This window comes from Pseudomonas sp. SST3 (assembly GCF_003325755.1).
Map to the genome: position 1 here is coordinate 396713 of NZ_QORI02000001.1, position 53234 is coordinate 449946.

The 53234-nt window shown below is 59.0% G+C and carries 50 protein-coding genes, 1 tRNA gene and 1 pseudogene (1 of these 52 cut by a window edge); 22 read left to right on the forward strand and 30 right to left on the reverse strand.

Annotated features, from left to right (window positions below; genetic code table 11):
* Nucleotides 1-218, forward strand: partial view of an IclR family transcriptional regulator gene (locus tag DQ405_RS01945; RefSeq protein WP_168422669.1) — the 3' portion only. The gene continues 565 nt to the left of window position 1, outside the view; the window shows 218 of its 783 coding nt (coding positions 566-783); its start codon lies off the left edge, out of view; the stop codon is at nucleotides 216-218.
* A gap of 12 nt (nucleotides 219-230) precedes the next feature.
* Here the strand turns inward: DQ405_RS01945 and DQ405_RS01950 are convergent, their stop codons facing one another.
* Nucleotides 231-812, reverse strand: a complete 582-nt coding sequence (locus DQ405_RS01950; protein WP_168422670.1) for a TetR/AcrR family transcriptional regulator — start codon at nucleotides 810-812, stop codon at nucleotides 231-233.
* A 92-nt stretch (nucleotides 813-904) separates the two neighbouring features.
* On the opposite strand from DQ405_RS01950, the gene DQ405_RS01955 reads away from it, so the two are divergent.
* Nucleotides 905-1813, forward strand: coding sequence for an alpha/beta hydrolase family protein (locus DQ405_RS01955; protein ID WP_168422671.1), 909 nt, complete (start codon nucleotides 905-907; stop codon nucleotides 1811-1813).
* A 159-nt stretch (nucleotides 1814-1972) separates the two neighbouring features.
* Here the strand turns inward: DQ405_RS01955 and DQ405_RS01960 are convergent, their stop codons facing one another.
* From DQ405_RS01960 to gabD, 4 genes are all read right to left on the reverse strand, one after another.
* A complete protein-coding gene (locus DQ405_RS01960) occupies nucleotides 1973-3115 on the reverse strand; it encodes an acyl-CoA dehydrogenase family protein (RefSeq protein WP_168422672.1) in 1143 nt (380 codons plus the stop codon).
* Nucleotides 3116-3127: 12 nt separating this feature from the next.
* Entirely contained in the window at nucleotides 3128-4324 is a 1197-nt protein-coding gene (locus DQ405_RS01965) for an acyl-CoA dehydrogenase family protein (protein WP_168422673.1), read from the reverse strand.
* Between the two features lie 43 nt (nucleotides 4325-4367).
* Nucleotides 4368-6473, reverse strand: a complete 2106-nt coding sequence (locus DQ405_RS01970; RefSeq protein ID WP_168422674.1) for a 3-hydroxyacyl-CoA dehydrogenase NAD-binding domain-containing protein — start codon at nucleotides 6471-6473, stop codon at nucleotides 4368-4370.
* A 349-nt stretch (nucleotides 6474-6822) separates the two neighbouring features.
* A complete protein-coding gene (gene gabD / locus DQ405_RS01975; protein ID WP_168422675.1) occupies nucleotides 6823-8271 on the reverse strand; it encodes an NADP-dependent succinate-semialdehyde dehydrogenase in 1449 nt (482 codons plus the stop codon).
* A gap of 332 nt (nucleotides 8272-8603) precedes the next feature.
* Between gabD and DQ405_RS01980 the strand changes: the two genes are divergently transcribed.
* The 3 genes from DQ405_RS01980 to DQ405_RS01990 all read left to right on the forward strand — a co-directional run bounded on the left by DQ405_RS01980 (nucleotide 8604) and on the right by DQ405_RS01990 (nucleotide 11780).
* Nucleotides 8604-8680 (forward strand) — tRNA-Arg (locus tag DQ405_RS01980).
* Between the two features lie 194 nt (nucleotides 8681-8874).
* Nucleotides 8875-10395, forward strand: a complete 1521-nt coding sequence (locus tag DQ405_RS01985) for a DNA adenine methylase (RefSeq protein WP_168422676.1) — start codon at nucleotides 8875-8877, stop codon at nucleotides 10393-10395.
* The gene (locus tag DQ405_RS01990; protein WP_168422677.1) at nucleotides 10395-11780 is read left to right on the forward strand and encodes a DNA adenine methylase; all 1386 of its coding nucleotides are present in this window, start codon (nucleotides 10395-10397) and stop codon (nucleotides 11778-11780) included. Before DQ405_RS01985 ends, DQ405_RS01990 begins: the two co-directional genes overlap by 1 nt.
* On the opposite strand, the gene DQ405_RS01995 is transcribed toward DQ405_RS01990, so the two are convergent.
* From DQ405_RS01995 to DQ405_RS02005, 3 genes and pseudogenes are all read right to left on the reverse strand, one after another.
* Nucleotides 11682-13082 (reverse strand): LlaJI family restriction endonuclease, encoded by a 1401-nt coding sequence (locus DQ405_RS01995; protein ID WP_168422678.1) that lies wholly within the window; start codon nucleotides 13080-13082, stop codon nucleotides 11682-11684. The genes DQ405_RS01990 and DQ405_RS01995 overlap by 99 nt on opposite strands.
* A 33-nt stretch (nucleotides 13083-13115) precedes the next feature.
* Nucleotides 13116-14846, reverse strand: a complete 1731-nt coding sequence (locus DQ405_RS02000) for an AAA family ATPase (protein WP_168422679.1) — start codon at nucleotides 14844-14846, stop codon at nucleotides 13116-13118.
* Nucleotides 14847-15022: 176 nt separating this feature from the next.
* Nucleotides 15023-15139: pseudogene (locus DQ405_RS02005) on the reverse strand (integrase core domain-containing protein); the annotation flags it as partial.
* Nucleotides 15140-15185: 46 nt separating this feature from the next.
* Between DQ405_RS02005 and DQ405_RS02010 the strand changes: the two are divergent.
* The 3 genes from DQ405_RS02010 (at nucleotide 15186) to ampC (ending at nucleotide 18913) form a co-directional block, all read left to right on the forward strand.
* A complete protein-coding gene (locus DQ405_RS02010; protein ID WP_168422680.1) occupies nucleotides 15186-16814 on the forward strand; it encodes a winged helix-turn-helix domain-containing protein in 1629 nt (542 codons plus the stop codon).
* Nucleotides 16815-17109: 295 nt separating this feature from the next.
* Nucleotides 17110-17478 carry a PH domain-containing protein gene (locus tag DQ405_RS02015; RefSeq protein WP_168422681.1) on the forward strand — a complete coding sequence of 123 codons (369 nt, stop codon included), beginning with the start codon at nucleotides 17110-17112 and terminating at the stop codon, nucleotides 17476-17478.
* 271 nt (nucleotides 17479-17749) lie between these two features.
* A complete protein-coding gene (ampC, locus tag DQ405_RS02025) occupies nucleotides 17750-18913 on the forward strand; it encodes a class C beta-lactamase (RefSeq protein ID WP_168422682.1) in 1164 nt (387 codons plus the stop codon).
* 226 nt (nucleotides 18914-19139) lie between these two features.
* On the opposite strand, the gene DQ405_RS02030 is transcribed toward ampC, so the two are convergent.
* A complete protein-coding gene (locus tag DQ405_RS02030) occupies nucleotides 19140-19460 on the reverse strand; it encodes a hypothetical protein (RefSeq protein WP_168422683.1) in 321 nt (106 codons plus the stop codon).
* A gap of 207 nt (nucleotides 19461-19667) precedes the next feature.
* Between DQ405_RS02030 and DQ405_RS02035 the strand changes: the two genes are divergently transcribed.
* Nucleotides 19668-20588: a LysR family transcriptional regulator gene (locus DQ405_RS02035; RefSeq protein WP_168422684.1), complete on the forward strand. Its 921-nt coding sequence runs from the start codon at nucleotides 19668-19670 to the stop codon at nucleotides 20586-20588.
* A 48-nt stretch (nucleotides 20589-20636) separates the two neighbouring features.
* On the opposite strand, the gene madM is transcribed toward DQ405_RS02035, so the two are convergent.
* From madM to DQ405_RS02095, 12 genes are all read right to left on the reverse strand, one after another.
* A complete protein-coding gene (gene madM / locus DQ405_RS02040) occupies nucleotides 20637-21401 on the reverse strand; it encodes a malonate transporter subunit MadM (RefSeq protein ID WP_168422685.1) in 765 nt (254 codons plus the stop codon).
* A gap of 3 nt (nucleotides 21402-21404) precedes the next feature.
* Nucleotides 21405-21803, reverse strand: coding sequence for a malonate transporter subunit MadL (gene madL / locus DQ405_RS02045; protein ID WP_148925684.1), 399 nt, complete (start codon nucleotides 21801-21803; stop codon nucleotides 21405-21407).
* Nucleotides 21804-21929: 126 nt separating this feature from the next.
* Complete coding sequence (gene mdcH, locus DQ405_RS02050) at nucleotides 21930-22865, reverse strand: malonate decarboxylase subunit epsilon (protein ID WP_168422686.1); 936 nt, start codon at nucleotides 22863-22865, stop codon at nucleotides 21930-21932.
* Nucleotides 22862-23494: a malonate decarboxylase holo-ACP synthase gene (locus DQ405_RS02055; RefSeq protein WP_168422687.1), complete on the reverse strand. Its 633-nt coding sequence runs from the start codon at nucleotides 23492-23494 to the stop codon at nucleotides 22862-22864. The genes mdcH and DQ405_RS02055 overlap by 4 nt, the downstream gene beginning before the upstream one ends.
* Nucleotides 23495-23611: 117 nt before the next feature.
* A complete protein-coding gene (gene mdcE, locus DQ405_RS02060; protein WP_168422688.1) occupies nucleotides 23612-24397 on the reverse strand; it encodes a biotin-independent malonate decarboxylase subunit gamma in 786 nt (261 codons plus the stop codon).
* The gene (locus DQ405_RS02065) at nucleotides 24394-25260 is read right to left on the reverse strand and encodes a biotin-independent malonate decarboxylase subunit beta (RefSeq protein ID WP_168422689.1); all 867 of its coding nucleotides are present in this window, start codon (nucleotides 25258-25260) and stop codon (nucleotides 24394-24396) included. Before DQ405_RS02065 ends, mdcE begins: the two co-directional genes overlap by 4 nt.
* On the reverse strand, nucleotides 25253-25552 hold the full coding sequence (locus DQ405_RS02070; RefSeq protein ID WP_003296879.1) for a malonate decarboxylase subunit delta: 300 nt from the start codon (nucleotides 25550-25552) through the stop codon (nucleotides 25253-25255). Before DQ405_RS02070 ends, DQ405_RS02065 begins: the two co-directional genes overlap by 8 nt.
* 2 nt (nucleotides 25553-25554) lie before the next feature.
* Nucleotides 25555-26427, reverse strand: a complete 873-nt coding sequence (locus tag DQ405_RS02075) for a triphosphoribosyl-dephospho-CoA synthase (protein ID WP_168422690.1) — start codon at nucleotides 26425-26427, stop codon at nucleotides 25555-25557.
* Nucleotides 26427-28094, reverse strand: coding sequence for a malonate decarboxylase subunit alpha (mdcA, locus tag DQ405_RS02080; protein ID WP_168422691.1), 1668 nt, complete (start codon nucleotides 28092-28094; stop codon nucleotides 26427-26429). The genes DQ405_RS02075 and mdcA overlap by 1 nt, the downstream gene beginning before the upstream one ends.
* A gap of 118 nt (nucleotides 28095-28212) precedes the next feature.
* Complete coding sequence (locus DQ405_RS02085; protein WP_168422692.1) at nucleotides 28213-28650, reverse strand: YqaA family protein; 438 nt, start codon at nucleotides 28648-28650, stop codon at nucleotides 28213-28215.
* Between the two features lie 99 nt (nucleotides 28651-28749).
* Nucleotides 28750-28992 carry a hypothetical protein gene (locus DQ405_RS02090; RefSeq protein WP_168422693.1) on the reverse strand — a complete coding sequence of 81 codons (243 nt, stop codon included), beginning with the start codon at nucleotides 28990-28992 and terminating at the stop codon, nucleotides 28750-28752.
* Nucleotides 28993-29123: 131 nt separating this feature from the next.
* The gene (locus DQ405_RS02095; protein ID WP_168422694.1) at nucleotides 29124-29552 is read right to left on the reverse strand and encodes a DNA methylase; all 429 of its coding nucleotides are present in this window, start codon (nucleotides 29550-29552) and stop codon (nucleotides 29124-29126) included.
* Between the two features lie 370 nt (nucleotides 29553-29922).
* On the opposite strand from DQ405_RS02095, the gene DQ405_RS02100 reads away from it, so the two are divergent.
* From DQ405_RS02100 to DQ405_RS02110, 3 genes are all read left to right on the forward strand, one after another.
* Complete coding sequence (locus DQ405_RS02100) at nucleotides 29923-30876, forward strand: TAXI family TRAP transporter solute-binding subunit (RefSeq protein WP_168422695.1); 954 nt, start codon at nucleotides 29923-29925, stop codon at nucleotides 30874-30876.
* Between the two features lie 173 nt (nucleotides 30877-31049).
* Entirely contained in the window at nucleotides 31050-33083 is a 2034-nt protein-coding gene (locus tag DQ405_RS02105) for a TRAP transporter permease (protein WP_168422696.1), read from the forward strand.
* Nucleotides 33080-33481, forward strand: a complete 402-nt coding sequence (locus DQ405_RS02110) for a DUF1850 domain-containing protein (protein ID WP_168422697.1) — start codon at nucleotides 33080-33082, stop codon at nucleotides 33479-33481. The genes DQ405_RS02105 and DQ405_RS02110 overlap by 4 nt, the downstream gene beginning before the upstream one ends.
* 119 nt (nucleotides 33482-33600) lie before the next feature.
* On the opposite strand, the gene DQ405_RS02115 is transcribed toward DQ405_RS02110, so the two are convergent.
* From DQ405_RS02115 to DQ405_RS02130, 4 genes are all read right to left on the reverse strand, one after another.
* The gene (locus DQ405_RS02115; protein WP_168422698.1) at nucleotides 33601-34785 is read right to left on the reverse strand and encodes a PepSY-associated TM helix domain-containing protein; all 1185 of its coding nucleotides are present in this window, start codon (nucleotides 34783-34785) and stop codon (nucleotides 33601-33603) included.
* A gap of 67 nt (nucleotides 34786-34852) precedes the next feature.
* Nucleotides 34853-37336 (reverse strand): TonB-dependent siderophore receptor, encoded by a 2484-nt coding sequence (locus DQ405_RS02120; RefSeq protein WP_168422699.1) that lies wholly within the window; start codon nucleotides 37334-37336, stop codon nucleotides 34853-34855.
* 103 nt (nucleotides 37337-37439) lie between these two features.
* Nucleotides 37440-38393: a FecR domain-containing protein gene (locus DQ405_RS02125; protein WP_168422700.1), complete on the reverse strand. Its 954-nt coding sequence runs from the start codon at nucleotides 38391-38393 to the stop codon at nucleotides 37440-37442.
* A complete protein-coding gene (locus tag DQ405_RS02130; protein WP_168422701.1) occupies nucleotides 38390-38908 on the reverse strand; it encodes a sigma-70 family RNA polymerase sigma factor in 519 nt (172 codons plus the stop codon). Before DQ405_RS02130 ends, DQ405_RS02125 begins: the two co-directional genes overlap by 4 nt.
* 149 nt (nucleotides 38909-39057) lie before the next feature.
* On the opposite strand from DQ405_RS02130, the gene DQ405_RS02135 reads away from it, so the two are divergent.
* Complete coding sequence (locus tag DQ405_RS02135; protein WP_168422702.1) at nucleotides 39058-39582, forward strand: DUF3617 domain-containing protein; 525 nt, start codon at nucleotides 39058-39060, stop codon at nucleotides 39580-39582.
* 46 nt (nucleotides 39583-39628) lie between these two features.
* Here the strand turns inward: DQ405_RS02135 and DQ405_RS02140 are convergent, their stop codons facing one another.
* The gene (locus DQ405_RS02140) at nucleotides 39629-39982 is read right to left on the reverse strand and encodes an NADH:ubiquinone oxidoreductase (RefSeq protein WP_168422703.1); all 354 of its coding nucleotides are present in this window, start codon (nucleotides 39980-39982) and stop codon (nucleotides 39629-39631) included.
* Between the two features lie 90 nt (nucleotides 39983-40072).
* Here DQ405_RS02140 and DQ405_RS02145 point away from each other — a divergent pair, with 90 nt between their 5' ends.
* On the forward strand, nucleotides 40073-41044 hold the full coding sequence (locus tag DQ405_RS02145) for a CobW family GTP-binding protein (RefSeq protein ID WP_168422704.1): 972 nt from the start codon (nucleotides 40073-40075) through the stop codon (nucleotides 41042-41044).
* An 8-nt stretch (nucleotides 41045-41052) separates the two neighbouring features.
* On the opposite strand, the gene DQ405_RS02150 is transcribed toward DQ405_RS02145, so the two are convergent.
* Nucleotides 41053-41427 (reverse strand): DUF3301 domain-containing protein, encoded by a 375-nt coding sequence (locus DQ405_RS02150; RefSeq protein WP_168422705.1) that lies wholly within the window; start codon nucleotides 41425-41427, stop codon nucleotides 41053-41055.
* Between the two features lie 79 nt (nucleotides 41428-41506).
* The gene (locus DQ405_RS02155; protein ID WP_168422706.1) at nucleotides 41507-41914 is read right to left on the reverse strand and encodes an SMI1/KNR4 family protein; all 408 of its coding nucleotides are present in this window, start codon (nucleotides 41912-41914) and stop codon (nucleotides 41507-41509) included.
* A gap of 759 nt (nucleotides 41915-42673) precedes the next feature.
* Here DQ405_RS02155 and DQ405_RS02160 point away from each other — a divergent pair.
* Nucleotides 42674-42988, forward strand: a complete 315-nt coding sequence (locus tag DQ405_RS02160; RefSeq protein WP_041015555.1) for a hypothetical protein — start codon at nucleotides 42674-42676, stop codon at nucleotides 42986-42988.
* Nucleotides 42989-43174: 186 nt separating this feature from the next.
* Here DQ405_RS02160 and DQ405_RS02165 read toward each other — a convergent pair whose 3' ends face one another.
* Both DQ405_RS02165 and DQ405_RS27390 read right to left on the reverse strand, forming a co-directional pair.
* Nucleotides 43175-43939, reverse strand: coding sequence for an SIR2 family NAD-dependent protein deacylase (locus DQ405_RS02165; protein WP_041015556.1), 765 nt, complete (start codon nucleotides 43937-43939; stop codon nucleotides 43175-43177).
* A gap of 50 nt (nucleotides 43940-43989) precedes the next feature.
* Entirely contained in the window at nucleotides 43990-44217 is a 228-nt protein-coding gene (locus DQ405_RS27390; RefSeq protein ID WP_230697892.1) for a BPSL0761 family protein, read from the reverse strand.
* Nucleotides 44218-44707: 490 nt separating this feature from the next.
* On the opposite strand from DQ405_RS27390, the gene DQ405_RS02170 reads away from it, so the two are divergent.
* The 7 genes from DQ405_RS02170 (at nucleotide 44708) to DQ405_RS02200 (ending at nucleotide 53165) form a co-directional block, all read left to right on the forward strand.
* Nucleotides 44708-45181: an antitoxin Xre/MbcA/ParS toxin-binding domain-containing protein gene (locus tag DQ405_RS02170; protein ID WP_041015557.1), complete on the forward strand. Its 474-nt coding sequence runs from the start codon at nucleotides 44708-44710 to the stop codon at nucleotides 45179-45181.
* Nucleotides 45182-45293: 112 nt separating this feature from the next.
* Complete coding sequence (locus tag DQ405_RS02175; RefSeq protein ID WP_230697891.1) at nucleotides 45294-45968, forward strand: DUF6088 family protein; 675 nt, start codon at nucleotides 45294-45296, stop codon at nucleotides 45966-45968.
* Nucleotides 45969-46195: 227 nt separating this feature from the next.
* Nucleotides 46196-46483 carry a hypothetical protein gene (locus DQ405_RS02180; RefSeq protein ID WP_230697890.1) on the forward strand — a complete coding sequence of 96 codons (288 nt, stop codon included), beginning with the start codon at nucleotides 46196-46198 and terminating at the stop codon, nucleotides 46481-46483.
* 1266 nt (nucleotides 46484-47749) lie between these two features.
* Complete coding sequence (locus DQ405_RS02185; protein WP_052462883.1) at nucleotides 47750-48826, forward strand: nucleoid-associated protein; 1077 nt, start codon at nucleotides 47750-47752, stop codon at nucleotides 48824-48826.
* Nucleotides 48826-49791: a GTP pyrophosphokinase gene (locus tag DQ405_RS02190; RefSeq protein WP_082041342.1), complete on the forward strand. Its 966-nt coding sequence runs from the start codon at nucleotides 48826-48828 to the stop codon at nucleotides 49789-49791. Before DQ405_RS02185 ends, DQ405_RS02190 begins: the two co-directional genes overlap by 1 nt.
* A 538-nt stretch (nucleotides 49792-50329) precedes the next feature.
* Nucleotides 50330-52708 (forward strand): heavy metal translocating P-type ATPase, encoded by a 2379-nt coding sequence (locus DQ405_RS02195; protein ID WP_082041343.1) that lies wholly within the window; start codon nucleotides 50330-50332, stop codon nucleotides 52706-52708.
* 79 nt (nucleotides 52709-52787) lie between these two features.
* The gene (locus DQ405_RS02200) at nucleotides 52788-53165 is read left to right on the forward strand and encodes a hypothetical protein (protein WP_041015559.1); all 378 of its coding nucleotides are present in this window, start codon (nucleotides 52788-52790) and stop codon (nucleotides 53163-53165) included.
* The last annotated feature ends 69 nt before the right edge of the window (nucleotides 53166-53234 follow it).

Here is a 53234-nt window from a genome sequence, read left to right on the forward strand (position 1 = left end):
CTTTCGATGAGTTCAGTCAGCACGGCTTTTGCCTGTCACTTGGTGATTGGGATCGCAACGTGAAGGCCGCCGGCGTGCCGCTTCGCCTGGCCGATGGCAGCATCATGGCGCTAACCTGCGGGGCGCCGTCGTTCCAGCTCAGTGAAGAAACCCTCCGGGGCTCGCTGGCGCACCAGCTGGAAATGCTCGCCCGGGACATCGAGAGTCTCGGCGTCTAATCTAAGCCTTGGTTACTGGGCTTTGACGCTCGCCCAGGCGATCTCGGCCAGCAGCTCGCGGCAATCGGCCAGCGGTGTACGCGAGCGCCCCGCCAGCCAGTTGCGCGCCATGTCGTGACAGGGCCCGATCACCACCGCTAAAAAGCAGTCCCCAGGCATGCGGCGAAACGCGCCGCTGTCGCGATGGCGGCGCAGAATCGCAGCGACACGCTCTCCGTGGGTTCGATTGACCTCCTTCAGCCGCTCGCCCATCTCCCCCGCCTCGACCCGGCCACGGTTATGCAGCACGAAGCGCGCCCAGTCCGGGTTCGCCACCACCCAATCGATATAGCTAGTGACGAACAGCTTGACGCAGGCTTCGGCATCCAGCGTCTCGATCAATCCGGCCTCCAGCAACGTGGCGTATTCGCCAATGCCTTCCAAATAGAGCGCAGCGATGATCCGCTCGCGATTGCCGAAATGGTGGTACAGGCTGCCAATGCTGGCGCCAGAACGGTCACGGATCATCTCGATCGTGGTGGCTTCAACCCCGTATTCGGTAAAACAGGCAAGCGCGGCCTGAAGAATGTCTTGCTTGCGGCTACTGCGGGCCATCCGGCCTCCGAATAGAATACTTTTCTAGAATTAAATTCTACTGCTCGTATACTGCACCGATCCAGGCAATATAAAAAGACCGGAGAACAGGCATGGCGACGATACAGGCTGAAGCACTCTCGATCGACAACGGTAACGGCCATCAGCTCGCTAGCTGCTGGTACAAGCCCGCTGGCACACCACGCGGCGCCGTGCTGATCGCCCCGGCTATGGCTGTGAAACAAGATTTTTACGGCCATTTCGCCAGTTGGCTCGCCGAGCGCGGATTTCTGGTGGTGACCTTCGACTATCTCGGCATGGGCCAGTCACGTCATATTCCTTTACGCCAGCTCGATGTAGATATCCTCGACTGGGCCCGCCACGATTGCAGTGCCGTGCTGGCAAAGGTCGCGGAAGCGGCCGGAGAGCTACCGTTGTATTGGATTGGGCACAGCGTCGGCGCGCAGATCTTGCCGCTAGTCAAAGGTCACGAGCGGCTCACCCGCATCGTCACCATCGCCGCGGGCAGCGGCTACTGGCGCGAAAACAGTCCACAGATCAGACGCCAGGCATGGTTGCTCTGGCATGGGCTGGCCCCGCTGCTAACGTCTCTGTTCGGCTACTTTCCCGGCGGACGCATCGGCGCGGTCGGCGATCTGCCGGCCGGGGTCATCCGCCAATGGCGTCGCTGGTGCCTGCATCCCGAGTATCTGGTCGGCGTCGAAGGCGAGTCGATGCAACGCGCCTTCGCATCCGTGCAGACGCCGATGACCTCGCTCTCCTTCACTGATGACGAAATGATGTCGGCGCGCAATACGGAATCGCTGCATGGCTTCTATACCCGCGCGCCGAAGAGCATGCACCGCATCGCCCCAGGTGAAGTCGGCGCGGATCGCATCGGTCACTTCGGCTTCTTCCGCCGAGCCTTCGCGCCAACGCTCTGGTCGAATTATCTGCTGCCGAAGCTGGAGCAATGCCAGCAAGACCAGCCTGATGCACTGACCACAGCGAGGTTGGCATAGGGGTACAAGCTGGCCGGCGGGAGCTTTCTTTCTTCGCCGCAGGGTGGGCTTCAGCCCACCGCCAATGCTGAAGCGAACGCCGCCCGGCCCGCCCGACAAAAGCATACCTAGAAAGCAAAACCGGGCCATAGGCCCGGTTGCTGTGCTGCGATCAAACGATCACGCCACCTGCATCAAGTTCGCATAGGCCTTCAGATGATGATCATCATCACCGAACTGGTGGGCGATCATCACCAGGCGCTTGGCGTGGTGGGCGAGGTTGTATTCCCAGGTCATGCCGATGCCGCCATGCAGCTGGATGGCTTCCTCTGCCACCTTGCGGGCGGCGCGGGCGCAGATGTACTTGGCGGCGGCGATGATGCGGCTGCGCTCGTCGTTGTCTTCGCCGTCGGCAAAGGTCGCCGCGAGGATCGCCATGCTGGTGGCCTGCTCCAGCTCGGTCTGCATGTCCACCATGCGGTGCTGCAGCACTTGGAACTTGCCGATCGGCACGCCGAACTGCTTGCGCGTCTTCAGGTAGTCGAGGGTCAGCTTGCAGGCTTCGTCCATGCTGCCCAAGGCGTCGGCACACTGAGCAGCGATGGCGCGGCCCTGCTGGTAACGCAGCGCCGGGAGCGTATTGCCGATTTCGCCGAGCGCCGCATCTGCGCCTAGCTGCACGTTGTCTAGGAACAGCTCGCAGCCCTTGCGCCCGTCGATGGTCGGGTAGACGCGGCGGCTCACGCCTTGGGCGTTCGGATCGACGAGGAACAGGCTGATACCGGTTTCGTCGCGGCTATCGCCTGCGGTACGCGCGGAGACGATGATCTGCCCGGCGCTGTGCCCGCCGATCACCACGGCCTTGCGTCCGGACAGGCGATAACCGCCGTCCACCGCTTCAGCCTTGGTCTGTACATCGTTGAGGTTGTAATGACTCTGCGCCTCGTCGAGCGCCACCGCCAATTGCAGCGAGCCGGCCGCCACCTGCGGCAGCAGATCCTCTTTCTGCGCGTCGCTGCCCAGCTGGTTGAACAATCCGCCGCCAAATATAACCGATTGCAGATAGGGCTCCAGCGTCAGGCCACGGCCCAGCTCGGTCATCACCAACATGGTTTCCACACCGCCGCCGCCAAAGCCGCCGATCTCCTCGGCAAACGGCACGGCGGTCAGGCCCAGCTCTCCCAGCTGGCCCCAGAACTCGGCGGAGAAGCCCAGTTCCGACTCGCTGAATTTCTCGCGCTGCTCGAACGGGTAGGCGTCGCGCACCAGACGCGCCGCGGTATCTTGCAGCATTTGCTGCTCTTCAGTCAGTTTGAAGTCCATTGCGGTGCCCCCTTACAGCTCGAGAATCATCTTCGAGACGATGTTCTTCTGGATTTCGTTGGAGCCGCCGAAAATCGACAGCTTGCGCATGTTGAAGTAGTCGCCAGCCAGCGACGCGCTGTAGTCGGCGTGCAGCAGCTCGCCTTCATAGTCCAGCTGCAGTTCTTCATCGAGGAACGGCAACGCATAAGGGCCGATGACCTTGCGCAGCAGGCTGGTGATGGCCTGGCGGATCTCGGTGCCCTTGACCTTGAGGATCGAGGACTCCGCTCCCGGCACGCCGCCCTCCTTCGCCGCGGCAAGAGTGCGCAGCGTGCTCATTTCAATGGCCATCAGCTGCATCTCGACTTCCGCAACCTGGGCGCGGAACAGCGGGTCTTCCAGCATCGACTTGCCGTCGCAAACTTCCTTCATGGCGATGCGCTTCAGATGCGCCAGCGCCGCCTTCGAGGCGCCGATACCGGCGAGGCCGGTGCGCTCGTGGGTCAGCAGGTACTTGGCGCAGGTCCAGCCCTGGTTTTCCTCGCCGACGAGGTTTTCCACCGGCACCCGGACGTTGTCGAAGAAAACTTCGTTGACCTCGTGGTCGCCGTCGAGGGTGATGATCGGCCGCACGCTGATGCCCGGCGTGCTCATGTCGATCAACAGGAAGCTGATGCCGCGCTGCTGCTGGGCTTCAGGATCGGTGCGCACCAGGCAGAAGATCATGTTGGCGTGCTGCCCGAGGGTGGTCCAGGTCTTCTGGCCGTTGACCACGTAGTGATCACCGTCGCGCACGGCGCGGGTCTTCAGACTCGCCAGGTCGGAACCGGCGCCCGGCTCGGAATAGCCCTGGCACCACCAATCTTCGCCGGAAAGAATGCGCGGCAGGTAATAGTCCTTCTGCTGCTGGGTGCCGAACTTGATGATCACCGGCGCAACCATGTTGACGCCGAAGGGCACGCTACGCGGCGCACCAAAGGCAGCGCATTCTTCGTCGAAGATATGCTTTTCCACCGGGCCCCAAGTGGTGCCGCCCAGCTCCACCGGCCAGCCCGGTGCGTACCAGCCACGCTTGACCAGAATCTGCTGCCAGCGCTCATGGTCCTGTTTGGACATGTGCTTGCCGAGCTTGACCTTGGCGGCGATGTCCGCGGGCAGCTCGTTTGTCAGGAAGGCGCGCACTTCATCGCGGAAGGCGAGCTCTTCGGCCGTGTAGTTGACGTTCATGGGAAGGTCCTCATGGTGCGTTCGGATTGCAGGCGGGTCGCGCTCATTGCCCAGCCTGCCATTCGGTAAAGGTGCGGCCTTCGGCGGCCAGTTTTTCCAGCAGCGGCGCTGGCTTCCACCAGTCGCCGCAACATGCGTGCAGTTCCTTGACCCGCGCCAGCACGGTGTCCAGCCCGACGCTGTCGGCATAGAACATCGGCCCGCCGCGGAAGGCCGGGAAGCCGTAACCGCTCAGGTAGATCACGTCGATATCGCTGGAACGCTGGGCGATGCCTTCTTCGAGGATCTTCGCGCCCTCGTTGACCAGCGCAAAGATGCAGCGCTCGACGATGTACTGCTCGTCCAGCGCCTTTCGCTCGATGCCCTTCTCCTGCGACGCCGCTTCGAGCATAGGCGCCAATTCAGGGTTCTCCAGCGGCGTGCGGTTGCCCGGCTCGTAGCGGTAGTAACCGGCACCGGTCTTCTGCCCGAGCATGCCGGCGGCGCAGAGCTTGTCGGATACGGTGGGGAAATCCAGATGTGCCGGCAGCGTCGCGCGCTGGCGCTTGCGGATCGCCTGGCCGATGTCGAGGCCGGACAGGTCGCGCATGGCGAACGGCCCCATGGCCATGCCGAAGTTGCGCAGCGCACCGTCGACCTGTTGTGGCGTGGCGCCCTCTTCCAGCAGGAATTCCGCCTCGCGTCCGTACTGGAAAACCATGCGGTTGCCGACGAAGCCGTCGCACACACCGACCACCACCGAGACCTTTTTCAGCTGCTTGCCGATGGCCATGGCGGTGGCGAGCACTTCATCGCTGGTCTTTTCACCGCGCACCACTTCGAGCAGGCGCATGACGTTGGCCGGGCTGAAGAAATGCAGGCCGACCACGTCTTCCGGGCGCTTGGTGAAGGCGGCGATGGCGTTCAAATCCAGCGACGAGGTGTTGGAGGCGAGAATTGCGCCTGGCTTGCACACGGCGTCCAGCTGTTCGAACACCTGCTGCTTGACGCCCATTTCCTCGAACACGGCTTCGACCACCACGTCCACGTCTGCCAGTGCAGCGTAGTCAGTGACGCCTTCGACCAGCTTGAGGCGCGCTTCCATCACCTCCTCGGTCAGGCTGCCGCGCTTGACGCTGGCGGCGTAGGTATCACGGGCGCGCTGCAAGCCGCGCTGCAGCGCCTCGTCATTGAGTTCCAACAGCTTCACCGGCACGCCTGCATTGGCGAAGCTCAGGGCGATGCCGACGCCCATAGTGCCGCCACCGATCACCGCGGCGGTCTTGATCGGGCGTGGCTTCACATCGGACGGCAGGTCATTGATCTTGCCGGCCTGGCGCTCGGCGAAGAATGAATGAACCAACGCACCCCGCTGTGGCGAGTTCAGGCACTCGGCGAACAGCTCACGCTCACGCTTGAGACCTTCGGCCAGCGGCAGCTTGGTTGCCGCCTCGACCGCCGCGATACAACGCAGCGGCGAGAACAGCCCAGGCATACGTTTGGCGACTTCGGCATGCTTGGCGCGGATCAGCGCCTCATTATCGGCATTCTCCAAACCGCGGGTCTGCTCGCCGGTGCGACGCGGTGCGCGGCCTTCTTCGACCATACGGCGGGTATAGGCCAGGCCGCTTTCGCGCAGATCACCCTCGAAAAGCTCATCGACGATGCTGTGCTCAACCGCCTCGGCAGCACTGATCGGCGTGCCACTGACGATCATGTCCAGCGCCTTCTCGACGCCGGCCAGACGCGGCAAGCGCTGCGTGCCACCGGCGCCGGGCAACAAGCCCAGCTTCACTTCAGGCAGCCCGACCTTGGAATCCTTGCGGGCGATGCGGTAATGGCAGCCCAGCGCGACTTCCAATCCGCCGCCCAAGGCGGTGCCATGAATGACGGCGACGCTCGGCTTGCTGCTGCCTTCAATGACCTCGATCACCTCCGGCAGGCTCGGTGCCTGTGGCGGCTTGCCGAACTCCTTGATGTCAGCACCGGCGATAAAGGTACTGCCCTCGCAGACCAGCACCATGGCGCGAATCTGCGGGTCCGCCTCGGCGCTCTGAAAGGCCTGGAGCAGACCTTCGCGCACGGCCTGGCCGAGCGCGTTGACCGGTGGGTTGTTGACCGTGATAAGAGCAACTTCGCCCTGAAGTTCGAGCCGTACGACGTCTGTCATGGCAGGCCTCCGCTTGTGAAAATGATGATTGGATTTGTTATTTCACGGAATCAAGTTTCGCACAGCAGAATAGTCGACTCATTTCTGCATGTCGAGAGACTGGCAACAATCCTCTCGACTGGCAAGCGCCACCACCTCACCCAAATACACCGGGCGTCGCTTTTCGGCTGTTTTCGCGCCAGATCGGTGCGCCAGCCGGTATCGCCACGCCAAGGCGACCCGTAGACGACACCACAGCGGCTTTATAGGCTCAACGACCAGAGGGTTCATTGGCGAACGGGATAGCGAGCCATAAACAAAAAGGAGCCAGCCCCAAGACAGGCACTGGCTCCTCGTGATGCCGCGTGGCTTACAGCCCCAGGCAGAGGTACTTGATCTCCAGGTAATCCTCGATGCCGTACTTCGACCCTTCACGCCCCAGGCCGGAGGACTTCACCCCGCCGAACGGCGCCACCTCGGTGGAAATCATGCCGGTGTTGACGCCGACCATTCCCGACTCGATCGCCTCGGCTACTCGGAAGACCCGGCCCAGGTCACGCGCATAGAAGTACGCCGCCAGCCCGAACTCGGTGTCGTTGGCCAGCGCGATGCCTTCGGCCTCGTCCTTGAAGCAGAACAGTGGCGCCAGCGGGCCGAAGGTCTCTTCCTTGGCCACCTTGGCGTCATGCGGCACATTGACCATCAGCGTCGGCTCGAAATAGCTACCGCCGAGGCTGTGCGCCTTGCCTCCGGTAACCACCTGGGCGCCGCTGGCGACGGCATCCTCGATGTGTTCCTTGACCTTGGCGGCCGCCCGTTCATCGATCAACGGACCGATGTCGACGCCTTCATCGAGGCCATTGCCGACCTTCAGCTTCGCCACTGCCGCCTGGAATTTCTCGGCGAAAGCGTCGTACACACCCTCCTGAACATAGATACGGTTGACGCAAACACAGGTCTGCCCGGCATTGCGGTACTTGGACTGCATGGCACCCTTGACCGCCTCGTCCAGGTCGGCGTCATCGAAGACCAGGAACGGCGCGTTGCCGCCCAGCTCCAGCGACACCTTCTTGATCCCTGGCGCGCACTGAGCCATGAGCTTGGCGCCCACTTCGGTGGAGCCGGTGAAGCTGATCTTGCGCACGGTCGGGTTGGCGGTCAGCTCGTTGCCGATGTCGCCGGCCGAGCCGGTGATGACACTGAACACGCCCTTGGGAATGCCGGCACGCTCGGCCAGTTCGGCCAACGCCAAGGCAGAGAATGGAGTCTGGCTGGCCGGCTTGACCACCATGGTGCAACCCGCCGCGAGTGCCGGCGCGGCCTTACGGGTGATCATCGCCGCCGGAAAGTTCCACGGCGTGATGGCCGCCGTGACACCGATCGGCTGTTTGATGACGATGATCCGCTTGTCTTTCTGGTGCCCCGGAATCGTGTCGCCATAGACGCGCTTGGCTTCCTCGGCGAACCACTCGATGAACGACGCGGCATAGGCAATCTCACCCTTGGATTCAGCCAGCGGCTTGCCCTGCTCCAGCGTCATCAGCCGACCCAAGTCGTCCTGGTTCTCCATCATCAGCTCGAACCAGCGGCGCAGCTTCTGCGAACGCTCCTTGGCCGTCAGGTCACGCCAGGCCGGCAGCGCGCGCTCGGCCGCCTCGATGGCACGTCGGGTCTCAGCGCCACCCATCTTCGGCACGGTGCCGAGAATCTCGTTGCTGGCCGGGTTGTTGACCTTGATGGTCTGGCCGCTGTCCGCGTCCTGCCAGGCTCCGTCGATATAAGCCTGCTGGCGGAACAGCCAAGTGTCTTTGAGTTGCATGGCAGTCTCCTTCGAGCCGGCGCGCGGCGCCGGGAAATGGACAAGGCCGTCTGGCCGGTAGATAGCGGACGAGCCGCACTGTGCATCCCTCGACATCCGTAGAACAGGAAGCGACCACCGGGTTCCAGGCGTGGAGCGATGCGTTTGAAATCTCAAACACATGCTAGGGCCGGCTACCGATTCCAGGCAACACCATGTTCAAAAAAACTAACGCTTCATAGGCTTGCCTGATAAGCGTAGGCCGCGGCGGCGCTCGAATGCGCTTTGCGCACCCCAGCCGCCGAAGCGCCATGGACGATCGCCGGCGAGATGCGTATGATTGCGCCCGCGCCGCACCAGTAGCTCAGCTGGATAGAGTACTGCCCTCCGAAGGCAGGGGTCGTGGGTTCGAATCCCGCCTGGTGCGCCATATAAATCAGCACGTTACGCCTAATTATCTGTTTTCAACCAGGACGGTGACAGCAGGGCGACAACACTTGCTAAGCAAAGCCCCCCCTTGAGTAATTAAGGGGGGCCTTTTGCTTAGAGTAGCCTCGGGAACGCGCACAATTGAGAACAGGGAACCTGTCCGTCAGCTAAAAGATGTGTTATATAAGACATCTTATGAAATCATCCGCCATTCAAAAATTGCGCCTTCTACTGGGCGAAACCCAAGCCCAATTCGGAGCACGATTCCAAGTGAGCCAGATCACGGTTAGTTATTGGGAAACCGGTCGCTCTATGCCTGCGGGACGGCGGCTGAACGAGGTTACCGCTTTGGCGTCAACCGCCCTACCCGCCAAGCCAAAATCGACGCCCTTTCGCCCCATTCAGTACCTTGGAAGCAAGCAGCGCCTAGCCGAAACGATCGTTAATGTTCTCGAAGAGATATCTCCGAAACAAACACGGGTTGGGGATTTGTTCGCGGGAAGTGGGGTAGTAAGTGCATTAGCAGGAGCCGAGCGGCCCGTAACAGCAGTCGATATACAAACCTACTCGAAGATTCTTTCCACGGCCGCCCTGCTTGAACAGGCAGAAAAATTCGCGCATATGACTGGCGCCGAATTCAAAGAACGATTTGCTAGCGCATCCGACCTCCTTGAAGAAGCCTTGACCCCTCTACTTGCCTTTGAGCGCGAAGCTGAGGCCGAGGCTATCAAAGGCAATCCAGAGTTGCTGGTCCAAATTATTGAGTTTGGGTCAATCGCTGTATACGAGCAGCGCCCGTTAACAGGCATGCCCGCCACCCTTGGAAAGCTCATAAAAAATGCGATAAGTGCACTAGCCAACATTCGCGCCTCATCAGCTGAGATTACTGCTACACGTTATTTTGGCGGGCCCTATTTTTCTTATAGGCAAGCAATTGCCTTAGACGCAATCTACATCGCGACACACTCGGATTCCGGCGGCTCGCAGAACATTGCCGCATTAGCAGCCATCATCAGTACAGCCAGCGTGATAGTCAATACAGTAGGGAAGCAGTTCGCCCAGCCGATGAAACTGAAGAAAGCGGACGGCCGAATCCCACCACTCCTGCTCCAAAGGGCCTTACGGGACCGCAGTATTGATACCTTGGAAGTGTTTCAAGAGTGGGCAACTCGTTGGCAAACACATGCTCTGAGCGGCAATTTCGATCATGATATCGTGCAGGGTGATGTAGTCGACTTTGTCGTTAACGATCAATCCTGCGGAGCCTTTTACGCCGATCCGCCCTACACAATTGATCATTACTCGAGGTTCTACCACGTACTGGAAACCCTCTCTCGTCGAGACTCACCTCGTTTAGACGAGATGAAAAAAAAGGGAGAGGTTTCAGTAATGCGCGGCATTTATCGTCATGGCCGCTATCAATCCCCGTTTTGCGTTCCCTCAAAAGCGCAAGCGGTGTTCGAGCAGCTGTTCGCTGCAGCTGGACAAAAAGCTGTGCCACTAGTGATGTCATATTCACCATTTGATGAAGAAGAGAGCCATCGCCCACGGCTCCTTACATTGGATGCGCTCATCTCGACGGCGGAGCGTCATTTTCGGCAGGTGTCGGTTCAAGAGATAGACGAACACAGCCACAGGAAACTGAACGCAAAAGCAGCCAACATGAGCGTCCGCAGTGATGCGGAGCGACTTATTGTTTGCGAAGTGACCAACTAATGGAAAAATACCTCGGCAACAAATCTTCTCTACTACCGCTAATTGATCGATTCTTTGAGGACCGGATTCCCGGCGCGACGCAACTTTCGGATGTGTTCGCAGGGACAAATAACGTTTCTCGATACTTCCGCTCACGGGGATGGGCAACGGCAGCCTGTGACGCGAATCGCTTCAGCTATGTGCTCGCGCAAGCATATCTCTGCACCAACGCCATACCCATGTTTCAAAGCGTTCGCACCGCCAACAAAGATGCCTTCCGGCTGACTAGATTACAGAGTGAATTAAGTCGTTCGATTGCGAAGTTCGGTTCGCTATACCTTCCAAATCATTCTGCAGACCAGGTTTTCCAGGATCTAAAACACCTAGCAAATGTGCTGGCAAACCTGCAGAACATAGGGGAGAACAACACCAAACCCGGTGTAATCAGCGAATGCTTCACGCAATGGGGTTCACGGGCCGCGTATGCCAGTCGCCGCGGAAGCGAAGGCTTCAGAAACTACTTTTCTAAGGAAAACGCGCTCTTTCTCGATGGGGTGCTATCCACACTTCGCGCATGGTGGCGGGAAGCACGCCTCACCCGGAATGAACTATTTCTACTCCTCACCAGTGTGATCGAAGAGGTCACCATCACCGCTAACGTCAATGGTACGTTCCATGACTTCAATCGTGATCGCTTGTGGCCCAATGCCAACCAGGCATTCCTGCTGCGGCTGCCGCTAGTATCTTGCTCAAGCCCAGTAGCAGAAGTGGCAAATGCCAACGCTGTTGACGCCGCCTCTGCCTTTGCCAAGCACGATATTTGCTATCTCGATCCCCCCTACAATTTCCGCCAATACAGCGCCTACTACCACCTCCTGAACTTCATCGCTGCGTATCCGTTCCTGGAGGACATCGAGTTATATGTCGCTGGCCTAACGCATGTCCGGGGCCAACACCCAGAGGACGACTTCACCAGCGATTTCTGCTTCAAGACTCGTTTTATCGATAGTCTCCGAAAACTAATCGAATCTACCGACGCAGCGCACGTCGTATTGAGTTATTACGGCGGACGAAATCATTGGAACCACTGGGCATCGGTCGAGGAACCGACCGACCAAGGGCTTCGTGAGCTCAAAACCCTGTTTGAGGACACAGGCCTATTCTCACGATGCGAGGTCGTTCCAGCGCTTGAGGTTAGGAAGAACTACCAAAGCCGAGTGGGCGAGCAAAAAGAACTAGTTAACGAATACCTATTCCACGGCGTACGACGCGCACAATCAGGCTCTCAGCTAAGGCCTCCCGCACCATTAGCCGCCAATGTCCGATGGGGGCTGATCGATGAATTCTGTCACACGGCCCCGCTGAGACAGGATGAAATCGATCAGGTCGCACGTACTGCTGGATGAGATTGTCGGGTAACTAGAAAAAAGATGAGTCGGCTCAACCCCCCAAGCTTCAATCTTAGGAAATTGGCGATGGGCCCCTTCAATAGTCGAATAACCAAGGAACGTGGGCTGATCTGCGCCGGGGAAAGGCACGAGAAAAACAGATAGCACGCTTGCCTCTGGAGTCCGTAGGGAATCTATATAGTAGAGCTGCTTTACGATATCCGGCCCACCAGGACGAGCAATTGGGAACCTGTAGTAATACTTTGCGTCGACGATGAGACGCCAGGCACCTCGAACTACGACCATATCTGGAATCTGTTTGTGGTCGTATCGGGCCTTTTGCCCGGCAGGACTGCTACACCACCATACAGGTTGACCAATCGAAGAAATCGGATCGACTTGACTGTCGGCGCCGATGGCCATACGACAAGCATCTTCCCAGACCGAATAGAATGAGGTCGTACCGTAGATTTGTGGGTTTGACACCGCGCCGGCTAGCCTTGAACTTAGGAGCTCTCTGAGCAATTTTAGAAGCCGGAGAGCATCGGTTCGATAAACACCTCGCTGCTCAAGAGCCAAGAGGCGATCCAAGTACGCTCGCCGATCTTCCGGAATTGGCCACTGCGGCACAAGAAGTCCAGCCGCCTCCTCGGCGTGCTCGACAACAGCGGGTGTGACCAATTCGTAGCGCTCTTGCAAGCGGCGAAGTATCCCCACCTGAAGCGCACTTATTTCGTTGAGTACACCCTCCCTCCGCTCGGCTATTACAGATGGATAGATTGCGGCCCCCTGAATAAGAACCGGAAAGCACTTGGCGATTGTCCTGGCCCAATGTGGGCGCCCTTGATCACTAACCCGAACCTGTTCCCTTCGATACAAACCGTGAGAATAGAACCACTCCTGGAGACTTAAAAGTGCGTCGTATTCCCTCAGAACCTCACTATTCCCATATTCAGGATCCAGCTGCTTGTCGACCGTTGGCCGTCGAAATGCGCTGCGCTCAAAATAATTTCGAAGGATGCGAATAGTCCCGGACAAATCGAAACCATTACCACCACCAAATTTTGGACATGCGAATAACAGAAAATTTGGGAAAACAACGATACCCACAAAAGCCAGAACCAGCCGACCTCCATCGGTTGGTCGCAAGATTCGCGCGCTTATCAAGTAATCAAGACAGGAGTTTTCCGACTCCAGCTTGGCAGACCACTCGCTCCACGTTAGCGAATCACCCTCAACGAGATTAATAACACTCATTTCAAATCTGACTTTCAGCTTCTTCGGCGGCGCTAGTAGATGCACCCGCATCAGATAAATCATTCGTTTGATTTATGATCTCAGGCATTTTTAACTTTAGCGGCGCACCAACGCCACCAGCCCAGATCGCTGGGACTGCGAGAAGCTTTTTGCTAGGAAGAGAGACTCTTGTCGGAATCTAAGGACATCGTCCCACAGGTATAAAAACAACTTTTCGAGTACAGCATCTGGACTCGCAAGTTGTTTTTCCGTCAGAAAATAAGGGCCGATTAACTTATCTTCATGAATTCCCAAGCCGATGAGAAACTCGTTGATAGCGGCACGGAAGACATCCCAGTCGTAGTCGCGACCACCATAACGAACCACCGAAATGTTCGCTGGGTACAAGCAAGGCTCGGTGTACCCCTTGTAGACATAGCTCCAGCGGCGGCGAAACGCCGTATCCAACGGAAAAACTCCTTGGTCAGCACTGTTCATAGTCGCCCACAAATAGAGATTCGCTGGCAGCCTTATTGTGGCTATTTCAAGTTGATACGATGCGAAGAACGCTCGTTGTTCGGGGGTTGCTTCGATCTCGTAACGACTAGCACCCGACTCATCTCGATCTAACAACTGCAGCACATCACCCAGAATAGCAGCGGCGTTTCCTCGATTGATCTCTTCGATCAGCACCACGACAGTCTCATTCGGGCAGCGAAGCGCGCGCAATAAACCCCGCATCAGAGGACCGGGCACATATCGATAGTCAATAAATGGCTTGCCTCGACTTCCCGGCGCTCCGTCAGCTTCCTGTAGAGCGTTCAACTCGTCAATTTGTTCATATACAGGCTGAGGCTTGAAGGCGCCGACAAAATCGAAAAAAGACGACTCAGGATGAAACTGCGTCCTGATCACATGATCTGCAGCTTGCGTCAAGCGATCCAAGTAATAGCTTTTTCCCGACCCAGGACAGCCGGTTACGATAAGTTGATGAGGGTGCTGAAGCGAGGCGAGGCTAGGCGACTTTGGAATCAGAGTTGAGGAATTCTCTCCTCCTGAGCGCAGCGTCAGTTGGCGGTCTAATCGAGGTAGCGTCTGCCGTAAAACCAGCCTTAGGCGTTTGTATGCATTCAGAAACCCTCTGATTCTATTTCTGACGTCTATCTGGATCTGACTAGCAGCATCCTTGTATTTCGAAGCGGCGACCTCGATGGGCGCTACTGGCTGCTGCTTATCGGTAACCTGCACTTTAGCGAATGCACCTTCGAACTCCTGTCGCTCTTCGGCATTTAGCCTAAAATAGCGTCCGATTTCCCAGCCGTTCGAATTAATCTGGAACAAAAGTAGAAGTTTACTGCTATCTGAAAGCACCTTGTCGATTTCGCCTTCCGGCACGTAGTCGAAAAAAGTCTGTGCGCCATACCAAGCCTCCTTAAAAGGATCGCTCACAGGGAAACCACCAGCGAGCCGGCTAGCTAATTCACTAACTACTTCATATTCGGCTTCATCACCACCAGTACCCTGCCAAAAAGCTGGAGCATCTGCAGGCGTCAGCTGATGCTTAAGATAGGCGTCTGCGAGGGAAGTGATCGCTGGATTTTCTGCCGAGCCGTCAACCAGTCCTTGGTTGTGCAGCGAGTTGAAGTATCGACTCCTCGTGACGGCGTTATCAGAGAGGACACCGTTGTCACGAATACCACGCAGGCTATTGACGATCTGTTGCGTGCTTTTAAGCTCAGAGCTGTAAAGAGAGAGTGGCTGTAATTTCGGGGTATTCTTGCGCGTCAAAGATAGTTTGAAATCCAACACCTTCGTCAGAGCAAGCTGTTCTACATCTGTAAGCGGCATCCCCCCAAACTCCTTGGTTAGTCCTTCCTGTGATCGATATTAACGCGCTTATGCCCGCAACGACCCTATCGCGGCACCTTGCACGACCCAACGAACATTGGCAATAGACATAGCACCGCCCCAGGAATGAACCGATCGGTGGACTTGCCCCGACCAAACCGGACACTAACTCCCCGTTAAATTGATGCTGCTGCCAAGGGCCTAAATTCCCTCGGCGAGCGGTATTTCAAGGCGCTGTGCGGATGCTGCTCGTTGTAATGCTCAAAGGCGATCGTCAGGTTGCGCAAGGCTGTCTCTCGGTTTGATTAACTCGTCAGACGACTAGGCAGCCTGGGCTCCATGGTCATCCTGGCGTTCGATACCTATGAGGTTTTCCGGCTTCTCGATGCCTGGCTGCGGCAGGTGTTCGTACCGATGTTGTCGGGCAATGTACGGGGGCTTTTCTTCGGTCGGGAAAGCTCACTCGACAGCTGGTACGCCTCGCCAGGATGGGGGCAACTGCTGTGCTCTGTCCCGCTGACGCCATTGAATGCGCCCGATACCAACGAGCTCCTGCTGAGTCTTGGCGTCACGGGCGAGAAGGCAGCTCTCATCGCTCGAGCCACCCATGGCCACCCATTGGCGCTGAAGCTCGCCGCCGCCGGTCTTCGTGAGGCGCAGCCCGGTTATCTCCCTACGGATGCGTCGGTTCAGCATGCGCTGGATGAGCTGACGCGCCTGTTTCTCGAGGATGTCAGCGATCCGGTCACCCGGCGTGTACTGGAGGGCGCCTCCGTCACCCGACGGACCACGGTTTCGTTATTGCGAAGCATGTTTCCGGAGCTCGCGCCTCAGGATGCTTACGAGCGCCTGCGCAAGCTGCCGTTTGCCGGCTGCGTCAGTGATGGGCTGGTCATCCACGACGCCGTTCGAGATGCCATCGCCAGTTCGCTGCATGCCAGCGACCCCAGCCGTCACCTCGCGTATCGGCAGGCCGCCTGGCGACAACTGGTCACCGAGGCTGAATCTGCAAGCAGTGGAGATCTCTGGCGCTATACCGCCGACATGCTTTACCTGATCGAGAATCCGGTCGTGCGCGAAGCGTTTTTTCCGCGGCATGCCACCTCGCTCAGCGTGGAAGCGGCGCAACCAGTCGATAACGGTGCATTAACAGCGATTATTCGTGCCCACGAGGGCGGCCTGGCCGCCCAGACGCTACTGCAATGGTGGCGCCGCCTGCCGCAAAGCTTTTCGATCGTGCGCAACGGGGGCGGCGGGATAACCGGGTTGTACTGCAGACTGCGCTCGGATCTGGTCGAACCTGCCTGGCTCCGGGACGATCCCGTAACCGCCCAATGGCACAGCCATCTGACCAACAGCCCGATGAACAAGGGTGACATTGCGCTTTTCTGTCGACGCTGGCTGAGCCTCGATGAGGCTGATTCGCCGGGCGAAGTACAAGCGGCGGTGTGGCTTGACCTCAAGCGCGCCTACATGGAGCTGCGACCACGGCTGCGGCGGGTTTATCTCACCGTGCGCGACCTTGCAGCTTATGCCTCGGTTGCCCAGCGGCTGGGTTTCGAGGTGCTGACAGACCGTGAGGTGGAGCTTGATGGTCATCGATACCACAGCGCGGTGCTCGACTTCGGCCCCAGCTCGGTCGACGGCTGGCTGTCGGAACTCGCTGCCGCAGAGCTTGGTATGCAACGCACTTGCGACCTTCTCGATGTCGAGGCACGGGAATTGGCGCTCGACGAACGCCGCGTTGCGCTGACACCGCTGGAGTTCGGCGTCATGCATCACCTCGTGACGCGCGAGGGTAAGGTGGTGTCGCGCAGTGAGCTGCTGCACGATGTCTGGGACACCCAATACGAAGGCGGCAGCAACGTCGTGGATGCCGTGGTGCATACCTTGCGCCGCAAGCTTGGCACGCAGTCTGGCCGAATCGAGACGGTATCCGGGGTGGGCTACCGATTGAAATCTCGCTGATGGCCCCGCCTGGCAAAATAACGATATAGCCAGGTTAGCGCTGCCTGTTACTGACCTCGGCCACTCTGCCAGCACACGGGACGGGGCGAGGCCGCCAGCCCCTTCGCGGGCACCAGGACGACAGGGCACTGCGCTCCTTCCGGGGCCACGCCGGGACTGGTACACACGTCTCGCACAAATTTCAGCGAGACGAGAAGGCCTTGTCCTGCACCTTGACGAGGCTCACGGACGTTATGCTGGCCGCCGACGCGAGACGCTAGCGCGCTCGATAAACACGCCATAACGAGGAACGCAGATGATCGACTTCAACAACAAGGGCTTCTTCAAGCTGAAGCAGAACGACGAGTATGCGGAGCGGGTCAGGTCCCTGCTGGTGGACGGCGAGCAGGTCATCGACGCCTACAAATCGATGCGTGACGGCGTGGTGTTTACTACCAAGCGAATCATCGCGGTCAACGTGCAGGGCCTCACCGGGAGCAAGAAGGACTTCACCTCCCTGCCCTACAAGAACATCGTCGCCTATTCGGTAGAAACGTCCGGAACCTTCGATCTGGACTCCGAACTGGAGATTTATTTTTCTTCGTTGGGCCAAGTGAAGTTCGAATTCACCGGCAAGACTTCAATCGTGGAAATATCGAAACAGATTTCCAAGCATCTTCTCTGAGCCAACCGGGCGACGGCATTCTCACAGCGCTTTAATTGGAGCGTTGCGGGTTCCACACCACTTCCCAGAGGTGCCCATCCGGGTCGTGGAAATACCGGAATAGCCGCCCCGGAAGGCGTCATGTGGCGGCTTTATAATGGCGGCCCCTCCGCATCCGCGATGGCCACAGCATCGCTGAAAGGCTCTGCGCGGCGCCTGGCAAACTGCGCTTCTGCAAGCGATTGCAGGATGGTAGCGTTCAAACCGTTCGGGAAAAAATCGAGGTTCCACGATGCACCTGTCCAGGAAATGTCGCGCCCGGTTGGCTGTCGTCGCCTTCCTGGCGACCTTCAGCCATCTGGTCATGGCCGATGCGGAATTTACCGACATTGACGCGACGGTAGCGGACGCCGCCCAGACCCTGATGACGCAACAGGCTATTCCGGGTCTGGCCATCGCCATCACGGCGCAGGGCAAGCAGCGCTTCTACGAATACGGGGTCGCCTCGAAAGCGACGCAGCAGCCCGTTACGCGCGACACCCTGTTCGAGATCGGCTCGGTCAGCAAAACCCTTACCGCCACTCTGGTGGCTTATGCCGGCGCCCAGGGAAAGCTCTCGCTGACCGACAGCCCCAGTCGCCATCTGCCCGCTCTTGAAGGCAGCGAACTGGATCAGATCTCCCTTATCGATCTCGCCACGCATAGCGTCAGCGGCTTTCCCTTACAGCTGCCCGATGAAGTTCGTAACGAGCAGCAGCTGACCGATTACTTCAGAGCCTGGCGACCCCAGTACCCACCGCACACCCGCCGTACCTACGCCAACCCCAGCATGGGTCTGCTTGGAATGGTCGCTGCGAAGAGCCTGGGGCTTCCCTACGCCGATGCCTTGCAGACGCAGCTGCTGCCGAAGCTCGGCATGCGCAACACCTTCATCGACGTGCCTTCAAGCGAGATGGCCCGCTATGCACAGGGCTACAATAAAAACGGCGACCCGGTCAGGCTGAACCCCGCACTACTGGCGGACGAAGCCTACGGCGTGAAAACCACCAGCCAGGATCTGCTTCGCTTTATCGAGACGCAGCTCAGCATCGCCGAGACGGATGATTCGGTCAGGCAGGCCATGGCCGCGACCCGAACCGGCTACTACCGGGTGGGCGCCATGACACAGGCGCTGGTGTGGGAGCAGTACGACTATCCGGTAGCGCTGGGAGATCTGCTGGCCGGCAACAGCAGCAGGATGGTGCTCGAAAGCCAGCCCGCGCAGCCGATCTCCCCGCCTCTGCAACCGCAGGCCGATATCTGGATCAACAAAACCGGCTCCACCAACGGCTTCGGTGCCTATGTGGCCTTCATACCGGCCAAGCAGCTGGGAATCGTCATTCTGGCTAACCGGTACTACCCCAACGAGGCGCGGGTGAAGCTCGCTTATCGCATCCTGAAGCAGTTTGACGAATAACCAGATGGCTGGCGGGCCTTAGGGACCGCAGGCCGTCGACACGCGGGTGGTGGGCTGAAGTGGAGCGCCGCCTGCCCCGCCCTATACCCTTACTAAATGGCTATCGCACCAGCTCGTAGGGTGGGCTTCAGCCCACCGGGCTGCGATCTGTCGCGACATGGACATCGGGCTCTGCTCTGATCAACGAGGCAGAGCGAGCGCGGCGCAACCATCAACCAAGCCCGAGCTACCCGTCTGCCTCCACTCCATGGGTGGCATCCGATGAGGCGGTCCGTTCAGCTGGCCCGGGCTCCGGTTGCGAAGACTGGCAGTCTTCCGTGCGAATACCCAAGGCCATCAGCAGCGTCTCGGTTACTTCCATGAATGAATATCCGTCGGCCCATATCTGCGTTTTACCGTTCAGCCTGTTATCCATTTCTTCCATATCCTGAGCTGGAGCGTCCGCCCAGCTGTCGTTCGGGTTGTCGTAGGCCTTGCCGAGTGGCAACACATAACCACAGCACCGAACGTGCCATCGTTCTTTCGAATAATTTCCGTTGTTTTTCAATCACTTACACATACTCGATATATGCACTTCATGCAACATGCATGGCGAGCGCTTGCATGTTCATGCGATGTGCACGCCAAGCGCTTTCGGCCAGGCTCGACGAATCGCGTCGCCGACTAGCGCATCACGCGAACAGCGCAACCGATTCCCGAGCCCGAAGCCGCTTTGCCTTAGGCATAATCGACTCCCTTGTCCGAGCCCTCGCCCATGCAAATCGACGAAGAACTCACCCTGAAAAAGCTGGAGGTCTTTCTAGCTTTCATGCGCAGCGGAAACCTGAGCAAGGCAGCCGCCGACCTGAACACCAGTAATGTCAGCGTGCACCGCGCGATCCATTCACTGGAAAGTGCGCTGCGCTGCCCGCTGTTCAAGCATGAGGGGCGCAATCTGATTCCGCTGGAAAGCGCTTATGTGCTGGAAGAAAAGGCGCAGAAGCTGGTGCAGGACGTGCTCGAGACGGTGCGGCAGACCCGCGAGGCGGCGGGGTTCTCAGCCGAGCGGTTCAAACTCGGGGCGCTCTATTCGCTGACGGTTAAAACCGTCCCGCAGTTGATCATGGGCCTGAAGCTGCGCCGCAGCGAACTCAACATAGACCTCATCCTCGGCTCCAATATCGACCTCTTCTACAAGCTGAAAAACATGGAGCTGGATGCCATCCTTGTGTCACTGAACGAGAGCGTCAGCAATGACCAAGACTGTGCGCAGCTGCCGCTGTTCGCCGATGACATCTTTCTCGCTGCACCGGCCGATTCGCCGTTCGCGCAACAGGCGGAAGTCGACCTGAGCGAGCTTCGCGACGCCACTTTCATTACTCTGACGCAAGGCTTCGCGACGCACCAGGACGGTAATCGGGTGTTCCAGCAGGCCGGCTTCGAGCCCAAGGTCGCGATGCAGGTAAATGACATCTTCACCTTGCTGAGCATGGTCAATTCAGGCGTGGGGTATGCGTTGCTGCCGGGACGGGTGGGGATGGTCTACGAGTCGCGGGTCAAACTGGTCCCGCTGCAGGCGCGTTACCACCTGCAGCAGCATATCGGGGTGGTGTTTCTGAAGGCCAAGGAGCGCGATCCCAACCTGCTCGCGCTCCTCGCCGAATGCCGCATGTACAGCCTCAAGAATCCAAGCTGAAACGCGGGAGGACGGAAAACGGCAACGCCTTTTCCACCTCCATGGCTGTCAACCCAGCAGCCCGCGCATGATGAAGAACAGCAGTGACGGGCCGAGCAGACAGCCCAGCGCGGTATAAAACGCAGCCGTCAGGCAGCCGTAAGGCACCAGCTTGGCATCGGTCGCCGCCAAGCCGCCGGCCACACCGCTGGAAGTACCTATCAGCCCGCCGAAGATCACCGCCGCGCGCGGATTGTTCAAACCGATCATCGGAGCGAAGAACGGCGTCGCGATCATCACCAGGATCGCCTTGACCAGACCGGCCGCGATGGACAGCGCCATGACTTCGGAACTGGCACCGATCGCCGCGCCTGTCACCGGACCAACAATGTAGGTCACCGCGCCGGTGCCGATGGTGGTCAGGCTGACCGCATCGGTATAGCCGAAGGCCATGGCCACCGAGACGCCCGCAATAAACGACGAGAACACGCCGACGAACAGGGCCAGCACACCGACCATCCCAGCGCGCTTGAGCTCTTCGATGCTGACGCCGAAACCGGTGGCGACGATGGCGAAGTCTCTGAGCATGGAGCCACCGAGCAAACCGATGCCGGAGAACAGGGCAATGTCGACCAGACCCTTCTGCCCGCCGGTCACCACACCGCCGATATAAGACAGCAACAAGCCGATCAGGATGGCCACCGCCGAACCGTGCAGACGACCCTTGGTGAGCTTGTCGGACAGCCAGTAGGAGAACCACATGGTGGCGCCGATGATGGCGAAGCCGCTGATCAGACCGTAGCCGGAGACAACCTTGAGTAGAGATTCGTACATGGCTCAGCCCTCGGTAGTCAGTGGTTTGGCTTCATCGGCTTCAAGCTTTTTTCGGCCGATCCGATCGAGCACTGGTACCAGGGCAAAGGCGATGGCGACCGCGGCGATGCCGGCGAGGATGGCCATCGGGCCGCCGCTCAGCGCGCCATAGACGTTCTGCTGCGCCGCCATGGCGACCACGATTGGGATATACACGGCACTCCAGAATTTGATGCCCTGCTCCGAATCCATCGTGAACAGGCCACGCGTCTTGAGATAGCTGCCAAGCAGGATCAGCAGCACCATGGCGATGCCGACGCCGCCGACGTTGGCTGGGACGCCGATGAGTTTGCCGAGCAATTCACCGACGAAGATGCCCGTCAGGGTGCACAAGGCCAGGAAGGCCACACCGAAAATAATCATTGTTATTGTCCTTTTGGGTTGCGCTCAGGCCCGGCGGTGCCGGCTCCAACGCGCATGTGTTGTCGAGGTCGTTGTTTTTATCCATCGAACAGTGGCGAGTACGGCTCGCTCTGATTTGCACGCGATTTATCGGCTCTGGCTGCCCTCCTGACGCAGCAAGGCGTCCAGTGTGTCCAACCGGGCGCCCTCAAAGGCGATCAGCGTACCTTGTTCAAAAACCCGCCGCGCCAGCCCTGTCAGTACCGAGCCGGGGGGCATTTCGATATGCAAGCGCACGCCGCGCTCGTAGGCGGTGCGCAGGGTGCCGTGCCAGTCGACGACGCGACACATGTTGAAGGCGAGGTCGTCACGCAGCCGCTCAGGATCAGCGATGGGTCGGGCTGTGGTGCTGCTCAGATAGCGAATGCGAGGCGCGCGAAGCGGAATACTGGCGAAGGCTTCGGCTAGTTGGGCCGCGGGTGTTTGCAACAAGGCGTTGTGGGACGGCACGCTCACCGCGAGGCGCTTGGCGCACGACGCGCCCAATGCCTTCGCTCGTTGGGCGACAGCTGCCATGGCAGCGTCCGCGCCGGCGACAACGATCTGGTTGTCGGCATTGATATTTGCAAGATGCACCGGTGTGATTTCGTCATGCACCTCGGCCAACAGCCGCTCGACCGAGCCCAGATCCAATCCGATCACGGCAGTCATGCCGAAGCCTTCGGGGTAGGCGTTCTGCATCAGTTCGCCGCGCAGCGCGACCAGCCGGACGGCGTCGCGGTAGTCGAGCGAACCGGCAACCACGGCCGCGGCGTAGGCGCCGATGGACAGTCCTGCCACGTAGTCCGGCGACTCCCCTCCTCGCATCAACAATCGGGCACCGGCGACGCCTGCAATCAACAGGCAGAGCTGTACCGCGCGAGTCGACATCAGCGCCGCTTCGCTATCCAGCGCCAACGCATCCTCGTCCAGTACCTGTCCTGCCTGTTGCAAGCAGTCGAGCACCTCGGGCTCTTGCGGCAGGCGATGCAGCATGCCGGGCTTCTGCGCACCCTGACCGGGAAACGCGAACAGGCTGCTCATGCCGCCAGCTCTGCCTGATCCAGGGGATTACCCCAAGGATTACCGACCAGCCGCGCACCACTGGAACATTTCAGCAGTACGCGGCTCGCATCGCCTGCCCATTCGCGCAGCGCGACGGCGCCGGACGGCGTTTCCAGCTGCATGTCGACCCGGCACTGCCTGCCGTCTAGCAATTGTTGCAGCGCCCGCGCTTCGCGACGCGGGAGTGCGGTCGGGCTGCGCAGCAGCAGATCGAGATCGCTATTGGCATGGGCGACCGCTAGCCCGGTGGCGAGTTGATAGGCCACCGAACCGGTCACGCCCCAGCTGCGCCCCAGGTCATCGAGAATGGGCTTGATCGCCGCCAGCGCCTTTAAAGCCGGAAGCTCGCTGGGCGGCAGCGCCTCGATCAAGTGCTCGGGGCTCACGCAACGCAGCACGCTACTCACGTCCATGATCGAGGCGTAGCGCTGATCGCGGCTGGCGCCACGCACGCCCACCGCGACCTGACCGCTCATCACCACGGCCCGACGAACCACCACCGGTTGGCCGGCGGTGAGCACTTGTCGCGTCCACTCCGGTGCATCAGCGGGGAGCTGCGCTGGGGTCATGCCCCAGAGCAGGTCATGGGGGCGTGGAGTCTCGTGCATCTACAGCCTCCTCATGGGCAGGTCGTTGATGGCCCGCGCGGGTTTGGTTGCCGGGCCGCCAGTGGCGGCGGTTCGCGACCAAGGTCGCTCCTACGATGGCTTGCCGTACGCTTTTGCTCACCACTGTGTGCGCAGCATCTCGCGGACTCGTGACGACGCCTCGCGATTCGGCGCGCCGAGGCGGCCGCGCAGATCGGTGCTGCTGCCGATATCCTCGACCGCCTTTCTCAGGCAATCGCGAACTCGTTGCAGGTCGTCCGCCGCGGGCTGTTCGATGTTCGCCACCGACAGGGTTCCCCAGAGCAGGCCGAGGGTGGCGTAGTTGTCGATGTCGTAAGCCATTGGCGGCACGGACTCGGCCAGGGCTTCGAGCTCCTCGACGCTGCGCAGGGTGATGCGGGCGGCGGCGGCCTTACCCATGGCGTGCACCATCACACCCGGATCGCGCAGGGCGATGATCCGCTGGGCCTGGTAGCCGTGAGCGAGAAAGGCGCCGGACATGGCCTTGCCCACCAGCAGCGCGATCACCGGATGCCCGGCCAGCCGCGCACGGGCATAGCTGTCCACCGCGCCGGCCAGCGCCTGGTGAATCCCTAAGGCTTCTTCGCGGCGGCCGTAGGCCTGACTCGGCACGTCGACCACGGCGACCAACACGCGCTTGTCGCCGTGGTCGCGGTCGGCTTCGATGACTTCATCGACGGCCTTGCCCAGACCCCAGCCTTCGAGCAGGCCGACTTCGCCATTGCGCGCGCGCGGGAAGGGATTCTCGGCGTCCGGCACCACGGCGATATAGCGGGCGGCGCGCTCACCGAGCGTGCCGTCGACCACCTTCACCGAGGCCGGATAGCCCGCCAGTGCCTGGCCACCGGCCAGGGCTTGCAACCAGTTCAGTCCACGGCTCATTGAGCATCTCCTTCATAGAGGGCACGCACGGCGGCGGCATCAAGCTGCGTGCGGGTGTCGACATCGGCCAAGCGTTGCAGAAACCAGGCATAGCGGCGGCTGCGCGGCTGCAGCGGCTTGCCGAGGGCGAACAGTTCGTGCAGTTGCGCGCGGATGGCGTCGGTGTCATCGGCCACGTAGGCATCCACCAGACCCGAGGCGTAGCGTTGCTCGCCACCGGTCAGGCTCCAGATGAACGGGCGGTCACGCGAGTCGTATTCGTCCAGCCCGGCTTCCTGTTCGATGACTTGCGGGCCGTTGAGGCCGATGCGCGCCTCGCGGGTGGCGACCAGGTAGCTGCACAAGCCGGCAGCGATGGACATGCCGCCAAAGCAACCGACTGAGCCTGCGACCACACCGATCACCGGCTGGTATTCACGCAGCTCGACGATGGCCGCCTGAATTTCGGCGATGGCGGCCAGGCCCAGGTTGGCCTCCTGCAGACGTACACCGCCGGTTTCCAGCAGCAGCACGGCGCGAGTCGGAATGCCATTGCGGTTGTCTTCGATGGCTAGCTCCAGGGCGCCGGCGATCTTGGCGCCGCCGACTTCGCCCATGCTGCCGCCCTGGAAGGCGCCTTCGATAGCGGCGATCACCGCCGGCTGGCCGTTGATGGTTCCTTTCGCGACCACCACGCCGTCGTCGGCCTGGGTGACGATGCCCTGCTTCGGCAGCCAGGGCGAGGTGACGCGATCGAACGGATCGAGCAATTCGCGGAAGCTGCCCTCATCCAGCAGCGCGCGGGCGCGCTGGCGGGCGCCGAGTTCGACGAAGCTGCGCGACTGAAGTAAACGGGCCACGTTGTTAGCAGACGAATCAGTCATGGCCGACTTCCTCCAGTCCCTGCTCCAGACGCAGACGCACTACGCCGGGGGTGGCCCCAAAATCGTGAATGTCGATATTCAAGGCTGGCGGTGTCTGCTCGCGGAACATCCGCTCGAACAGCTGCTGCCAGCGCTGCTCGGCGCCGTTTACCGAGGTGACCACCTGGATCGCCAGCTTGCCGGCCTGCCCGGGCTCGAGCAGCACTTCAAGATCGCCCGAGCCGACCACTCCGACCAGGGCCTTGCCGCGGGCGGGTTGCCCAGCGGCGAATTCGAAAGACAGGGTTTCCATGATCAATTGCTCCCAATCGAGGCCGGCGCAGCAGGCGTCAGGCGGTCGAGGAAAAGGGTGGCGGCCAAGAGATCGGCGGCGCCGCCCGGCGAGGCGTTGAGGGCGAGCATGTCGCGATCCAGCTCACGCAGCTGACGGCGACCGGCGAGGCTGGCGGCGCCGCCAGCGTCGAGCACGGCGCGGGCACCGGCCTGCATGCGGGTCAGTCCCTGGAGCCCGGCACGGTGCAGCACGCAGGTGTCGGTCAGCCCATTCATGATCGCCAGCAGCGCATCGAGCCGGGCGTTCTGCTCGCCTACCCCGTCGCGCCGGCTGGCCAGCAGTTGTGGCAGGCCCTGCTCGATAACCGCCGGAAAGCCGTGCTGCGCCTGTTCGCGGGCGCCGAGCACACCGTAGGTGCGACAGACGCGAGCGCCATGGCTATCGGAGTTAGCCGACGCGAGAGGATCGCTCAACCGGGCCAGTGCCGCCGCGGTATCAGCGATACGTCGAGCATCGGATGTGGTTTCGAGCACCGCCGCCGCAGTGAGCAGCCCTAGCGCCCAAATCGCGCCGCGATGCGTATTCACGCCGCTGGTGACGCGGAGCATTTCGGCTTCGCCGTCCCGGCCGAGTTGCCCAAGGCTTTCGCGCAATGGCTGGCCGACCTCACCAATTGTTTGCGCCGCTTCAGCCATTGCCTTGAAGGCCGGCCACAGCGCATTGGCAGAAGCGTGCATCAGGCCCAGGTGCAGGTCGCTGTGGGCACCGCTGCCGCGCCGGTCTACCAGACCCGGCTTGGGTGATAGGTCGGCTTCATCAATCAGCGCTTGTACCGCCAGGTCCGCCAGCCGCTCGGCAAGCGAGGGCTGTTGTCTCGCAATCAGTGCGCTCATTACCAGCTCCTGAATTTCGCAGGCGGGTTGTAGAGCCCACCAGACCACTCGACCAGCTCGGCGATGCTCTTGGCTGCGAGTAGTTCGCGGCTGGCGTCGTTGCGACGAATGCCAAGGTCCTCCGGCAGCGCGATCAGCCCTTCGCGACGCATGCGCTCGGTATCTTTCGGGTTATGGCGCAAGCCGATGCTGGTGACGCCCGCCACCGCGGCGATCATGGCCTGACGCTCTTCCAGCGAACGCGCCTTGTACAGGTAGGCGATGCCTTCCTCGGTGAGCAGGTGGGTAACGTCGTCGCCATAGATCATGATCGGCGCCAGCGGCATGCCGCTCTTCTTCGCCACGTCCACCGCATCGAGCTGCTCGACGAAGGTGGGTTTGCCGCCTTCCTGGAACGTCTCGACCATCTGCACCACCAGCTTCTTGCCGCGCTCGAGCATGGTCACCGGGGCTTCGCCGCCGGGCATGGCCATGTCCAACCAGGCAGGGGTCGGATGGCGGCGACCACGCGGGTCGTGGCCCATATTCGGCGCACCGCCGAAACCGGCCAGACGACCCCGGGTCACGGTGGAGGAATGACCATCGCCATCGACCTGCAGCGTGGCGCCGATGAACAGGTCCACCGCGTACTGCCCGGCCAGCTGGCACATCATGCGGTTCGAACGCATCGAGCCGTCGCGGCCGGTGAAGAACACGTCCGGGCGCTGGGCGATGTAGTTCTCCATACCCAGTTCGGTGCCGAAGCAGTGCACGCTCTCGACCCAGCCGGTCTCGATCGCCGGGATTAGCGTCGGGTGCGGGTTGAGCGTCCAGTTGCGGCAGATCTTGCCTTTCAGACCGAGGGATTCGCCGTAGGTCGGCAGAATCAGCTCGATGGCAGCGGTGTTGAAGCCGATGCCATGATTGAGCGACTGGACGTTGTGTTTCTCGTAGATGCCGCGGATCGCCATCATCGCCATTAACACGTGCACCGGCTTGATGTGGCGCGGGTCGCGGGTGAACAGCGGCTCGATATAGAACGGCTTGTCGGCCACCACCACGAAATCGACCCAGCTGGCGGGGATGTCCACACGCGGCAGCTCGTCGACAATTTCGTTGACCTGGAAGATGACGATGCCGTCGGAGAAGGCGGTGGGCTCAACCAGCGCCGGAGTATCTTCAGTGCTGGGGCCAGTGTAGATGTTGCCGTGACGGTCGGCCTGAAAGCCGGCCACCAGCGCGACATTGGGGATCAGGTCTACCAGCAGGCGCGAATACAGTTCGATATAGGTATGAATGGCACCGACTTCCAGCAGGCCGTCTTCGAGCAGCTGGCTGATGCGCAGGCTCTGCGGGCCGGCGAAGGAGAAGTCGAGCTTGCGGGCGATCTGCCGTTCGAACAGATCCAGGTGCTCGGCGCGGCTGACGCTCGGCATGATCATGTGCAGGTCATGCAGCTTGCCGGGATCGACCTGAGCCAGGGATCGCGAGAGAAAGTCCGCCTGCTTCTGGTTGTTGCCTTCGAGTACCACCCGATCACCCGGCGCGATCAGCGCTTCGAGCGCCGCGACAATCTTGTCGCTCGGCAGGACCACGCCGTCCGCAAGACTGCGCACCTGGTCGAGACGCCGGGCTTTTTCAGCGCGACGACGCGACCACTGCGGCGGTGGGGATATTGTTGTTGTCATGCTGACTCCACAGGTTTCCGCTTTGTGGAGCGCACAGTAGAGAGATGACCGAACGGTCATCAATCAAGCGCAGAGACGCTTCGTTACGCTGAGGTTAACGATTCAGCAGAACCGGGCGCTACAGCCACCCGAGGGTAACGCTGGCAAGCAGCAGATAGCGGCCGCCCTTGGCCAGGGTCACCAGCAGCAAAAAGCTCCAAAGGGGTTCTCGCAGGGTGCCCGCGATGACGGTCAGCGGGTCGCCGATGATCGGCACCCAGCTCAGCAGCAGCGACCAACGCCCGTAGCGGTGGTAGCTGCGCTGCGCCTTTTCCAGTTGCCGCTCGCTGGCCGGAAACCAGCGTTTATGACGCAGCCGCTCGATGGAACGGCCGAGCAGCCAGTTGACCAGCGAGCCCAGCACGTTGCCGAGCGTGGCGACCCACAGCAAGGTCACCGGAGAGAGGCTACCGCCAAGTAGCAACCCGACCAGCGCTGCTTCCGATTGCGCCGGTACCAGTGTGGCGGCGGCAAAAGCCGCGGCGAACAGGCCGAAATAAGCGGTCAGATCGGCCATGGTTTCTGCAGGCTTAATAAATGAACGGCACTGAGCGCCAGAACGCGGCCAAGACCGCTGGCGCAACTCGGAATTCTGGCGAACCGTATGGTCCTGATGTCAGCGCCCCGGCTGTGGGCGAAAGCCCGGCACCGCAGCGGGGCGATCCATTCGGCCTGCCGGTTGCGTGCAGTTGAGGTCGCGAAACGGCTGGCCGTTGAGCAGTTCCCAACCGTGTCCAGGTGGGGTCTGCCGGCAAATGACGGTGCCGTCAGCCTTGCTCTGCCACTGGTAATAGGGTGCAGGGCCCGCAGCTGCCAATAGCGGTAGGGAGAGACTGAAGGCAAGAAGAAGGAAACGCATGGTCGGGCTTCGGCAGTGGGCTGGGGCCACTTTAGCCGGATCGTCGTGTGGCGCAAGCACCGTCCGACAATAGTCGGCTAAAGCCTGTAGCCAAGTGCGACGTTAGCCTTGCTGGCGGGCGGACGACCGGCTCAGTACCAGACCTTCGCCGCCTCGCGCATGAAGATTTCTACCGTCTTCGGCCCGACGCCTTCGAACTCGGCCAACCGCTTTTCCAGCTCTTTGCGGCTTTCGCTCTGCGCATGGATGTTGCCGAGCTTGCCGTCGTATTCGCTGCTGAGCTTGTTGCACAGTTTCAGCAGGCGCTCGGCTGTCGATTCGTCATAGCGTACGTAATGCGCCTCGCCGAGCATGTCCACCAGTTCCTGCCAACTGCAGTTGCAGAGTTTGCGCGGCGTGTCGCGCTGATGCTTGTCGACGATGACCCGATAGGCCTCGGCAGCAATGTCCTGCTGGATGCGCTTGCCGAACAGGAAGCTGGCGATAAACCACTTGAAAAGCTCGTCCCCGCCCTTCTCGATGTCGATACCCAGATCTTTCGCGCTGATTTCACTTGCCATGGTGCACCTCGCTGAATGCTCTCCACTTATGCGACGCCGCGGTGCACGCCGGGTTTCGCGCGGGAAAAACGCGCAATAAGCGGAAATCCGCCGACCGCCACGTGACGATCGGCAGTTTTCTGCCCATGCGCGATTCGAAAGCCAGCTGGAATCGCGTACTAGGGCCATGAGTAGTGATGGCACGGCTCGTGCTATGCCAGTATTGCCCGATGCGATCAAAGACAAGAAAAGCCGCACAGCGCCCTCCTGCTTTCACTGCGAAAGCCTACCCGTGCCTCCGTCTTTTCTTGTCCGCTTGCAGCTCTACGGCTGCGACTGATCGTCTATCTTCAGTTCTGCGAAACCAATAACAACGAAACGGAGAAACACAATGAGATTGACCAAACGATTCAGCCTGCTTGCTGCCGCAGCGGCCTTTACCGCCAGCACCGCCGCGGTTGCCGCGCCGACCTTCATCAATGTTCTGACGGGCGGCACCAGCGGCGTGTACTACCCGATCGGTGTGGCGATCTCCCAGCTGTACAGCAAAGGCATCGAGGGCTCGAAAACATCCGTGCAGGCAACCAAGGCCTCGGTCGAAAACCTCAATCTGCTTCAGGCCGGTCGCGGTGAGCTGGGCTTCGCCCTCGGTGATTCGGTGGCCGATGGCTGGAACGGTGTAGAAGACGCCGGTTTCAAAGCCCCGCTGAAGAAGCTGCGCGCCATCGGCGGCAGCTACCCGAACTACATCCAGATCGTCGCCAGCAAGGAATCCGGCATCAAGACGCTGGCCGACCTGAAAGGCAAATCGCTCTCCGTTGGCGCACCTAAATCCGGTACCGAGCTCAACGCGCGCGCCATTCTCAAGGCGGCCGGCCTGAGCTATGAAGACATGGGCAAGGTCGAATATCTACCGTTCGCCGAGTCGGTCGAGCTGATCAAGAACCGCCAGCTCGACGCCACGCTGCAGTCCGCCGGCCTGGGCATGGCGGCCATCCGCGACTTGGCCTCGACCATGGAGCTGAACTACGTCGAGATTCCGGAAGATGTCGTCGCCAAGATCAACAACGACGCCTATCAGGCCGCGAAGATCCCGGCAGGCACCTATGACGGCCAGGAAGCGGACGTCCCAACCGTCGCCATCACCAACATCCTCGTGACCCACGAAGGTGTCTCCGACGACGTCGCGTACCAGATGACCAAGCTGCTGTTCGAAAACCTCGACCAGCTGAGCAAAGCCCATTCGGCTGCGAAGGACATCAAGCTGGAAACGGCCACCAAGGCGCTGCCGATCCCGTTGCATCCGGGTGCCGAGCGTTACTACAAAGAAGCCGGCGCGCTCTGAGTACACTCGGAGCGGCACCCGCCGCTCCGACTCCCGGCTCGCGAGCGCACCCGCGTTCGCGGCTGGAATTCCCCGACCAACCTTCTGCAGAGATGCTAGTAAAACCAGCGTGTTTCCACGGCAGGTTTTGTTAGCAGCTCTACGCGACCACGCTTTTCAGCTCGAGGCACTTCATGAGCGAACTACAACAAGAACAGGGCTTGGCTGGCAGCCCTGCCGGATGGCCCAAGACACTGTTCTATGTCGCCCTGCTGTTTTCCATCTATCAGATCGTCATGGCGGCGTTTCACCCGGTATCGAGCCAGGTTCTACGTGCCGGGCATGTCGGTTTCCTGTTGATGGTGGTGTACCTGAGCATTCCCGCCGCCGGCAAGGGTCGCCCCTGGCAGCCCCTGGCATGGGTGCTGGCGCTAGCCGGCATGGGCACGGCGTTTTATCAGTGGTACTTCGAGGGCGATCTGATCCAGCGTTCGGGTGATCTGACGACCTTCGACTTCATCGTCGGGGTGACGCTGATCGTCCTGGTCTTCGAAGCCGCCCGGCGGGTGATGGGCGTCGCATTGCCGATCATCTGCGGACTGTTTCTCGCCTATGGCCTGCTCGGACAGTATCTGCCGGGCGACCTGGCGCATCGTGGCTATGGCCTGGATCAGCTGATCAACCAGCTCGCCTTTGGCACCGAAGGTCTGTATGGCACGCCGACCTACGTATCGGCCACTTACATCTTCCTGTTTATCCTGTTCGGCGCCTTCCTCGAGCAGGCGGGCATGATCAAACTCTTCACTGACTTCGCCATGGGCCTGTTCGGCCACAAACTCGGCGGCCCCGCCAAGGTTTCGGTGGTGTCCTCGGCCTTGATGGGCACCATCACTGGCTCGGGCGTAGCCAACGTGGTGACAACCGGCCAATTCACCATTCCGCTGATGAAACGCTTTGGCTACCGCGCGGCATTTGCCGGAGGGGTCGAGGCGACGTCCAGCATGGGTAGCCAGATGATGCCGCCGGTGATGGGCGCCGTGGCCTTCATCATGGCCGAGACGATCAATGTGCCCTTCGTGGAGGTGGCCAAGGCCGCACTGATTCCGGCGTTGCTGTACTTCGGCTCGACGTTCTGGATGGTCCACCTGGAAGCCAAGCGCGCTGACCTCAAAGGCCTGCCGAAAGAGCAGTGCCCAAGCGCCTGGGCAGCCGTGAAGGAGCGCTGGTTCCTGCTGATTCCCTTGGTAGTGCTGGTCTGGCTGCTGTTCTCCGGACGCACGCCGATGTTTGCCGGCATCATCGGTCTGGCGCTGACCGCCATCGTTATCCTGGGCTCGGCAATCATTCTGAAGGTGTCCTCGTTTGGCTTGAGAATCGCCTTCTGGATTGCCCTGGGGCTGCTCTGCGCGGCGTTTTTCCAGCTGGGCATCGGCGTCATCTTCGGGGTCATCGGCGTACTCGTGGCGGCCTGCTGGTTCGTCAAAGGCGGCCGCGAAACCTTGGTGATCTGCCTGCATGCGCTGGTCGAAGGCGCCCGCCATGCCGTACCCGTGGGTATTGCCTGTGCGCTGGTCGGCGTGATCATCGGTGTGGTGTCGCTGACTGGCGTGGCGTCGACCTTTGCCGGCTACATCCTGGCGGTGGGCGAGGACAACCTGTTCCTGTCCCTGCTGCTGACGATGCTGACCTGCCTGGTACTCGGCATGGGTATCCCGACGATCCCCAACTACATCATCACCAGCTCGATCGCTGCGCCTGCATTGCTTGACCTCGGCGTGCCGCTGATCGTTTCGCACATGTTCGTCTTCTACTTCGGCATCCTCGCCGATCTCACACCACCGGTGGCGCTGGCCTGCTTCGCCGCTGCGCCCATTGCCAAGGAGACTGGGCTGAAGATCAGCATGTGGGCCATACGGATCGCAATCGCCGGATTCGTGGTGCCCTTCATGGCGGTCTACAACCCAGCGCTGATGCTGCAGGGCGACAGCCTGTGGATGACGGCATACATGCTGATCAAGGCAGCCTTCGCGATCGGTCTATGGGGTATCGCTTCGATCGGCTACCTCCAGCGGCCGCTGGCCTGGTGGGAACGCCTGCTCGGCTTTGCAGCCGGCGCGACATTGATTGTGGCCATGCCGATCACCGATGAAATCGGCTTCGGTATCGGCATTCTGCTGCTGGCCCAACACATCGTGCGGGCACGCCGCGCAGGGCCGGTACTGGCGTGATCGGATTGTGTCTGGGTTTGGCCGGGGTGGTATGGGCGCAGGTGCCTACTACTGATTTCACCCTGGCCTGGACCCACACAATCGAGAAGATCCGCTGGGAGGAAGATTACCGCGTGATGCCGGACGGACTGCTGCTCGGCGAAGCGCGGGTCAAGGGTTCAGGTGCCGGGATGGAAATCCCGGATGATGCCCAACTGCGTAACGGGGCCTGGCACTACCAGCGCCAGATGCCGCCGTTACAACCGCTGCGCGTGGGGCGAACCCCCGAAGCAGGGGATTACCAACTGTGCTTTGACCAGCGTTGCCACGCGATGAGCGAATGGCTCGGCCCACCAAAAGCGGACCAGCCCGCGCTGGAGCTTTGGAGTTGCGCCGCGCCCGCGGACGGCTCCTCCTGATTCGGCACCTTCGCAGCCCTGTCTCCATAGCTAGGCGGCGTAGGGGCTGCGACGGCCGCTGGTGGATCGGTGAAGCGTGATCCACCCTACTTAGGCGACGCCGGTCAGGCGTGTGTCGATCAACTCGTTTCCACCAACGTACCCCGCCGCACGAGCGTCGAGCGCCGTGCTCGCAATTTGCGCCACCAGATCACCACGCCGGTCACCGACAGCACCGCAATCGCCACGCCTAACACGGCAATCAGGATACGCCCCGGCAGGCCGAGGATTCGGCCGCCATGGATTGCAGGCTGCAACATGTGGAACTGCTCGCCTAGCGTGCCCTGCCCCGGGATCTCCTGGCCCAGTAACTGCGTGCCGTCGCTGCCATGGAAGAACAGCCAGGCGTTGCCCTGGTTGCTGTCGTGGTCACCGAAGCCAGCGCCGTAGAAGTTGTATTCGAAGCTGTAGTACAGCTCGCCGATGGGCTCACTCAGCCCCAGGTCCGCGGCGTGCTGCATGGCGTAGTCGTAAGCCTGGTGGAAATCGTACCGGGTCACGCCGAGTTCTTCCTTGGGCAGCTTGCCTCTGGCCTCGTAGACGCTCGGAGCAACGGGTGAAAGTAACGAAACCACTGGCTTGAACACCTGTTCAGGCAGGTTCATCGCGATGCTGCTGACCGCCACCGGGGTTAGCAATAACCACAGCCAGAGTCCGCTGGCACGATGCACGTCATGGTTGAGTCGCTGTCGCTTGATCTTCCAGGCCGTCCACCATTTGCTGAAGAATGGCCGCCCGCGCGGGAAGGTCAACAGCAGCGAGATGAAGCAATCCAGGGTCCAGAAGATCGCGACGATACCCATCAGCCAAAGCCCCCAATTTCTGGGCAGCGACAGGTTGTAGTGGAATTCGAGCATGAACGGCACGAAGTTCTGCCGCGAAAAACAGCACTCGCCCCAGTAGCGCGTGCCGACCGGCTCGCCGGTGACCACGTCGAGGTAGTGCACCACCGGCCGCTCGTCATAGGGTTTTCCGGTTTCAGGGTCGTTGCGCGGCACCAGTGCCATCAGCGCGGCATGGCCCGGCTCGTCGGGAAATTCCATGTACCAGACCTGCATGCGCGGATTGGCCTGCTGCAGCCGCTCCACCAACGTGCCCGGCGCCAGCACGGGCCCTTGGCTGGTGGTGTGGTAGAACTCCGGGTTCAGCCACTCGTCCAGCTCGTGATGAAAGGCGAGGATGCTGCCGGTAATACCGGCGAGGAACAGGAACAGCGCGGTGGCCAGGCCAATGTAGCGGTGCAGAAGAACGAGGATCGGGCGCATCGTCGGTTACCGTTTTTTAAAATGCAAAAAGCCGCCGATCCATAGCGATCGGCGGCAGCGTCACGGATCAGAAGTCGTAGGTCAGGGTCGCCATGACGTTGCGCTCCTCGCCGTAGTAGCACTGGCTCAGGCTGTTGCATGCGGCCACGTACTCCTCATCGGTGAGGTTGTTGAGATTCAGACGCACGCCGACGCCCTGCAAGCCCATACGCGCCATGTCGTAGCCGAGCATGGCGTCATACAGCGTGTACGACGGTATGCGCAGTGTGTTCTCCGCATCGGCCCAGCTCCTGCCGAAATAGCGCGCGCCACCGCCGACCTGCAGCCCTGCCAGAGGGCCCTGATCGAAGGTGTAATCGGTCCACAACGAGGCCATGTTGCGCGCGACTGCGTTGGGCGTATTGCCACGATTGTTCACGCCTGCGGCGCCGGTGAAGTCCTTGGAATACTCCACGTCCATGTAGGTGTAACTGGCAATGACGTTGACCTGTTCGAGCGGCCGCAGACGGGCTTCCATTTCCACGCCTTTGGACGTGAGCTCGCCCACTGCGCGGTAGAAATTTTCGTTGGAATCCTTGTTCGCCAGGTTCGACTGTTTCAGATCGAAGTAGGAAATGGTGTAGAGATCGTCGGTGCCGAGCGGCTGGTACTTCAGCCCTACCTCGTACTGTTCGCCCTCGGTCGGGTCCAGCAGGGCAATGTCGTAGACCCCTGGCGATACCTCGTTATAGGCCGCGGTGGCGTTCGGATTGAAGGACTCCGAGTAACTGACGTAGGGAGACAGGCCGTTATCGAAGGCATAGAGCACACCGACCCGGCCGGTGAACTGCTCCAGCTTGGCGCTATCGGCCTGGTCACCATAGGACGCATCGTTCGTATGGTCGAAGGAGACATCCACCCAATCCTGGCGCATGCCCAACGAGAAGCGCCAGTTGCCCAGACTGATCAGATCCTGCACATAGAGGCCGGTCTGCTCCAGCTCACGGGTCTCGTCGTACTGGTGATGGAACGTCGGGCTACCTGCCCCGACTGCACCGGTGTAGGGGTTGATCGCAGGCAGCCCATAACCCGCGTCGTAGTCGACCTTGGCCTTGCGCCGCTGGTAGTCGAGACCAGTTACCAGCGTGTGGCTGAGGGCACCGGTATCGAAGAGAAACTGCAACTGGTTGTCGATGGTCCACGCGTGCAGCGCCTCGTCGGCACCGGTGTAGTAGCGCACCAGCTCGTCGGCCGTGGCGTAGCCGTATTGGTAGGCCTGCCCGGATTTCACGGTGGAGTCGAGGTACTGGAAGTTCTGCCGGGCGGACACGGTATCGTTGAAGCGGTGTTCCAGCTGGTAGCCGAGCATCTGCTGGTCTCGTTCGAACTTCTCGTAGTTATCGTCGCCTTCGAAGAAGCTGCGCGAGATGCGCTGACCGTTATGCGAGGTCACCGTGCCGTCAGCCGGCAGGCCGCCGTGGTAGCCGCTTTCGGGATCTTTCTGCAGCATCGCCAGCAAGGTCAGGCGAGTGTCCGCGGTGAAGTCGATGCTCACCGACGGCATCACCGCGTAGCGCTGCTCCTCGATACCATCGACCTGGTTATTGGCATCCTTGACCACGCCCGCAAGGCGATAGGCGATCCGCTCATCCTCCAGCGGGCCGGTGAAATCGAACGCGGCCTGCTCGTAGTCGTGGCTGCCATAGGAGAACTGCAGCTGGCGGCGGGTTTCGTGCTGCGGTTTCTTGGTGGTCATCGCCACCAGGCCGCCGGGCAGGCTGCGTCCATAGAGTACCGATGACGGCCCCTTGAGGATGTCGATACGCTCGACGAAATAGGGGTCGACCTGCAGGCTGCTGTAGGTACCGCTATCGCCCAGGAGCTTCTGGCCGTCGAGGTAGAGGTTATCCACCGATCCGTCGGTAATGCCGCGCATGGCGACATAGTCATAACGCGTCGTCGCACCGTAAGGCGCGCTCATCAAGCCAGGCGTGTAGCGGACCGCCTGAGCGATGGAGCGTGAGCCTTGATCCTCGATCTGCTGGCGCGTTACCACCGAAACGGTCTGAGAGGTCTCTGCCAGCGGCATGCTGGTCTTGGTCGCCACGCTGCTATGGGTAGCGCTGTAGCCCTCCATCTCGCCCAGCGCATTGCCCAGGGCAAAGCCCTCGACCACCATCGGCTTCAATTCCACAGTGCCGGTTTGCTCCGGGCGCGGTGCTAACGAGTAGGTGCCGCGCGCGTCGCGCGCCGCCTGCAGTCCGCTGTCCTGTAACAGCGTTTCGAAGCCTTCCTCAATGCCGTATTGACCTTGCAGGCCGCTCGATTGACGCCCCTCGAGCAGGCTGCCATCAACCGACAACATAACCCCCGCCTCGCCGGCAAAGCGGCTAAGCGCACTGGACAGCGGACCCGCCGGAATATCGTAACCACGCACAGCCTGCTGACTGGCGGACTGCGCCAAGGCCACCGGCGGCGTAGCAAGCGTGACAAGGGGCAGACAGAACATAGCGGCGCGAATGGCATGGGCGAGCGTACTGGAACGGCGGAGCGGAAGAGCATTGAGATGCATGAGTCATCCTTTTTGCGCGGCAAAATCGTGATCGTTGCCGTTATGCCCGCCGACATTGCCAAAAAGGGAACTGCAGATAAGAACTTTTTACATTCGTGTTTAATCAGGCGGTCGTCTGCAATGGCTCGAGGCTCACCCACCAGGGAAGCCGACGATTGATACGCAGCGACAGCGTGCTCGCCAGCGCTTCCAATACCCGCTCGGTATCCGCCAATGGATAGGCGCCCACTACACGCAGACCCGCCACTCGCGGATCGCAACCGAGATAGCCCTGGCGATAGCGCGCCAACTCCGCGACAAAATCGTCGAGGCGCAGGTTATCGGCCAGCAGCACGCCGCCGGCCCAGGCTTGCCGACCCGATTGGACAGGTTGTCCGGGCTCGATGCGATGACTGTCGAAGGCAATCTGTTGCCCCCGCGTGACGGTACCTGAACTGCCACGCTCGGCCAGCTGGATCTCGATGGTCCCGTCGAACACGCTGAGCTGAGTGCTACCGTCACGCTGCAGCACCGAGAATCTCGCGGCATCACGCGCCAGCAGGATGCCCTCGGCGGTACGCAGCATCAGCGGACGTCGATCGGCAACCGTCTGCAGTAACAGCTCACCGCGGAACAGCGAGACCTTGCGAGTCCGGTCTTCAAAGGCGATGTCCACGGCGCTATCGGTGTTCAACCACAGCCGTGAGCCGTCATCCAGACGCCAATCGCGCACCTCACCAACAGCCGTGCGCTGGTCCGCCGTCCAGCTTCGCCACGGCATTGCACCCGCGGCCAGCGCCAGCGCGCCTCCACCGCAGAGGATCGACAGGGTCTTCAGTGCCTGCCGGCGATTCGCCTGCCTGGGTTGCAACAGGGCCGTAGCCGCTGGGCTGAACCGATCACCGGCCAAGGGTTCGAGCCGTCCGCTGATATGCTCGACCCGTTGCCAGGCGCGGGCATGCTCGGGTGCCGCCAGCCAGGCACGCCAGGCTTCTCGGTCAGCCTCGCTGGCCGATTCGGATTGCAGCACCGCGAACCACCGGGCCGCAGCCTGCAGCACCTGATAGTCGAGGCTCATGCCTCGTCCTCGGCCAGCATCAGGCAGTGCAGCATGGCCTGCGCCATGTATTTTTTTACCATCCGCTCGGACACCCCGAGCTCGACGGCGATGGCTGCGTAGGTCATCCCGTGCAGCTGTGACAGCAGAAATGCACGACGCACCTTGATCGGCAGGCGCGCCAGCATCGCATCGACCTGCACCAGCGTTTCGACGACTAGCGCTTGCGATTCTGGCGACGGCATCACGGCTTCGGGCTGCAGCATGAGCGCATCCAGATAGGCCTGCTCGATCCGCTTGCGGCGCCAGTGATTGATCAGCAGCCCCCTGGCGATGGTATGCAGGTAGGCGCGGGGTTCGCGAATGGCGTCCAGCCGATGGTCCTTGGTCAATACGCGGACAAAGGTGTCCTGCGCCAGGTCGGCGGCCTTCTGGCTACAACCGAGCTGGCGACGCAACCAGCCGTTCAGCCAGCTCTGATGATCCACATAGAGTCGATGCACCAGCTGCTGCCGGACCATACCCTGGGTCGCCATGGACGTTGTCCTTCACCGTAGAGAACGTAATGCTAACGCTTCTCAACAACACAATCCATTCCCAGCGACGACGGTGTTTATCGGTCTCATTCGGCCTTTTGCCCGGCCTCGGCTAGGCTCATCTCAAGACAGTTTTTCGGAGGCTGCACATGAAACACATCGCAAGGCTGAGTGCCGCCGTCCTGCTGCTAGCTGTATCGGCGGTCCAGGCGGAAGAAATGCTGCCTGGGCTATGGGAGTTTTCCAGCGACGACATCGAGGTGAACGGCATGCAAATGCCGGGCGTCGCGGAGATGGTCGAACAGATGAAGAGCCTCCCGCCCGAGCAGAAAAAGATGATGGAGGAAATGCTCGCGGCACAGGGTGTCGAGCTGGGTGCCAGCGGGATGCGTATCTGCCTTAGCGAGGCGCAGGTGAAATCACGAAAACTGCCGTTTCAGGACGAGCCCGGATGCAGCCAGAAAATAATCGAAAAGTCCGATAACCGTTGGTCGTTCACGTTCCAATGTCCTGATGCCAAGGGCCAGGGCGAGACTCGGCTGATCAGCGAGCGCGAGGTGGCTAGCGTGATCGAAAGCGAATACCAGGTCGGCACGCAGCAGGGCAGCAGTCGCATGCAGTCTCACGGCAAATGGTTGAGCGAGGATTGCGGGTCGCTCAGACCAAGGAGCTAGCGCAACGTTTCACGTGGAACGCCCGAAAATACTGGCCCAGCGGCCATTACTCGATAATCCACTCGCCGTCACTGGTCTGCTCGCAGGCGGGCTGGAGAAAACGCGCGTCACTGGCGACGCCGTAGTAGTGAATATCCTGCCGATAGGGCATGTTCGAGACCTGGGCGTTGCGACAGATACCAAAGGCTCCGGTGGGGCACTGATCGACGAAGGCGACTTCCACCTTCTGGTCTTTGAGCTGGGGCTGGCAGAAGCCTGATCGGAACAGCTCGGCAGGAATCGTGCGGTTCTGCTGACAGACTTTCACCTCGATCCGTTCGTCCTGGCTGTGGATAACGCAGCCCTCCGCCCACACCTGGCCGGCTACCCCGAAAAACAACAGAAAGCATAATGAACGCATCGGATGGCACCTTGATCTATCCGTCGCGACTCTAGCATGCAGGCCTAAAAACCGCTTTCAACCTGCTCATCGAATGCGCACTATCCCTAAATGCTTACCCAAATACCTACTCACCTGATCTGCGGCCCGCTCGGCGCCGGCAAGACCAGCCTTATTCGCTCGCTGCTGGCGCAGAAGCCCGTGGGTGAGCGCTGGGCCGTGCTGATCAACGAGTTCGGCCAGATAGGACTCGACGCCGCCCTGCTGAGCACTGACGAAACAGGTATCAGCCTGGCCGAAGTGGCCGGCGGCTGTCTGTGTTGCGTCAATGGCGTGCCGTTTCAGATCGGCCTGAGCCGCTTGCTGCGCAAGACCAAACCGGACCGACTGCTGATCGAACCGTCCGGACTGGGTCATCCAGCCGAGCTGATGGCGCAACTCGGCGCACCGCCATGGCAAGGCGTGCTCGCGCTGCAGCCTTGCGTGATCGTGCTCGATGCAGCGGCACTTGCGCGGGGCGATCCATTGCCGTCGAGCCAGCAGCAAGCGTTAGGACACAGTGGCTTGGCACTGCTGAACAAGAGCGAAAAGCTGAATCAGGTGGAGCGTCAGCGCATCATTGCGCGGTTGCCGCCATTGACCCTGCGCTGGACGCAGCAAGGTTACTTGCCGATCGCCGAGTTGCCGGGCATCGACCAGCATGCCGGACTCGGTGACGTCCAGTTACCTATGCCCGACGCGCCTGCTTCGTCCGAGCTATCCGGTGCTGTCTGGCTCGATCCGCAACAGCCCTTCTGCCAGAGCCAGGGCAGCGCAGACGGTTGGAGCATCGGCTGGCGCTGGCATCCAAGCCAGCGTTTCAACCTTCCACACGTTGTGCAGTGGCTAGGCAGCCTGAGCTGGCGCCGCGCGAAGCTGGTGTTGCACGGCGCCGACGGCTGGCGCTCGGCCAACGCCCTGGCTGGAGAGGCGCTGGCGTTCAAGGCCAGCGAATGGCGAAAGGATTCGAGGGTCGAACTGATTTTCGATAAACCACAGAACGAAGAGCAGTTGAAGGCGGGCATGCGTGCCTGCCGTCTGTAACGCATAGTTCAATCGTCGCGCCGCCGCCAATCGTCGATCTGGATGACCTGCCCTGAGTCTGGCGGTGCGCGAAAGGGATGCGCGTCCATCTCGATTGGCCCCGGCCGAGTGCCGAACATGACAATGCTGCCCTGATGACGCTGCTCCCCGGTCACGGTGAATTCGAAGCCATAGACCCGCGCGAAGCGGCGTTGCCCACGCGCATCGCGGATCAGCCCCAACCGACGAAACGCGACGTTACCGTCGAGCAGTTCGACATCCATCTTCTGGCAATGCCGCCGCACCGATGCCAGCGCGCGCTCGCGGATGCCGTGGGAATGCCAAAGCCAGGCGGCCGCAGTCATCAGCAGCAGAAAAATGAACAGATTGCCGAGCGTTACCATAGGCGTTGCGCCCCGCGGAGGCCCGCTGAGGCCGATAGACATTGATGCAGTGCCGCCGGCCCGCCGCTGACCAGGCCGCTCAACTTTCCAGCCAGACGTCGCGCACCCAGTGCCACACCGTTTCCCAGCTCTGGTCGGTCATTTCATGCTCCTCGCCGTCGAACAACATGACCTCCCCCTCCAGATCGACCACGTAGTAGTCAGGGCCGTCCTGACAGATCGGCAGCAGGTCGCGCTCGACACCGGCATCCCAGGCATTCGCGGCCACTTCCGGCAGATAGGTATGCGACTGCGGATCGGCGGCCGTAACCGGCTCCAGGCGGCCATAGACAACGTCACTGACCGTCAGCAGGAATTCGCGTAAGCCAAACGGCAGGTTGATCAGCAACTCTTCCTCAACCTCCACCAGGCGATCATCGTCCGGCAATTCCAGTGGAACCGGTACCGGTTCGTTGAGTTCACGCAGTTGCTCGATTACTTCTTCCACGACAGTCCCCTCTTCTGCAGTCGCCAGGAATGCGCCGTTTATACAAGCCCTTGCATTGGCTAGCCAGTACCAGTCGTGCGAAGGCGATTGTCGCTCGAAAGAACCGGCGTGTACGGCAGCGGTCTTGCCGGCTATGCCTCATCTCCGCGACGAATACCCTTTCGCCTTGGGATTAGCCTTCTGCCACGCCGCCCGGTGTGTCTGCGTAAGAAAGGTTGTCACAACCTCCCTTGATTTGAGCGATCACCAGGGGGAAAGCTACAAGATGAGATTCGGTAAAGGCTGTCACAAGACTCACCATTTCATAAAATGACAAACTTTTCCGAACAATAAAGGTTGTCACAGCGAACGGTCACACGCAGAGGAATCGGCATGCGGTCTAAAGAGCCCCAGTCGCTTACGATAGTACCTTTTCATTCCAACATCTCTGCCTTACCTATCATCATGAAACTGGCAGCAGTGCCAACTTCGTCGATCACCGCACGCCGCTGGTCTCACCCCTTGTTAAGGGTATGTCCGGTTAACAACCGCGTGATTCAGCACAGGGTATCCTTAGTGTCACGATGGAGGGTGGGCGAGCCACCGTGGTTTAACGCTATGAGTACTGGCGGCTATGGCGTTTTGATCGTTAGCGATGGATCTCACTTCCCTAGGATGGCTACGCCTTCCCTTAACTGAACCAACCATGCTGTCTACGACTCATCAACTGCCGGTGCTAGGGTAAACGATGGTGTACATGAACACAGGTGGAGGTCGCCAATGAAGATCACAGCTATGGTCCAGACTGAATCGGTTAGCGACGTTCTGTGCGACGTTTGCGGAGACAGCACGCGTATTGAAGGGTATGGATTGCAATATGGCACTCTTCGTGCTGGTTGGGGTTATGGCTCGACCCATGACGGCGAGCGCTATGAGGTCCATCTCTGCGAGCCATGCTTTTTCAGGACGATTTCGGGCCTTAGACGAGAGCGCATGGTGAACTTCATGTTCAGCGACGAGGACCAGGATCTCAGTGATTTCGGACGCGTAGCCCGGGATGATTTTTTCAATGACGGCGGTAATTCGACGTCCTGAGTTCCGACTGGTCCAGAATCTGAGGGTTTGCCAGTAGCTCCCTTAGAACGGTGGCACCAACGTCGGTGAACCAAGGCGTCGTTCATTACACCAGGACTCATACTGGACAACATTAGGAATATACGAAGGCGAGATTTCCGGCATCCGGATAAGGTCAACAGCGCCGATCGGCTTTAGTGGTGCGTATTAAGCCGGAGGGAAAGCGGCTTTCAAAAGCGCTGGCAGGACCTCGGACGCACTGCCAATCAACATCAGCTCGTTGGCACTGTCGAGGGAGACATCCACAAGATTGACATGGATCACGGTAGCTCCCGCCGCGAGTGCTATTTCCGGGATGTCCGCTGCAGGCGTAACAATGCCGGAGGTACCTACAGAGACCAGTACTTGACACGTGTTCACCATCTCTATGGCCGCCTTCCAGGGAGCCCTGGGTAGATCTTCTTTGAACCAGACGACGGCGGGCCGCAGTTTCCCATTGCAGCGTCTGCAACGAGGTGGCTCTACCTCCTGTCCATCACCATGCACCACTAGCTGCTCTTCACTCAGCTCGGCAGGCCGATGGCAGGCGAAGCATTTCGGCTGCGCAAGGCTTCCATGTAGATGAACCACACCCACTGACCCAGCGCGCTCGTGAAGATCATCAATGTTTTGAGTTACTACGGATACCTGTCTGCCTGTGGCTGCAAGTCGCGACGGCACTAGATGAGCTGCATTCGGTTGGGCTTGTGTAGTTTGATACCTTCTCCACAAATACCATCCCCATACCAATGCAGGGTTGGCACGGAACGCCTCCGCGGTCTCCAATCGCTGGGGATCGTACCTTGCCCAAAGCCCGGTAAGCTTGTCACGGAAGGTGGGAATACCGCTCTCGGCGGAAATACCTGCGCCGGTGAAGAACACCACGCTGCGGGCGGATTGCAAGGCGATGGATGCGCGCTGCATGTCGCTCATGAGTGATCTGCCTGATGATGCTTTGTAGCCGATGATAGTCAGAGCCGGTGTTAGAACTCGATGGTCGAGCTAAAAACCGGCCCAAGGCATCCTGCAGCTGCAACAGAGCTTTCTTCGATCCTGCCAGCCTGGCGCATGTCACTGGTGCTTGGAAAGTGTCGAAGTAGAAATTTGGCATCTTTTCTAATTTTGTCGGGTAGCGCGGAATCTCTCGACAATTCGACTAGAAACTCCCGCGTCTGAATCACGGCCCGGGTTCGCTCATTTGGCATGGTCATAATGAAGTCCAAGGTGATGAATGTCCGTGGGCCTCGGCGAACCCCGAAAATCAGTTTATACCTTTCTAGGCGCGCAAGTTGACTCTCGCTATCGACCGTGACCGAAGCTGTAACCTTGGCCCCAACCTAAGCCTGGCCGCGCCCATGAACGAGGTAAGGAACGGGCGGGTTAGAAGACAACCGGGGTGGTCAGGCAGAAGCGTGCGTTGTAAAAGGAGCCTCTCATTACACTTCACTTGTTCGGCGCAGCGGAGGTGGCTAGTTCCATCAGTTCTCGGCCAAGCGTCTTGCGACATCCGGCTGGCTGTCTCAATTAAGCCCCCTCGCTGAATCACATAACGCGGAGGGGCACGCTAATGGCGAGCTGGTGCGTGGTCGACACTGGTTCTGAGCAGAGCAATACTACATACCCGTGCACCTCTCAATGCTGAGCGCAGTGTGGATCAAGTGGAGCCAACGTCTTTTTATGTCGCATTTGGAGGAGTCCGCTATGGTTGCTTCCGGCACGCGTGTCGATAGGGTGGTGCTCGCCGTCCGCAAGCCTACGGAGTACCTCCTCCGTAGGGACCCTGCACTGCTCAGCCCGGTTATGGTCTATAAACTGACTGCCGAGGGCTTCGAGATAAAAGATGTGCAAGACATGATTTCGATTTCCGATCTCTACTCGGCGGAGAAGATCCTGAGCCGCATCGTTGGCAAATCCACTAGGACGATCCAACGACAGAGCAATGGTAATCAAACTGTGCGTCTCAGTTCCCTGCAGAGCGCCGTGGCCTTTCAATACGCGACGGTTCTGGAGCGCGCGACCAAAGTGTTCGGTACTCAAAAGCTAGCCGAAAATTGGCTGGGTCGGCCCTGCGGATATTTCGATGGAGAAATACCATTAGACGTTGTCGGCAATCCTGTGGGGTTTCAAGTAGTAAACGACTACCTAGAGCGCATTGAGTACGGGGTTTATCAGTAGGGTTCATTGCGCGGTCGGGCTCAAGCCACACACTGCACGTCGGGACCTTTTGCCTGACGGCTGGAGGGTGCGTCACTTTTTCTACCTGATTTGGGCGATTTGAAGGGTATTCATGTCTGTCGCAAAAGCTATCTCGAACAGAGTGAAGCACATGCGAAAAGGGCGGCCTTTTTCGCGCAAGGTTTTCGTGCAGGTAGGTTCTAGAGCTGCGGTTGATAAGGCGCTTACAAGCCTAGTCAAAGCAGGTCTTCTGGAGCGTGTAGCCCGCGGCATATATATGCGCCCAAAGATGAGCGGATACACCGGTCGCAGAGTGCGCCCCAATCTGCTGGACATTATGATGGTTCGTGCCAAGGCAAACGGCGAGACAATCCAGATACACGGAGCGGAGGCTGTTAGGAGATTGGGCCTCAGCACCCAAATGCAGGTCGTGCCGACCTACTACACCAGCGGTACGACCCGCGAGATAAAAGTTGGCAACGCGGTGGTTCGCCTCCAGCATGTCTCCAGCGCGCACCTCCAGCATGCCGGAACGAAGCTAGGAGCGGTTCTCATCGCTCTCTATTACTTAGGGAAAAAGGGATTGTCCGCCCAGGTAGTTTCCAAGATCACCGATACTATGAGCACAGAAGACTTGCATAAGCTCAAAGCTTGCAGAATGCCGGTATGGATGCGGTCGGCATTGCTGGTCGGGGTTAAAGCGACGCCGCCCCATGCTTCGGCCGCCCCGAAAGCGATCAACCTCAATGCAAACATTTGCCATCTTCAGAAATCCGTTGAGCGTTAGCAGTAAGCAACTATTTACGATGGGCGTCTATCAGCCAATTGCCGTCATTCGTTACTGGCTGCTAACGGCCATAAGCAATGGATGGACTCCCCCTCGCCTCGGCATCTGAGTGCCAGACTGGAGGTGCGAACCACAGTTAACAGCGAGAGGGAGTCCACACACGAAGCTTATGCGCATTGGGGTCGACTTGGCCAAGAACGTGTTTCAGGTACATGGAGTCGACTGCCATGAGAAACCGATTTGGCGGCAGCGCTTATAGCGAGAGCATTGGTTGCAAACACTGCTGGCGAAGACTGAACCATGTTGCGAGATCGGCATGGAAAATTGTGATGGTGCTCACCATTGGGCGCGGCAACTTGAGGCCCGTTGATTACCGGGTCAAGCTAATTGCATTTCAGTTCGTCAAATCTTATGTCAAAAGCAACAAGAACGACGCCAACGATGTCGAGGCAATCTGTGAGGCGGTGAGCCGTCCCAGCATGCGTTTTGTATCGATCAAAACGGTTGAGCAGTAGCACATTCAGGCGACGCATCGCATTCGTTCTGTCCTGATAGAACAGCGCACGGCCAAGGCCAATCATATTCGTGGGTTGGTCTCTTAATACGGCCTTATAGCGCCAGAGGAGTTGCTGTCGCTACGTCGCGCAATGCCTTAGGCGTACAGAGCTCTTTCAGTACGCAGCCTTGGCAGGGACTGTCAGATTTTTTGTGTTCGGGCCGTTAAGGCCTGTCGCCCTGTCAGGCGGGAAGCAACGTACTTTGGCCTCGATCCTCACCTTGAATGAAGCGCTTCATGGTTGACCCTTGCGATGGAATTCTCAAAATCATAGCAAGGGTTCGACCAGACGTTTTCACACCCTCTGGGCCGACAGCTGTTTTTGCGATACCGGTTCGCGGTCAGCGGCTGCCGCTGCCGCTGCCGCTGCGAGAATCCAACTAAGAGACGAATTGACCAACCTTCCGCTTAATTTTCAGGGCGATACAGTCCTGATCCTTCTCAATTATCAAATCATCGCCCTGCACCCAACCAAGCGCTTCGAGGAGCTCCGATGGAAGCTCCACCATTAAGTCTCCTGAACCGTCTCCAGGATCTTGGCATACAACTTGCCACCGATCTGATTTAGTAGCCATCGCACTGCTCTTAGGTTTTTGAGCAGTCAGTATGGCAGTCTCAGCACAGTAGGTGATAGAAGCTCGCGGTCGTCGGGCTGCCTCGAGGACTGTCTGCTTTCGGCCCAAGCGGTGTAAAAACTCCGGTCGAAAACTGAAGTGCGCAGTTCTACGTCAATTCTGAAAGAGCAGCGCTGCTCACATACCAAGAATTTACGTACGAACGCGATTTAAAGGATGCTTTTTTCATCAGCCGAGCTGGTCTTGGAGTTCTTACGCAGCCTCAGCCGGTTTCTGCCTGTCGCCACTGACCGATATCGGGCCAAGAGCTGCCTTTCGGAACCGATTGAAATCGACCCAAAGCTGCCGGTGGCGACAGGCAGAATCCGCCCAGAAACGGGTGGTAACTCCTTGAAAATACGAAAAATAAATCAGCCCCTTTCTCCACTGAGAATCGCCACCAAATCGCGGCCCGTTGCTATGTTCCAACCGGAGCGAAACGCGTCGACTCACTGCGCTACAACGTGTAAGGAGCGCCGAATTCTGTCAATGTGAGCGCCTAGCGGTTTTTGGGTACTCATATTTGAAAGACTGAGGCTGCTCATGCAATGCACGGTTAGAAACATAAAACTCTAAAACCAAGAAATATTCCGGAATCTGATAGGGACATTATGAGTAAGTTTGAATTCGAAGCGCTCACCATTGAGCGGATGATAGCGCATACGATTTTCCCTCGAACAAAAGATGGACTATTGGTTGATCCTCAACTGTCCAATGACTTAATTCCGCTGGATGTCGACTCTAGGGATCTGGTGCAAATTAGAGTGACGGATGCCTTAGGCAGCGCATCTCATGGGATAGAGGTTAATGTCGAAAAGTCAGATGACGGTTCATTCATGCAAAAAGCCGCTGCGATTATCAGAACGAATGATTTTGATTTTGTAGCTAAATCCAAAGTAATTGCGAGTGACCTAGCTAACGTCCAAACTAATCCCAAATGGCCTGGTGGGGTATTGATCGTATTAACTGGCAAGGTCGGCAAAAATCAAAGCCCGTATGCTGCAGTTATTAAAGCTGAAACTGATAAAGGCTTTAATATTGAAGAGGTAAACGGCTCCGTCAGCTTGACACTTATTAAGAAAATGCTCTTGTCTCAAACACAGCGCCTGTACAAGATTGGGATCGTTGTTGAGATCTCTTATCAGGCTCCGGTGAAAAACCTTTATTCGCCGGAGAATTACAGATATTTTTTGTTTGATCACCTGCTCACCAGTACCGAAACAAAATCCGCAGCTGCGTATTTCTATAATGCTTTTTTGGGCATGAATATCCTAGGCTCTTCTAAGTATCAGACTCGGAAGTTTTATGAGGCGACCAAGACATTCATTAACGCACTTCCAATAAGCACTTCAGAGCGCGGTACTTTATTGGAGGCGCTACGCTCTGATCTGCGCAGCAATAAAGGGACTATGTCGATTGCTACATTTGCGGAAGAACACCTCCCTATGGAGCAAAGAGAAGAGTACAAGAAAACGATGTCCGCAACCGGGCTGCCTGACACGGCGATGATAAAAGATCTTGCTTACATTAAAGCGAAACTACGTCGGCCTCGTAGAATTGATTTCAGTACGGGTATCAAAATTCAGGTTCCAGCAGATGTTGACTTTGGCGAGCATGTCAAAGTGGAACATCAAGCCGGAGGCTATACACAAGTTCGAATAAAGGGCGTAGTCGAAGGGCAAGAGTAATGGAACTCGAGGAATTTAGAGATCGACTGACAGATGCCCAGCCTAGCTTGCGAGGATGGGGGGACTTTGTACGTGAAACCGTTAAAGCGATCTCTAAAGCCGAAAGCATAACTCTTCAAATACTGAGCAGTAGAGTCAAAGAAATAGACTCTGCGATTGGCAAGCTGTCGAGAAAGCCTTACAAGAATCCAATGTCCGATATGACAGACCTCGTGGGTGTTCGAGCTGTTTGCCTGCTTAGTCCGGACGTTGAAAAGCTGTGTTCTTCGTTGGTATCACATCCAGTATGGAAAATCCAGAAATCTCGGGATACCTCTAAGGAGTATGAGCAAGCTCCAGAAAAATTTGGTTACCAATCCCATCATTTTGAAGTGCGTGCTAAAGTTGACCTTAATGCTGATGGGGTTTTCATCCCCGCAGATACGTGTTGTGAGCTTCAAGTAAGAACCTTGATGCAGCACGCTTATGCGGAGGTAGTACATGATAGTATTTACAAAAGCGCTTGGGGAGCTCCTAGTAGAGCGATCAGGTTTGTTTCAAGTAGTGCGGCCCTGATAGAGACGGCGGATCATCTTTTTTGTGAAACCATGAATGTTTTAGAATTGGAGACTAAGTCCCGTGGCGAGCTGCTAGAGCAGCTTACGGGGCTTTACGATTCGAAAATAAACATCAAGGGGTTCAAAGATCAAAAATTCAACATGATGGTTTTGGAAGAGCTTAAAGATCTCATTGATGATGAGACCGTTCCAAAGCTTTCAGCGTTTCTAGATGAGCGGAATTACATTCCTGGCAGGATAAGTGATAGGGTCAGCTCTGACGCATTCTGGTCTCAGCCAGTTTCAATGCTGGCATATTTTCTAGTGCATGATCATTCATATCGGGTAAAAGATGCGTGGCCATTCTCTGAGTCTGAGGACGCGTTAGCTATGGTTTACAGTGATCTGGGGAAAAAGTTTGCAAACTAAGAAGCTTTGCTTTTGCCTTCAAGTTTGAAAATCCTTCTCAGATACATTCGGCGCATATTTCATCATATTGTCGATTTGAATCTCGAATCTATTTGTTCGTTTCGTCTCCCGAGCCTAAGTAATCAAAGCTAGCTCTAACGCCTGATCGTAAGCGCCCCCGTAAATTCTGCGTGTGGCGGCCACTAGGTCTGATTTGGCAATACTTGGCTCCGCTGCAGAGAGCACTTGGTAATACCGTGCAACCTTCTGATGCGGGGCATTTAATGGAAAAGGGGAAGCTAGGACAGACCGTCGCCTTTTGGGCCGATAGCAGTCGGTCACGACGAACCGTTAAGCAGTTCGGCCCGTGCCGGGGTGGTTTAAATTCCGTCCTCAAGACCTACCTTACAAAAAAGTAATCATTAACTAAGTCTCTTGTCAGGAGGCAATCCGTATATTGAGAGGTCAGAGGAAACGAGGCGAACCTTGAGCGCCTCGCCGGTATGGTTGCCAAATGTAGTCACTCACGAGCCGACACTAGCTGTAATAGGAGCTTCCGATGCCCCCCGATCACAATGCACCCCAGCCTGCCAGCGCTCAGGACCCCAAAATGGTCCGGGACCCAGTCTGCGGAATGCAGGTCAAGGAGGACAGCCAGTACTACGAGCTGTATGAAGGGAACACTTTCCGATTTTGCAGTCAGGGTTGCCTTCAGAAGTTTCACGCCAATCCTGCGCAATATTTCGAAGCGCCGCATGGCGCTAGTGCTACGCACACGCATACGCATACGCATACGCATACAGTTTCTAGCCAGCAAGCCCCTGCTGGCGATGCGACTACCGAATACACCTGTCCGATGCATCCAGAGATTCGTCAAATGGGGCCAGGTGATTGCCCAATTTGCGGGATGTCGCTGGAGCCGTTGATCCCCGAGCTTGATGAGGAAGAGAACCCAGAACTGAAGGACTTTTCGAAGCGATTCTGGTGGTCACTGCCACTGACCGTCGCGGTGACATTGTTGGCCATGGCGGGACATGCGATACCGTTGTTCCACGGGGAGAGTCAGAATTTGATTGAACTGGCTCTCACGACACCGGTTGTATTGTGGGCAGGCTGGCCGTTTTTTAAGCGCGGTATCGCCTCAGTTAAAAATCGCAGCCCCAACATGTGGACATTGATTGGGTTAGGTACGGGAGCTGCGTATCTCTACAGCGTTGTGGCAACTGTCTTACCGAGCATATTTCCTGAGTCCTTTTCTGTTGGCGGCCGAATAGGCGTCTACTACGAAGCCGCTGCGGTCATTATCTCTCTGACGCTCTTAGGGCAGCTGCTCGAGCTGAAGGCACGCTCGCAGACCTCTTCCGCGATCAAGTCCCTGCTTGGTCTATCGCCCAAAACAGCTCGCCGTATCGCCCAAGATGGCACCGAGGAGGACATTCCGCTCACGCATGTTCACGAGGGCGACCAACTGCGCGTACGTCCCGGCGAAAAGGTACCGGTGGATGGAGAGGTAGTAGAAGGCGAGAGCGCCGTGGATGAGTCCATGCTTACAGGTGAGCCCGTCCCGGTGACGAAGCGAGCAGGCGACACGCTCATCGGCGCGACGCTGAATACGAGCGGCTCGCTTGTCATGCGAGCCACTAAAGTCGGTTCCGGCACGATGCTTTCACAGATCGTCCAGATGGTCGCCAATGCGCAAAGATCAAAAGCACCGATGCAAAGAATGGCAGACAGGGTGGCAGGCTATTTCGTGCTCACGGTCATCTGCATTGCCTTGCTTACGTTCTTTGCATGGGGCTTTTTCGGGCCCGAGCAGGGCTGGGTGTTTGGTCTGATCAACGCGGTTGCGGTTCTCATTATTGCTTGTCCTTGTGCGCTTGGCTTGGCAACGCCTATGTCGATCATGGTTGCGACGGGTAAAGCGGCTGGAAGTGGCGTTCTTTTTAGAGATGCAGGCGCCATCGAGAATGTTCGTAAGGTAGACACGCTGATCGTCGATAAAACAGGAACCTTGACTGAGGGCCGACCTGTCTTTGATCGGGCAATAGGCGCTACGCCATTTGATGCTCAAGAAGTCATCCGCTTATCTGCCAGCCTGGATCAGGGCAGTGAGCATCCACTAGCCGACGCAATCGTAAGCCACGCGAGGAGCGAAGGTATCCAGCTTGTGAAGCCAGAGACGTTCGAGTCTGGATCAGGGATCGGAGTCCGTGGCCTTGTCGAAGGCAAGCAGCTGCAGCTTGGCAACACCGCGCTTATGGAAGAAGCGGGTGTGAGCGTCGAGCCTTTGAAAGATCAGGCAGAAAAGCTGCGCGAGAGCGGTACCAGCATTATTTACCTGGCTGTTGACGGGGCGCTTGCCGGCTTGCTGGCTGTATCAGATCCGATCAAACCCACCTCAAAAGAAGCCGTAGCTCGGCTCCAGGCCGAGGGCGTGCAAGTCATCATGGCAACCGGCGACGGGCATACGACCGCCCGAGCGGTGGCTCGTGAGCTTTCAATTGAGGAAGTGCATGGTGAGGTAAAGCCGCAGGACAAGGAGGCGCTTGTGGTTAAGCTCCAAGCCCTCGGTAAGGTAGTCGCCATGGCAGGCGACGGAATCAATGACGCTCCGGCACTCGCCCGGGCTGATGTGGGCATAGCAATGGGCACGGGGACCGACGTTGCGATGAACAGCGCCCAAGTTACGCTGGTTAAAGGTGACCTGATGGGGATACTGCGCGCGCGGGCGCTTTCGGTGGCAACAGTCCGCAATATGCGACAGAACCTGCTGTTTGCCTTTATGTACAACGGACTTAGTATTCCAATTGCAGCGGGCCTGCTCTATCCATTCTTTGGGCTGTTGTTGTCTCCGATGATCGCTGCTTTGGCCATGAGTCTCAGCTCGGCATCAGTAGTCTTTAATGCGCTCCGGCTCCGTCAGGCACATGTCGTTTGACCGCTTTCCTACCAAGGCTTGCGTCAGAGCGACCGTTTGCCTCATTGATCAGTTACGCGTTGACCGTTAGGCTTCTAATATGAAGTACTCCATTCGATCCTTGCTTATTCTGCTGCTAGTGCTTGCGCTTCCGATCAACGGAATGGCGCAATTGCTCATGCCGGCAGGATCCTCGGCGCATCACTTGATGCCTGATATGGAAGGCATGGGCGCCATGGGGACCAGCCACGCTCTGATGGTCGGCACAGACGGCACTGAGCCGGAATGCTGTGAGGCGCACGAGGAAGGGAATATGACCGTCTGCAAGACGGGGCAGGAATGCAAGACCGCCAGCCTCCTTCAGATTGTCGCTTCGAAAGCGCAGGTTATCCCTTCTGCCAAGCCTGTACCTGCACCCTATAACGACCAAGTCCCATCCGGCCTTCTTGACGCCGTCTGGCATCCACCCCGCGTCTGATTCCTATCGAATTCTAGGAACCGCCCGAATGTGAATTCGGGCCGGCTACCGCGCGCCTTTGGCTCGCAT

Excerpts from the sequence above, each read along its gene's own strand:
- DQ405_RS02065 (WP_168422689.1), bottom strand. The coding sequence starts at position 25,260 with ATGACTGATTCGTCTGCTAACAACGTGGCCCGTTTACTTCAGTCGCGC.
- DQ405_RS02140 (WP_168422703.1), bottom strand. The coding sequence starts at position 39,982 with ATGCGTTCATTATGCTTTCTGTTGTTTTTCGGGGTAGCCGGCCAGGTG.
- DQ405_RS02125 (WP_168422700.1), bottom strand. The coding sequence starts at position 38,393 with ATGAGCCTCGACTATCAGGTGCTGCAGGCTGCGGCCCGGTGGTTCGCG.
- DQ405_RS01960 (WP_168422672.1), bottom strand. The coding sequence starts at position 3,115 with ATGGACTTCAAACTGACTGAAGAGCAGCAAATGCTGCAAGATACCGCG.
- DQ405_RS02070 (WP_003296879.1), bottom strand. The coding sequence starts at position 25,552 with ATGGAAACCCTGTCTTTCGAATTCGCCGCTGGGCAACCCGCCCGCGGC.
- DQ405_RS02015 (WP_168422681.1), top strand. The coding sequence starts at position 17,110 with ATGATCGACTTCAACAACAAGGGCTTCTTCAAGCTGAAGCAGAACGAC.
- DQ405_RS02035 (WP_168422684.1), top strand. The coding sequence starts at position 19,668 with ATGCAAATCGACGAAGAACTCACCCTGAAAAAGCTGGAGGTCTTTCTA.
- DQ405_RS01950 (WP_168422670.1), bottom strand. The coding sequence starts at position 812 with ATGGCCCGCAGTAGCCGCAAGCAAGACATTCTTCAGGCCGCGCTTGCC.
- madL (WP_148925684.1), bottom strand. The coding sequence starts at position 21,803 with ATGATTATTTTCGGTGTGGCCTTCCTGGCCTTGTGCACCCTGACGGGC.
- mdcH (WP_168422686.1), bottom strand. The coding sequence starts at position 22,865 with ATGAGCAGCCTGTTCGCGTTTCCCGGTCAGGGTGCGCAGAAGCCCGGC.
- DQ405_RS02085 (WP_168422692.1), bottom strand. The coding sequence starts at position 28,650 with ATGGCCGATCTGACCGCTTATTTCGGCCTGTTCGCCGCGGCTTTTGCC.
- ampC (WP_168422682.1), top strand. The coding sequence starts at position 17,750 with ATGCACCTGTCCAGGAAATGTCGCGCCCGGTTGGCTGTCGTCGCCTTC.
- DQ405_RS02075 (WP_168422690.1), bottom strand. The coding sequence starts at position 26,427 with ATGAGCGCACTGATTGCGAGACAACAGCCCTCGCTTGCCGAGCGGCTG.
- DQ405_RS01955 (WP_168422671.1), top strand. The coding sequence starts at position 905 with ATGGCGACGATACAGGCTGAAGCACTCTCGATCGACAACGGTAACGGC.
- DQ405_RS02100 (WP_168422695.1), top strand. The coding sequence starts at position 29,923 with ATGAGATTGACCAAACGATTCAGCCTGCTTGCTGCCGCAGCGGCCTTT.
- DQ405_RS01985 (WP_168422676.1), top strand. The coding sequence starts at position 8,875 with ATGAAATCATCCGCCATTCAAAAATTGCGCCTTCTACTGGGCGAAACC.
- DQ405_RS01970 (WP_168422674.1), bottom strand. The coding sequence starts at position 6,473 with ATGACAGACGTCGTACGGCTCGAACTTCAGGGCGAAGTTGCTCTTATC.
- DQ405_RS01995 (WP_168422678.1), bottom strand. The coding sequence starts at position 13,082 with ATGATTTATCTGATGCGGGTGCATCTACTAGCGCCGCCGAAGAAGCTG.
- DQ405_RS02180 (WP_230697890.1), top strand. The coding sequence starts at position 46,196 with ATGAGAAACCGATTTGGCGGCAGCGCTTATAGCGAGAGCATTGGTTGC.
- DQ405_RS02105 (WP_168422696.1), top strand. The coding sequence starts at position 31,050 with ATGAGCGAACTACAACAAGAACAGGGCTTGGCTGGCAGCCCTGCCGGA.
- DQ405_RS02010 (WP_168422680.1), top strand. The coding sequence starts at position 15,186 with ATGGTCATCCTGGCGTTCGATACCTATGAGGTTTTCCGGCTTCTCGAT.
- DQ405_RS02160 (WP_041015555.1), top strand. The coding sequence starts at position 42,674 with ATGAAGATCACAGCTATGGTCCAGACTGAATCGGTTAGCGACGTTCTG.
- mdcA (WP_168422691.1), bottom strand. The coding sequence starts at position 28,094 with ATGACAACAACAATATCCCCACCGCCGCAGTGGTCGCGTCGTCGCGCT.
- DQ405_RS02000 (WP_168422679.1), bottom strand. The coding sequence starts at position 14,846 with ATGCCGCTTACAGATGTAGAACAGCTTGCTCTGACGAAGGTGTTGGAT.
- DQ405_RS01965 (WP_168422673.1), bottom strand. The coding sequence starts at position 4,324 with ATGAACGTCAACTACACGGCCGAAGAGCTCGCCTTCCGCGATGAAGTG.
- DQ405_RS02115 (WP_168422698.1), bottom strand. The coding sequence starts at position 34,785 with ATGCGCCCGATCCTCGTTCTTCTGCACCGCTACATTGGCCTGGCCACC.
- DQ405_RS01990 (WP_168422677.1), top strand. The coding sequence starts at position 10,395 with ATGGAAAAATACCTCGGCAACAAATCTTCTCTACTACCGCTAATTGAT.
- DQ405_RS02135 (WP_168422702.1), top strand. The coding sequence starts at position 39,058 with ATGAAACACATCGCAAGGCTGAGTGCCGCCGTCCTGCTGCTAGCTGTA.
- gabD (WP_168422675.1), bottom strand. The coding sequence starts at position 8,271 with ATGCAACTCAAAGACACTTGGCTGTTCCGCCAGCAGGCTTATATCGAC.
- DQ405_RS02165 (WP_041015556.1), bottom strand. The coding sequence starts at position 43,939 with ATGAGCGACATGCAGCGCGCATCCATCGCCTTGCAATCCGCCCGCAGC.
- DQ405_RS02190 (WP_082041342.1), top strand. The coding sequence starts at position 48,826 with ATGGAACTCGAGGAATTTAGAGATCGACTGACAGATGCCCAGCCTAGC.
- DQ405_RS02055 (WP_168422687.1), bottom strand. The coding sequence starts at position 23,494 with ATGCACGAGACTCCACGCCCCCATGACCTGCTCTGGGGCATGACCCCA.
- DQ405_RS02170 (WP_041015557.1), top strand. The coding sequence starts at position 44,708 with ATGGTTGCTTCCGGCACGCGTGTCGATAGGGTGGTGCTCGCCGTCCGC.
- DQ405_RS27390 (WP_230697892.1), bottom strand. The coding sequence starts at position 44,217 with ATGACCATGCCAAATGAGCGAACCCGGGCCGTGATTCAGACGCGGGAG.
- mdcE (WP_168422688.1), bottom strand. The coding sequence starts at position 24,397 with ATGAGCCGTGGACTGAACTGGTTGCAAGCCCTGGCCGGTGGCCAGGCA.
- DQ405_RS02095 (WP_168422694.1), bottom strand. The coding sequence starts at position 29,552 with ATGGCAAGTGAAATCAGCGCGAAAGATCTGGGTATCGACATCGAGAAG.
- DQ405_RS02175 (WP_230697891.1), top strand. The coding sequence starts at position 45,294 with ATGTCTGTCGCAAAAGCTATCTCGAACAGAGTGAAGCACATGCGAAAA.
- DQ405_RS02130 (WP_168422701.1), bottom strand. The coding sequence starts at position 38,908 with ATGGCGACCCAGGGTATGGTCCGGCAGCAGCTGGTGCATCGACTCTAT.
- DQ405_RS02120 (WP_168422699.1), bottom strand. The coding sequence starts at position 37,336 with ATGCATCTCAATGCTCTTCCGCTCCGCCGTTCCAGTACGCTCGCCCAT.
- DQ405_RS02090 (WP_168422693.1), bottom strand. The coding sequence starts at position 28,992 with ATGCGTTTCCTTCTTCTTGCCTTCAGTCTCTCCCTACCGCTATTGGCA.
- DQ405_RS02145 (WP_168422704.1), top strand. The coding sequence starts at position 40,073 with ATGCTTACCCAAATACCTACTCACCTGATCTGCGGCCCGCTCGGCGCC.
- DQ405_RS02200 (WP_041015559.1), top strand. The coding sequence starts at position 52,788 with ATGAAGTACTCCATTCGATCCTTGCTTATTCTGCTGCTAGTGCTTGCG.
- DQ405_RS02195 (WP_082041343.1), top strand. The coding sequence starts at position 50,330 with ATGCCCCCCGATCACAATGCACCCCAGCCTGCCAGCGCTCAGGACCCC.
- DQ405_RS02185 (WP_052462883.1), top strand. The coding sequence starts at position 47,750 with ATGAGTAAGTTTGAATTCGAAGCGCTCACCATTGAGCGGATGATAGCG.
- DQ405_RS02150 (WP_168422705.1), bottom strand. The coding sequence starts at position 41,427 with ATGGTAACGCTCGGCAATCTGTTCATTTTTCTGCTGCTGATGACTGCG.
- madM (WP_168422685.1), bottom strand. The coding sequence starts at position 21,401 with ATGTACGAATCTCTACTCAAGGTTGTCTCCGGCTACGGTCTGATCAGC.